The sequence below is a fragment of the Arthrobacter sp. UYP6 genome (assembly GCF_040547315.1).
Lineage (GTDB): Bacteria > Actinomycetota > Actinomycetes > Actinomycetales > Micrococcaceae > Arthrobacter_B.
The window spans coordinates 114,135-156,550 of record NZ_JBEPPM010000010.1 but is presented as its reverse complement, the minus strand read 5'-3'; the positions used below and the strand labels follow the sequence as shown (position 1 = coordinate 156,550).

Below are 42,416 nucleotides of genomic sequence, written 5' to 3'. Positions count from 1 at the left end.
ACCCCCCCCCCCCCCCCCCCCCCCCCCCCCCCCCCCCCCCCCCCCCCCCCCCCCCCCCGCGCCGCCCCCCCCCCCCCCCCCCCGCGCGGGCCCCCCCCGCTTCTGTTAGTTCGACGGAAGGGAGGGAGGGAGGGTTAGAGCAGGCGGCGCAGGAGCCGGCGCTTGAGCCCGTTATACGGCGGATAGGCCACCTTCAGGGTGTCCAGCGCCGTGCCCTTGGTGAACACCGGGCGCAGCTGGCTGAACGTATCGAAGGTGTACTTGCCGTGATAGGCGCCGGTGCCGCTGGCACCTGCGCCGCCGAAGGGCAGGCCCGGGACCGCCAGCTGCACGGTGCTGATGTTGTGGTTCACGCTGCCGGCGCGGACCCGGCGTTCGAAAGTCTTCCGCGCGGCTGCGGACTGTGTGTAGAGGTAGGACGCCAGCGGCACCGGGCGCGCGTTGATGAACGTGATGGCCTCGTCCAGGTCCTTTACGGTCAGCACCGGCAGGATCGGGCCAAAAATCTCTTCCTGCATCACAGGGGAATCCGGCGACACATCGGTCAGGATGGTCGGTTCCAGGTAGAGCGAGTTTCGGTCGCCCCGGCCGCCGGCCAGCACCGTTCCGCTGTCCAGCAGGCCGTTCAGCCGGTCCCAGTGCTGTGCGTTGATGATCCGGCCCAGGTCAGCACTCTTGGCCGGATCCTTGCCGAACAGCTCTGCCACGGCCCGCACCAGGTGCTTGCGCAGCTTCGGTGCCGCCTCCTCCGTGACCAGGACGTAGTCCGGCGCCACGCAGGTCTGGCCCGCGTTGAGCAGCTTGCCGTACACCAGACGGCGGGCGATGGCGCTGAAGTTGCCGTCCAGGACAACCGCAGGCGACTTTCCACCCAGCTCCAGGGTGACGGGGGTCAGGAACTTTGCCGCCGCTTGCAGCACGACCCGGCCCACGCGCTCCCCGCCGGTAAAGAAAATGGAATCGAACTGCTCGGCCAGCAGCTCCGTGCTGGCCTCCTGCCCGCCTTCCACCACCACGACGGCGTCCGGGTCCAGGTATTGCGGCAGCAGTTCGGCCACCGCCCGTGAAGTGGCGGGGGCCAGCTCGGACGGTTTCAGCACTGCGGCGTTGCCCGCAGCCAGCGCCCCGATCAGCGGAGCCAGCAGCAGCTGCACCGGATAGTTCCACGGTGCGATGACCAGCACGACGCCCAGCGGTTGCGGCTCGGTTTTTGCCGAGGCGGGCATCAAACCCAGCGGCACCGGAACCCGGGTGCTGCGCGTCCACTGCGCCAGGTGCTTGAGCGCATACTCGGCCTCCGCCCGGGTGATGGAGAGCTCGGTGAGGTAACCCTCCAGCGCATTCTTGCCCAGGTCCCGGGCAAGGGCGGCGTTCAAGTCGTCCTCACGCTCGGCCAGCAGGCGGATCAGGCCCTGCAGCTGCTCCCGCCGCCACCCCAGGGGCCGCGTCCTGCCTGAATCGTAGGTCCGGCGCACTGCTGCCACCACTGATGCTACGGACACTCCGGCCTCGGAGAAGTCCGCGGAGGACGCCTCCACACCTATGGCGCTCATCGAATATCCTCGCGGCCGGTGAAGTGGTCCATGGACTGGTACACCTTGAAGATCCGTCCGGCCACCACATCCCATACGGGCTGCGGCAGCAACCCGCGCAGGGCGCTGCCCAGCGGCACCGTCCAGGGCAGCTGGAGCCTGGCTTTGCCCTCCAGCAGGGCGTCCCAGGCACGGTCCACCACGTACTGCGGTTCCATCAGCGGCGTCATCAGCGGTCCGCGGGCACCGGCAAACATGCCGGTCTTGATGTAGCTCGGAATCAGAGTGGTCACCTGGATGTGCCCGTTGCCGGACTGGTTCAGTTCCAGGCGCAGGGAATCGCTCCAGCCGATCATGGCCCATTTGGAGGCGGTGTAAACGCTCATCTTGGGCACGGAGAGGGTGCCCGACGCCGAGGCGACGTTCAGGATTCGCGCCGGGGTGCGGCGGGCGATCATGCCCGGGAGGAAAGCCCGGGTGATCTGCATCGGCGCCAGCGAGTTCACCTGCATGACGGCGTCTATGTCCGCGGGGGTGTGCTCCCAGAAGTACTTGGCTCGCACGATGCCGGCATTGTTGATCAGGACATCGGGGGCACCGGCTTCCGTCTCGACACGGGCGGCGGCCGCGGTGACCTCTTCCTGCGAACTGACATCCAGGGCATGGGGATGGACGGTACTGCCTCCCAGTGCGCGCAGATCAGCCGCCGTAGCTTCCAGGGCTTGTGCGTTGCGGTCCCACAGGACCACGTGGGCGGCGCCCTCGCGCACGGCACGTTCGGCGTAGAGCCGGCCCATGCCCATGGCCGCACCGGTGATGAGGACCGTCCTGCCTGCTACTGATATGCCCATGCTGTTCCGTCCGTTCGCGGGGAACCACTGTGTCCGCCCCAATTGTTCTCCGGTAAAATAACTGCGGGTGCAACGTAACATCCCGGCAACCAAAGCCCGGTACTATTCTGCACGAACCATCCGCAGGTCTTCGAAAGGCACACCCATGAGCAAATTCGGTACGGCCTGGACGATTCACGGTGACGGCAAAACCATTAAGCCCGGAGAATACGTTGCTCCAGATGAACGTTTGAGCTGGCCGCGGACCATCGGAATCGGCTCCCAACACGTGGTCGCCATGTTCGGCGCAACGTTCCTGGTCCCGCTGCTCACCGGTTTCCCGCCCGCCACCACACTGCTGTTCTCCGGCATCGGAACCATCCTGTTCCTGATCATCACCGCCGGCCGCGTGCCCAGCTACCTCGGATCCAGCTTCGCGTTCATTGCCCCCATCACGGCAGCCACCGCCCAGCACGGCCCCGGCGGCGCGCTGGGCGGGATCATCATGGCCGGCGCCGCCCTGTTCCTGATCGGACTGGCTGTCCAGCGGGCCGGCACCAAGTGGATCCAGATCCTGATGCCCCCCGTCGTCACCGGCACCATCGTGGCACTTATCGGGCTGAACCTGGCCGGCTCCGCGAAGGACAACTTTGAGAAGGGCCCGCTGACGGCCACCGTCACCGTGGTGGTCATCCTGCTGGTCACCGTCCTGTTTAAGGGGTTCCTGGGCCGCCTGTCCATTCTGATCGGTGTGGTGGCCGGCTACATTGCAGCCACCATCCAGGGCGAAGTGGATTTCCAGGCCATCAGGGACGCCGCCTGGTTTGGGCTGCCCGAATTCCAGTCGCCCACCTTCCATTTCTCCGTCATTGGACTCTTTGTTCCGGTGGTCCTGGTGCTGGTGGCCGAGAACATCGGACACGTGAAATCCGTGGCCGCCATGACCGGACGGGACCTTGACCCCTACGCCGGCCGGGCCCTGATGGCCGACGGCCTGGCGACCGTGCTGGCCGGTTCCGGCGGCGGCTCCGCAACCACCACCTACGCCGAGAACATCGGCGTCATGGCGGCATCCCGGGTCTATTCCACCGCCGCGTACTGGGTGGCGGGCATCGTGGCCATCCTGCTGAGCCTGTTCCCGAAGTTCGGTGCCATGATTGCCACGGTTCCCGGCGGAGTCCTCGGCGGCGCCGGCGTCATCCTCTACGGCATGATCGGCATCCTCGGTGTGCGGATCTGGGTGGATAACCGGGTGAACTTCTCCAACCCGATTAATCTCTCCACTGCCGGCCTCGGACTGATCGTCGCCATTGCCAACTTCACCTGGGTTGTGGCCGGGCTGGAGTTCGGCGGCATTGCCCTGGGCACCGGCGTAACCCTGATCGCCTTCCACGGCATGCAGTCCATTGCCCGCGCACGGGGCACCGATCCCGACGATCCGGGCGTTGATCAGGGCTCCACACCCAGCAAGCTGGGATAGGGCTCCGCCGCGGGGCCGCCCGGTTAGGCCCCTTCCAGCGCCTGAACGGTGGCCCGGACCAGCCAACGCTGCGCCTGGGCCATCGCGTCCGCCGGATCCTGCACGAGGTCCAGGAGGCTCACGGCAGCCACCACTCCATATTCCGCCAGGACGTGCGGCGGAAGGGTGATGCGGCCGGCGAGGGCCACCACCGGAATCCCGGCGTCGCGGGCGCGTTCAGCTACCGCCAGCGGGGCCTTTCCGTAGCGGGACTGTTCATCGAGGGAGCCTTCACCCGTCAGCACCAGGTCCGCTTTTTCCAGGGCAGCCTCCAGGCCGGTGAGCCGCGAAATGACCTCAAATCCGCTTTCCAGCGACGCGTTGGTGAACGCCAGGAACGCGGACGGAAAACCTCCCGCCGCGCCCGCGCCGGCAATATCGACGTCGATCCCGGTTTCCTGACGGAGCAGTGCCGCCCAGCGCACCAGGGCCTCGTCCAGCAGCAGTCGCGCCGGTGAGTCTGCCCCTTTCTGTTCACCGAACACGTGGGCCGCGCCCTCTGGCCCGGTCAGCGGGTTGGTGACGTCAGCAGCGATGCGTACCCGCACTCCGGCCAGCCTGGGATCCAGCCCTGCAATGTCGATGGCCGCGGCGGTCGACAGGCCCGCTCCGCCGGGCGGCACCGGGTTCCCGCCGGCATCAAGGATCCGCAGTCCGAGGGCTGTCAGGGCACCGGAACCACCATCCGTCATGGCCGATCCGCCGATCCCGAGGACAATTTCCGAAGCGCCCGCGTCCAGTGCTTCCCGGATCAGCTCACCGCTGCCGTAGCTCGACGCCGCAAGAGAGGACTGCACGGAGGGATCCACCAGCATCAGCCCGGAGGCGCGGGCTGTTTCGATCACGGCAGTGGTTCCGGTCAGCGCCCACAAGGCGGTGACGTTGCCGCCCAGCGGTCCGCGCACCGTGGCCGTACGCTCCTGTGCACCGGCAGCCAGCGCGGCTTCCAGGGTGCCCTCACCGCCGTCGGCCACGGGAACGAGGGTCACGTCAGCCTCCGGATAGACGGCGAGCACACCCTCGGCCATTGCGGCGGCGGCTTCCCCCGCCGAAAGTGATCCTTTGAACTTGTCCGGGGCTATGAGAACTCGCATGCCCCCATACTGCCAGTCCGGGCGCGAAACAGGCGTTAAATCCGCGTCCGGTCAGGACTTTTACGGTTCGTCACGCTGCTGCGGCCAGGCTCCCCGCTCCGCCAGGATTCCGGCCAGCAGGTCTGCGCGATCCGACACCAGCCCGTCCACGCCCCACTCCAGCAGCCGTTCCATATCTGCAGGCTCGTTCACCGTCCAGACGTGCACCTGCAGTCCGGCCCGGCGGCAGCGGCTCAGGAACGACGGCGTCACCACCCGCAGCGACCCCTGCCGCTCGGGCACCTGCAGGCATTGGTAGCGTCCCAGCCTGGCCAGCACTCCGGCCAGCCCCAGCGGGGCGAGCAATACCGTCAGAGCGGTAAACACAGCCCCCGCAGAACTGGCCACGGGCCGGGACAACCGGCGCAGCGCCCCCAACCGCCGCCGCTCCGAGAACGAGGTCACGAGCACCCGGTCGTGCGCCCGGTGCTTCTCCAGCAGGCGGACAAGCTCAGCGGATCCGGGGGCATCCTTGATGTCCACGTTCAGACAGACCCCGGGCAATTCAGTCAGCAGCTGCTCGAAGGTGGGAATCGGCTCGGTTCCGCCCACGCGGGCTGCCTGGATTTCCCGGTAGCTGAGGTTCCCCACCGGTCCTCCGCTGCCGGCCACTCGGTCCAGGGTGGCGTCGTGGAAAGCCAGGAGCACGCCGTCGCGCGTGGTGCGGACATCCGTTTCCAGGTAGCCGCAGCCCAGCGCCGCGGCGGCACGGAAAGCCGGCATGGTGTTCTCCAGGCCCTCGCGGGAAAAGCCGCGGTGGGCAAGGCCAAGGGGGCCCGGGTTGTCGAAGTAGGGGAAGCTCACCTGCGTACTTTATCCGTGAACGCGCGGCAGCTGGGCAAAAGCATCCCTTTTCCCACTCCCTGCGTCCTAGACTTGCACCACCCCGGGCCGCAGCACCACGGCACCGGGAACGCTCGTTTGGTGCGGAGGTATCTGGCTTGACAACAACGTCCCCCACTGACCAGGCAGCAGGAATCAGCAGGACCGGGATCGGCAGGACCCTGCGCTGGCCAGTGGAGTGGCTTCGTGGCAGCGCCCGCCGGGCTCCGGTGACGCTGGGTTTTGTAGCCTTTTTCTGGATTGCGGGTGCTGTCACAGGAAGCCTCGGTCCGGGACCGGAAGGCGCGCTGGAGGACTGGGTGGTGCTCTCCGCCGATTCGCTTCCCCAGTATTGGCCCGCCCTTCTCCTGTCAGGATTCTGGGCCTCGGGGCTACCCGGCTATATTTCGGGCACCTTGCTGGTCCTGGCGGTCGGTCTGCCCACGGAACGGCTGATGGGATCGCTGAAGTTCGCCGTTGCAGCCGGGTTGTCCCAGATCCTGGGTGCCCTGCTGGCCGTTGGCTTCGCCCATGCTGCCAATGCCGTGCCCGGGGACTGGTCGCGTGCGCTGGAATCGGAGTCCTTCGTGGGCCCGGTGGCGCTGGTGTGCGGTGCGGCCACCGCACTGAGCGCCCGGCTCTCCACGCTCTGGCGGCGCCGGCTCCGGGTGGGGCTGCTGACTCTGTTGGTGCTGCTGGCCCTGTACGGAGGATCTTTTCACAGTGTCACTGTCCTCGGGGCGGCGGTGGTGGGTGTCATCGGCGGTCCGCTGTTGTTCGGCCGTCTGCCCAAATGGCCCGGCCGGCTGGTGACCAGCCGGCGGGAGGCCCGGGTGTTGGTGGCCCTGGCCGTTGCCGCCTCGGCCGTGGGACCGGTCATTTCCGCCCTCAGCTCCCAAGCCGTGGGCCCGCTGGCCGTGCTGCGCTATCTCTTCACCTACGTTGAGGTCACCGATCCGCAGACCCTGGCCCAAATGTGCAGTGATCCGGCGCAGTCAGTGGACTGCCACGCTGCCAAGCTGCAGCTGCGCGCCGGCCCCGCCGGCTTCTTCCTGGCCACCCTGCCGCAGGTGCTGCTGATGGTTTTTTCCGACGGCCTGCGGCGAGGGCGCCGCTTCGCCTGGGCCACTGCCCTGCTGCTGCAGGCACTCATGACGGTCCTGGCAGGTATCCGGGCGCTCCGACTCCTCAGCGGTGACGACCGGGGCGGCCGATATGAGCTGGGCACTGCACAGAACGCCCTGGCACTGCTCCTGCCGATGCTCGTGCCGCTGGCTGTGCTGGTTCTGCTGGCCGCGACCCGCAGCCTTTTCACCGTCTCGGCACCGCCGGGCACCTACCGCAGGGTTGCCGTCTGGGTGGGCGGCGCGGCGGCGCTGCTCAGCACCGTGTATGTTGCGGGAGGTCTGCTGGACCAGGACGGGTTCACACCCCGGGCTTCCGCCGCCCTTCTCCTTGCAGACCTGCCCGGGCGTTTCCTGCCCGTCCACGAACTGTTCATCTCTACCCCGGGCCTGCAGCCCGTCACATGGTTTGCCTACGTGCTGCACGAATGGGTGGGGGTGGCGTTCTGGGTTTTCACCTGTCTGGCCCTGCTGCGTTCTTTCCTTCGCCCGGCGCACGGCCGCCAGGCGCGCGACGACGACCGGGCCAGGGCACTGCTCACGGCAAACGGCGGAGGGACCATGGCGTGGATGACACTGTGGCCGGGGAACACCTACTGGTTTGCTCCCGGCGGCAACTCCTACGTGGCGTTCCGCGAGAACGCAGGTGTGGCGCTGACCGTGGGCGAGCCGGTGGGTCCGCGGGCTGAGCTGCGCAGCACCGTGGAGGAATTTTCGGCCTTCTGCTCGGCCAACGGGCTGGCGGCCTGCTTCTATTCCGTCCCTGCAGAGGTTGAAGACATCACCGCGGGCCTGGGCTTTTCCCGCCTCCAGGTTGCCGAAGAGACCGTCCTGTCGCTGGGGTCCCTGGAGTTCAAGGGTAAAAAGTTCCAGGATATCCGCACGGCCATGAACCACGCCCGAAAGGCCGGAATCGAGGCCAAATGGATCAACTATTCCAAAGCCCCGCTGGCGCTGCTTGACCAGCTCCATGCCATTTCGGAGGAATGGGTGGCGGATAAAAAGATGCCGGAGATGGGTTTCACCCTGGGTGGACTGGATGAGATCGATGATCCCCAGGTGCGGTGCCTGCTGGCGGTGGACCGGGACGGCACCGTCCACGGCGTCACCTCCTGGCTGCCGATCTACCGGGACGGCCGTGTGGTGGGCTGGACGCTGGACTTCATGCGGCGGCGAAGCTCCGGCTTCCGCTCGGCCATGGACTTCCTGATTGCCTCCGCGGTAAGCCTCCTGCAGGACGAGGGGTTTGAGCTGGTAAGCCTCTCCGGAGCGCCGCTTGCCCGCTCCCGCTCCCGCTCCGGGGACGGCGACGGCGGCAGCGGCAGCGGCGGTGACAGCGACAGCGACAGCCCGAGCGGCCGTGACGGCACCGAAGGTCAGACAGCACTTCTGGACCACGTATTGGACCTGCTCGGAGCCACCCTCGAGCCGGTGTACGGCTTCCGGTCCCTGCTGGCGTTCAAAGCCAAGTTCCAGCCGCAGTACGTACCGCTCTACCTCACCTATCTTGATCCCGCCTCCCTGCCGGCCATCGGCAACGCCGTAGCCCGCGCCTATCTTCCGGAGGTTTCCCTCAGCCAGAGCCTGACCCTGGTCCGACGTATCGTGAGCGGTGCCCGATGAACTCCATCTCGCTGGTGACCGGAGCAGTGCCGGTAGCGCTGCTGGCTTTAGGCGGGCTGTCCCTGATCTGGCTCGCAGGAGGTGGACAACGCCATCTGCTGGTGGTGGTTCCGGCTGCCATGCTGGTTTCCGCTGCGCTGACCTTCACATTATTCCTCCTTGCCGAAGCTGTGTTCCAGTGGTGGAACGCTTCCTTACCCCGGACCCTCTACATATATGCCGGACTGGGAATACTCGCCGTAATCCTTGCCGTGGTGCGGTTCAGGGCCGTCGACACAGTGCCCACCAGAGTGTTGGCCCTGACTGCGGCGGCGCTGGCGCTTCTGGCGGTGGCGGTCACCGTGAACACCGCATACTCGCAGTACCCCACCCTGGCTTCGCTGATCAACCCACCCCGCCCCGTGGGCCAGAAGGTTCCGGAGCGGGATCCCGCCACAGCGGCAGGACAGCCGACCACCACCGAGGCGAACTGGACTCCGCCGGCGAACATGCCCTCCGGCGGCAGCCTGTATTCGGCGGATATTCCGGGCACCGTCTCCGGTTATGCGTCCAATCCCGCACTCGTCTACCTTCCGCCCGCCTATCTGGCGCATCCGGCGGCAGTCAACCTTCCGGTCCTGGTCCTGATTCACGGCCAGCCCGGAGTGCCGTCGGATTGGCTGGTGGGCGGGCAACTGCTGAACATGATGGACACGTTCGCCGCTGCCCACAACGGCTTGGCCCCCGTGGTGATTCTTCCTGATGCCTCCAATGCCAACAACGCCAACTGGCCGCTGTGCCTGGACTCGGACATCAGCGCCTCCGGAACGTACTTGGCGGTGGATCTTCCGGCCTGGGTGCAGCAGCACCTTGCCTCCGGGCTCGGTGGAGGCAGCCAGTGGGCGGTGGCCGGCTACTCCTACGGCGGAACCTGCTCCATGCAGCTGGCTACGAATTTTCCGGATGCCTACCCCACCTTCATTGACATTGCCGGCGAAACCGAACCCACTATCGCCCAGGGCAAGGAGGCGCTCATCAGCACCTATTTCGGCGGAGACGAGTCACGGTTTAAGGCTCAGAATGCCCTGGACCGGCTGGCTGCGCAATCGTTTCCGGATTCAGCCGGCATCGTGGCGGTGGGCGTAGATGACTCGGTGTATGCGCCGCAGGGCCGCCAGGTCTACCAGGCGGCCAAGGCGGCAGGTATGGACGTGACCCTCCAGGAGCTTCCCGGCGGCCACTCCTGGCAGGTGTGGAAGGCCGGGCTGGAGAATAACCTGGACTGGCTCTGCCGCAGACTGGGCATACTGGAGTAATGACCGATGACGCACCCCGTAAGCCTCCCGCAGAGCCTCCGGAGCAGCTCGGGCCGCCCGCTTGGCTCGCCGAGGCCTTCCGCCGTCTGGCGCGGTGGACGTCACCGCACACAGCCCTGCTGATCACCCTTGCGGTGGGACTGATCCCCGCCATCCTGCTCACCCTGGGCTCGGCCGAAGTCTACGAAGCGGTGGTGAAGTCCGACGGCGTCGCCCAGCTGGATCAGCCCGCGCTGGACACGGCACTGGCACTGCGCTCCCCGGGCCTGAACGCGGCAGTAACGGGATTCACCAACCTGGCCGGTGAAATTGGCATGCCTATCCTGGCGGGTGCTGCAACCCTGGTGATGGCACTGCGCTGGCGGTCCTGGACCCCGGCACTGCTCATGGTCTCCGCGGCCGGCGGCTCGCTGTTGATGACGGTGGCCGGCAAGGACCTGATCGGACGGATCCGGCCGCCGCTGGCCGACGCCGTTCCGCCGTACGAATACTCGGCCTCATTCCCCAGCGGCCATTCACTGAACTCGGTGGTGTTGGCCGGCATGGTGGCCTACCTGGTAATCCTGCACCTGCAGACCCGGCGGGCGAAGATCCTCACACTAGCCTCCGCTGCGGGTTTCGCCCTTGCCGTGGGCCTGAGCCGGGTCTATCTGGGCCACCATTGGTTTACTGATGTGCTGGTGGCGTGGACGCTGGGCCTGGCCTGGCTGGCGGTGGTCATCACCGCCCATCAGCTCCTGCACTCGCGCCGGGTTGCAGCCAGAACCGCCCGCCCCTGACACCCGCCACCCCCGCAGGAAGCGGCACCCTGACGCGGCCACCGGCTCAGCTCACTGCAGGGCTCAGCTCATTGCCGGGCTCAGAGCCGGCGCAGGAGGAATTCCAGAACCTGCGCCACGCCGTCGTCCGCAAAGGCCGGAGCCGTCTTGTCCGCTGCTGCCAGCGCCTCGGGATGGCCGGAGGCCATCGCATAGCCGCGCCCGGCCCACTGCAGCATCTGCACGTCATTGGGCATGTCGCCGAAGGCCACCACCTCCGCGGGGGAAATGTCCCGGGATGCGGCGTAGTCGGCCAGCGTGACCGCCTTGTTCAAACCCTGCAGGGACATCTCCAGCAGCGGAACGGTGGGCGCGGAATGCGTGGTGGAGACCAGATGCGAGACAGCCGGACGGACCCGCTGCAGGAACTCATCCGGTGAGGTGCCGTCCACGCGGGCCAGGAACTTCACCACGGTGTCCGCCTCGGTGAGGCTGGATTCCAGCGGAGCGGGGGCCGCAGCACCCGGCAGCTCCCGGGAGCCTGATTCGAGGAAGCCCGGCGCGAGGTGAAAGCCGTCCACGGTCTCAGCGGCAAACCGGACGGCCGGATACAGCTTCCGGATAATGGCAGCGGCAGCAAAAAGATCCGGCAGGGACAACGCCTGCGCCTTGAGCACGCGGCCGGCGCCAAGATCGTAGGTGACCGCACCGTTGGAGCAGATCACGGTACCGGTGTGGCCGAGGGCGTCCGTAAGCGGCGTCAGCCAGCGCGGCGGCCGACCGGTGACAAAGACAACATCGACGCCGGCGTCCGCGCAGTCCCGGAACGCGCGGACGGTCCGATCACTAATCCTGTTGTCCGGACCCACAATGGTCCCGTCCAGGTCACTTGCCACCAGACGCACCGGGCACCTCTTCGTTCGTTTGGCCTGTCCTGCGCAGCTGCACAGGCTTCCAGCCTATCCGGCCCGGCGGTCCGGATGCAGCTTGACGTCAGGAGGCGGAAACTTCCGCCAGGCCCACGATCCGTGCCCGGGCCAGGGTGTGGGTGAACAGGTTGAAGCCCAGGAGCGCCGGGGCAGCGTCGGCCGGAACATCGAGGGTGTCCACGTCCACGGCGTGGACCACCACAAAGTAGCGGTGCGGACCGTGGCCGGCGGGCGGCGCCGCCCCCACAAAACCACTGAATCCGGCGTCGTTCCGCAACTGAACCGTGCCCTGCGGCAAATCGTCCATATTGGCGGCATTGCCCGGCAGCGACGTCACCCACACCGGAATGTTGAATGCTGCCCAGTGCCAAAAACCGCTGGCTGTGGGGGCATCGGGGTCATACATCGTGACGGCGAAGCTTTTGGTGCCCTCAGGGGCGCCGGACCAGCTCAGCTGAGGTGAGGCGTCCTTGCCGCCGGGAATCCCCATCTTGCCGCTGTACTGGGCGGGCCCAAAGGGCTCCATGTTGGCGAAATCCTCGCTGGTGACGGTGAAGGCAGGCACGGAAGGAAGCGCGTCATACGGATCATGGGACTGCATGGTGATCTCCTCTTGGGGTGGGAAGGGACGTCCGGGATTAGGAAAGTTCGGCGCGCGACGGCGGATTGGCCCCGGCGCGTGAAACGGTAATGGCCGCCGCCCGGGCGGCGAAGTCCAGCACCGCGCCCAGGTCCGCGGCGCTTATTCGGGCCAGTTCGGGGCGGCGGGCGCCGCCGTCGAGCTCCAGGTCCATCAGCGAGACCAGCAGTGCGGACATGAAGGAGTCCCCCGCACCCACGGTGTCCACCACGGTGACGGGCGGAACGGAGGCATGGGCTTCTCCGGCCGCAGCCACGGCCCAGGCGCCCTTGGATCCGCTGGTGACCGCCACGAGGGCCGGACCCAGGGACAGCCAGCGCCGGGCCGCATCCTGCGGGCGCTCCTGCGGATACAGCCATGCGAGGTCCTCGTCGGAGGCCTTGACCACGTCCGCCAGGGCCACGAATTTCTCCGCCTGCTCCCGGGCGTAGGACACGTCAGTGATGATGGAGGGCCGGCAGTTGGGGTCATAAGTGATGGTGGCCGAGGGACGGGCACGTTCCACTGCGCGCAGCACGGCGTCCGCACCGGGGCGCAGCATGGCGGCAATGGAGCCGGTGTGCAGCATGGTGGTGCCGTCCAACAGCCGAGGCAGCGCCGCCGCCAGCGAGGGCAGCCGCCATTGAAGGTCAAAGGTGTAGCGGGCGCCGCCGGCCGGATCCAGGACCGCTGTGGCCACGCTGGTGGGCAGGTCATCGGGCGGCAGAGGGGTCAGCACGGAGTTCTCGCGCAGGTGTCCTTCGATCAGCTTCCCGTAGTCGTCGGTGCCGTAGCGGCCCACAAACTGCACCGGGCGGCCCAGCCGGGCCACACCTACGGCCACGTTGAGCGGGCTTCCGCCGGGATGAGACCGTTTGGGAGCGGTGTCGCTGAGAACCTCGTCCACGAGGGCTTCGCCAATTACTGTGAGCACAGCCTCAACCTAACAGAGCCCTCCCCCTGTTTCCTTAAGATCACTGCACTTGCGACGCTTCCGCCACTGCTTGGACGACGGCGGCCCACGCCGGCGTGCCGGGCGTGATCAGGGCGAAGTGGTCGCCGGGGACCATCCGCAGTTCGGCAGGTGACCCGGAGTCCTTGGCGGCCTGCACAAATCCGGCGGACTGGCTCAGCGGAACATGGGAATCGGCGTCGCCGTGCAGGGCAATGACGGGCACCCGCAGCGGAAGCCGCCGCATCGGATCGGCGCTGCGGTACCGGGCAGGTTCCCCTTCCGGGGAGGACCCGAGGAAGTTCCGCACCGCGCCGTCGCTCAGGTTCAGCTCCAGCGCTTCGGCCAGGTTCAGGACGCCGGCCTGGCTGACGACGGCGGTGACGGGAACGGCGGCGGTCCTGCGGCCCGCGGCCCAGACGGCCAGGTGCCCGCCGGCGGAATGGCCCAGCACGGTGACCCGGGTCAGGTCCAGGTTGTGGTCGCGGGCTGCAGGTTCCAGCGCGTCGATCCCGGCGCTGATGTCCTCGAACGTCTCGGGCCAGCCGCCCCCGTTGCCGGCGCGGCGGTACTCCAGGTTCCAGCAGGCGTAACCGCGGCCGGTAAGGTCCAGAGCCGCGGGCCGGCCCAGCTCGGCGGTGTAAGCCGAACGCCAGTAGCCGCCGTGGATGATGACCACTACGGGTGCGCCTCCGGAAGGCCCTGCGCCGACGTCGTCGTGCCGTTCATCGTCCAGCGTGAGCTCGGCATATTGTTCCGGGCCGGTGCCGTACTGGATGCGCAGCGGGTTACCAGGCATCGAAAAGCCCTCCTTGATCTGGCCTAATGTGGTACTGAGCCTAGCGTCCGGCGCACCGGACGGCGGGCGAAACATCAGCTGGTGAGGAATGGAGTTTTTCTATGGGCGCGTGGGAGAGCCTTGATGACCGGCTGCGTCCGGTGGTTGCGGCAAGCACGGATGAATATGCACGGGTCCGCCCTGCTCTGGAAAAGCTCACCCGGGAGATGGAGGAAAGCCTGCGGAGCATCTTCACGGACAGCCCGGTCCGGCCGCTGTTTGTGGCGTCGCGGACCAAAACCGTGGAATCCTTCCGGGATAAGGCTTCGCGGACCCTGCCGTCGGAGGATCCCGAGGAGCTGCCCACCCTGCTGTTTCCCGATCCGCTGCGCAACCTCATCGACCTGGTGGGGCTGCGGGTGATCGTGACCCTGCCGCACGAGGTGGATGAGGCGGCCAACCTGATTAAGCGCCAGCGGGCGGAGTTTGACTGCCGCGGGGACCGGGAGAAGGACATCGGCTCCATCGAGTCCGGCACCTACGGCTATTCCAGCCGCCATTTGGTCCTGCGGACCATCCAGAATGACACTGTCCGGGAATATCACAAGCTCCTGGACCCGGAGCAGCGGCCCAACGGCAGCTACCAGTTTGAGGTGCAGATCCGGACGGTGCTGGCCCATGCCTGGTCCGAGATCGAGCACGACATCCGCTTCAAGGCCGGTGATCCGCGGGCCTGGAGTCCATACTTTGACCGCCAGTTCACCGCCACCGCGGCCATGCTGGAAACCGTGGAAACCGCCTTTGCCGAACTCCACGAACGTTATGAGACGGTCACCGGGTTCTGGGACGAGGAAGGCGAGGGCAGCGCACCGCTGACCCCGAACCGGATCCGCGATGTCTGGATGACCCTGCTGCCGCACGTCAACCGCAAAGCCGGCGATGACTGGGGCTGGGCCGCTGAGCTGCTGGCCGCGCACGGAATGAAGACCACCATGGACTTGGCCGGGCTGCTGCAGGCGGACATCATCACCAAGGTCCGCAAAGCCTTGGATCACCGCTACTCCCCCGGGCCGGACCGCCTGCTTGATGACCTGCTGCTGTGGCGCTTCGGCAAGGAGCACATTGATCTAACCGCTGAGCCGGAGGACGCCCCGGTCAAGCCCCGGCGCGAGTCCCTGGGCCGCCGCTACCGGCAGATGCAGCTCTTCCGGGCACGGGAGGAGAACGCTTAAGGGTTCACGCGGCTGAAGCGGGGCCTGCGGGTCAGATAGCAGCACCGTTCCGCGAACGTTTTGGGATTCTGCGACCGTTTTGGGAATTTGCTGCCGGGGCGGACCGGCAGTAATTTCCCAAACCGGCAGGGAAAACCCAAAACGCAGGGTTTCCTGATCCAACCTGCCGGTTCCACTGGCCCCCTGCTTGTTTCTGTCCCCTCACGGCTCGCACGCTGCCGCACTGCTCCTTGCCGCAGGGCTCCGGTCCGCTTACGGTGGCGGAATGGTTCTCCAACTCAGCGCCGAGGAGGCACGCCGGATGCGGTGGCGGTCCCAGCTGCTGGGCGGTTCGGATCTGACTCCGGCCGAAGTTCTCACCCGCGCCGTCGCCCTGCAGGGACAGGATCTGCCCGCGGTGCTGCGGGCCATAGCCATCCGCTCCCGGCCAGGAACCACGGTGGCGGACGTCCGCACGGCGTTCGACGACGGCGCCCTGGTGCGCGGGTGGCCGATGCGCGGCACGCTGTTCGCGACGACGCCGGAAAACCTGGCCGCGCTGCTGACCTTTACGGCGGAGCGCATCCACCGGTCAACGATCCGCCGACGGGAAGAGCTGGGACTGGATGACCGCACCGTTGCCCGGGCCCGGGACATACTTCTGGCCGCCCTGGAGGAGCGTCCGCTGCGCCGGTCGCAGGCCCTTGCCCTGTGGGAGACCGCCGGTATCCCCACGGCGGGCGGGCCAGGGTATCACCTGCTCATGCACCTCTCAGTCGCCGGTGACGCGCATTGGGGCGCCTTCGCCCCGAATGGGACCGAACAGCTCCTCACCCTGTCCCCGCTGCTGCCGCCCGCAGATCCCGATGCCGCCCTGGCCGGAATAGTGCGGGGCTTCGTCCTGGCTCGGGGGCCGGTGACCGAGGGGGATCTGGCCTGGTGGACCAAGCTTCCCCGCGCAGGGCTGCGCCGCGCTGCCGCCGCGGTGGAGGACCTGGTGGAGGTGGAGATGGAGGGCAGGACAGCCTGGATCATCGGTGAAGCGCAGGATTCCGGCAGCGTGGGCGATCCGCAGGAGGGAGCGGAATCGACGGAGGAAAAATCCGGCGGGACGGCAACGGGAGTGGTGCTTCTTCCGGGGTTTGACGAATGGATCCTCGGTTACGCGGACCGTTCACTGGTGGCCAGCGGGGCGATGCTCGACGCGCTGGTGCCGGGCCGCAATGGAGTTTTCCGTCCCGTGGTCCTGGTGGACGGGGTGGTGGTGGGCACCTGGCGGCTGCCGCGCACCCCGCGCGGCCGGACGGAGCCGGTCATTGAGCTGGTGGAAAACGTTCCGGCGGCCACGCAGCGGGCGATCGAACAGGCAGTGCAAGCCTGGCCCCACAGATAAGCCGTCTGGCCGGTGCCCCTGCCGTAGCGCGGATAATCCCCACGCGTAGACTGCCTTGAAACCCGCGGCCGCCGCTAAACGGCCGCCTCCGCAACGAAAGGACCGGTCCATGGCCAACCAGCCCATCACCGCCCAGAACACCGTCCAGCAGTGGCTCGACCACCCGGCAGGCGGCCCGGCTATTCGCGCCATGCTTGCGCAGGCCGGCAGCGACGAGTCCACCCTCGGCCCGGCGCTGACCCTGAAGCTGCAGCAGCTCGTGGACCTGAGCCAGGGCCAGTTCCCGCAGGCTGCAGTCGACGAACTCGTGAAGGCCGCCAACGGCGGCGTGATGCCGGAGGTTGATGCCGTGGTGCTGCCCACCGTTCCCGGCCGCTTCGAAGGCCGCACCATCATCGTTACCGGTGCCGGCGGCGGCATTGGCTGGGCCACCGCTGCCCGGATTGTCCGCGAAGGCGGCCGGGTGATCGCCGTCGACATTGCCGAGGGACGCATCCAGGAGCTTGCCGCCGAGCTTGGCGACGCGGTGGTTCCGGTGGCAGCAGACCTCACCGATCTGAGCGCCATTGACCGCATTGTTGCGGCGGCCGGCGGCACCGTTGACGGCCTGGCCAATGTGGCCGGCATCAATGATGATTTCTCTCCGCTGCACGAGGTCTCCGACACCATGTGGCAGAAGATCTTCGCCGTGAACGTGGACGGCCTGGTGCGTCTGACCCGCGCCGTGCTGCCGGGCATGCTGGCTGCCCAGCGCGGCTCCATTGTGAACGTGACCTCCGAGGCCGGCCTGCGCGGCTCAGCTTCCGGTGTTGCCTACACTGCGTCCAAGCATGCCGTGGTGGGCATCACCCGCAGCACCGCATTCATGTACGCCAAGGAAGGCCTCCGCGTGAACGCGGTGGCTCCGGGCGGCGTTGCCACCGGCATACCGATGGGCGGCAAGACCTCCGAGTACGGCGAGGCACGCCTGTCCCCGGCCCGCCTGAACATCCCGAGCATCGCCTCCGCGGAGGAACTCGCAGCGTCCATCACGTTCCTGCTCAGCGACGACGCAGCGAACATCAACGGCGCCATCCTGCCCTCCGACGGCGGCTGGTCCGCGGTCTAGGGTTCAGCTTTCATCCCCGCACGACGACGGCGGCCGGCACCTTCTCCAGGGAAGGTGCCGACCGCCGTCGTTATGCGGGTGAAACGCGTTAGGCTCCGGAAACTCCGGCGGCCAGCATGTTCAGTGAATCTTCGAGCTCATCCTTGGACACCATCGGGAAGGACACCTTCTTCAGTGTCTCCTTGTCGGTGACGTGGGACCAGTCGTAGGTCAGCGTGACCTCGGTGGAGTCCGCGCCTTGCGGCTCAAGCTCCCAGACCCACTGCCAGCCCATGGGATCGGTACCGGCCACAGCCGTCTGCCAGGCCAGCAGCTTGTTGTGGTCATATCCGGTGACGTGGTTGTCCGTCTGGTAATCGCCCATTTTGGCGTTGTTCATATTCATGGTGAACACCTGGCCCGAGGCCGTGATTCGGTCGGTTTTCTCGTCCGAAACCACCATGCCGGAGCCATCCAGCTGGTGGTGGCGCTCCGGGTTGGACAGGAGGTTGAAAATGTCTGCGGCTGAAGCGTCGATGATTCGCGAGACAACAATGCTCGTGTGATCAGTGGTCAATGAACTCTCCTTCAATAGATGGATCGTACGTACCCGCAGGCTCAGTCCGCGGTGTGTTCGGAGGCTTCCTGCAGTTCCCAGCCCGTAATATACGGCGGATCCTGCCCTTCGTCCCGAGTGTATTGCCGACAGCGGGTCCGTTCGTCCTGGAGCCACTGCCGGAAACCGGCCTGCGTTGATCCCAGCGACGCTACCCGGTCCAGCACGTCGATGGCCAACTGGAAGCGGTCAATCTGATTCAGCATGGCCATGTCGAACGGGGTGGTGGTGGTGCCCTCCTCCTTGTAGCCGCGCACATGCAGATTGCCGTGGTTGGTCCGCCGGTAGGTGAGCCGGTGAATCAGCCACGGATAGCCGTGGTAGGCGAAAATTACGGGCCGATCCTTAGTGAACAGGGTGTCAAAATCCCTGTCAGAGAGCCCGTGCGGGTGCTCTCCGGAGTCCTGCAGCCGCATCAGGTCCACCACGTTCACTACCCGAATTTTCAGGTCCGGCAGCTGCTGTTTCAGCAGTCCCGCCGCAGCCACGGTTTCCAGGGTGGGCACGTCCCCGGCGCAGGCCAGCACAACGTCGGGATCCGACTTTTCGCCCGGCCCGGCGGTTTCGCTGCCGGCGAAGTCCCAGATGCCTACACCGCGCTCCACATGCAGAAGTGCGTCCTGCGGATTCAGCCAGGCCGGCGTGGGCTGCTTGCCGGAAACCACCACGTTCACCCGGTCCCGGGTGCCCAGGATGTGCTCGGTGACTGCCAGCATGGTGTTCACATCCGGCGGCAGGTACACCCGGATGACTTCGGCCTTCTTGTTCACCACGTGGTCGATGAACCCGGGATCCTGATGCGAGAATCCGTTGTGGTCCTGCTGCCAGACGTGGCTGGACAGCAGGTAGTTCAGTGAGGCGATGGGCTGCCGCCAGGACAGGTTCCGGCTCACCTTCAGCCATTTGGCGTGCTGGTTGAACATGGAATCCACAATGTGGACAAACGCTTCATAGCAGTTGAAGACGCCGTGCCGTCCGGTCAGCAGGTACCCCTCAAGCCAGCCCTCACACAGGTGCTCGGAGAGAACTTCGGCCACCCGCCCGCTGCGGGCCAGATGCTCGTCAATCTCCTCGATGCGCTGCTGCCAGGCCTTGTCGGTGACCTCGTAAACGGCCTGCAGCCGGTTGGAGGCGGTCTCATCCGGGCCGAAGATGCGGAAGTTGGACGGGTTCGCCGAGATCACATCCCGCAGGTAGCCGCCGGCGGCGATCATCGGCGAGATCCGCTGCGTTCCCGGGTTCTCCACCTCCACGGCGTGGTCCGCGTAGGCGGGAAGTTTCAAGTCCTGCAGCAGGCGGCCGCCGTTGGCATACGGTGTGTCGCTCATCCGGGCGTTCCCCACCGGGGCCAGGGCGGCAATCTCGGGGCGCAGCCGGCCGGCGTCGTCGAACAGTTCCGCCGGCCGGTAGGAGAGCAGCCACTCCTGTAGCTGCGCCAGGTGCTCGGGGTTTTCATGGATCCCGGAAAGCGGCACCTGATGCGCGCGCCAGGTGCCCTCCATCTGCTGGCCGTCCACCACTGCGGGGCCGGTCCAGCCCTTGGGCGAGCGGAGCACGATCATGGGCCAGCGCGGGGCGTGCGTATTGCGGTCAGCGGCGTCCGGGGCGTCGGCCGGTACGGCCACCCGCTCACCGCTGCGGTACGGCGCCTGGATTTCGTCGATTTCCGCCAGGCAGGCTTCCAGTGCCGCCGCGAAATCGGCGTGCGCCTGCGCGGTCGACGCCGGATCCTCCACCGTCACCAGGTACGGGGAGTAGCCGTAGCCTTCCATCAGCTTCACCAGCTGCTCCTCGGGCATACGCGAGAGGATGGTCGGATTGGCAATCTTGTAGCCGTTCAGGTGCAGGATCGGCAGCACGGCGCCGTCCACGGCCGGGTCCAGGAAGCTGTTGGAGTGCCAGCTGGCGGCCAGCGGGCCGGTTTCGGCCTCGCCGTCGCCGATCACCGTGGCGGCGATCAGGTCCGGGTTGTCGAAGACCGCGCCGTAGGCGTGCGCCAGCGAATAGCCCAGCTCGCCGCCCTCATGGATGGAGCCGGGAGTCTCCGGCGCCGCGTGGCTGGGAATGCCGCCGGGATAGGAGAACTGTTTGAAGAGCGTGCGCAGCCCGTCCTCGTCCCGGCCCACATGACTGTAGACCTCGGAGTATGTGCCCTCCAGCCAGGCGTTGGCAACGTTGGCGGGCCCGCCGTGTCCGGGACCGGTGATGAACAGGACTTCGCGGTCCTGTGCGCGGATCAGCCGGTTCAGGTGCGCGTAGATGAAGTTCAAGCCCGGCGTGGTGCCCCAGTGGCCCAGCAGGCGGGCCTTGACGTCCTTTTTATTCAGGGGCCGGCGCAGCAGCGGATTGTCCCGCAAATAGATCTGCCCGGCGGAGAGGTAGTTGGCGGCACGCCACCAGGTGTCCACGTTCCTCAGGGTGCCGCTGAGCGGTTGTTCCGGTGCAATGGGTGCAGTTCTCATGCGGTTCCTCCGTGCTAGGGGACGGGTGAAGTGCGGGTGCGGGTCGGTGGGGGTGGAGTCAGGCTCAGGGGGTTTCGACGACGACGTCCGAGGGTTTTTTATCCGGGCGCAGGCCGCGCCAGGCCGGATGGCGCAGCTTGCCGGTGGCGGTGCGTTCAGCGTAGGTCACTTCGCCCACCAGGACGGGACGGACCCACTGCGCGTCGGACGCGTCGGCGCTGGGAACACCGTCCAGCGGAGGCGTCTTGCGGGCCAGTTTCTTGAGCCGCCCGCCCACCAGGGCCAGATCTTTTTCACTCAGTCCGGAGCCGACCCGCCCAACATAGGACAGCTCATGTCCGTCCGGCACGGCCACCAGCAGGGAACCGATTTTGGACGCCCGGTTTCCCCTGCCGGGACGCCAGCCAACAATGACCACTTCCTGAGTAAAGGAGTTCTTGAGCTTAATCCAGCTCCTGGACCGCCGCCCGGGCGAGTAGGTGCTGGTGCGGCGTTTGGCCATGACGCCTTCCAGGCCGAGTTCCCTGCTGGCTTCCACGGCCTCGTCCATGGACATCTCCAGTACCGGCGGCACCTGGACGTGTCCGTCCTGCCCCGCCGGTTTCACGGCGGATTCCAGGATTTCCCGCCGCTGTGTGTAGGGCAGGTCCATTAGTGAGTTTCCGTCCAGCCAGAGCAGGTCAAAGAGCATCAGGTGCACGGGGGTGCGGGCGGCGGCTGCCTCAATGTCGCGCCTCTTGGCCAGGTGCATGCGCGGCTGGAGCAGCCCGAAGTCGGGGCGGCCGGCCTTGTTGACCGCCACAATTTCCCCGTCCAGGACGGCGCGTTCCCCGAACAGGCGCCGGCTCAGTTCCTGCAGTTCGGGATAAGCGGCGGTCATGTCGTTGCCGTTGCGGCTGATCAGCCGGGTTCCCTCCGGCGTCACCTCCACCACGGCGCGGACGCCGTCCCACTTCATTTCGAAGGCCCATTCCTCATTCTCGTTTCCATCAGCGTCGTGGAACACGTCCGCCCGGGTGCCGAGCGTGGCCAGCATCGGTTCCACCGATGGCATGCCGTGTTCCCCGGCATCCTCCGCGACGGCCTTGGCGACGCCGGTGGTGTCCGGGAGGGTCATTTCGGCGGGGCCAGGAGCGGCGGCGGCGGCCGCTACGGTTTCGGCGGGAGATTCCGCTTCTTTATGAGCAGTTTTGGATTTGGCGGGGGTCTTGGGGTTAGCCGGGGCCTCGGGGTTGGCCGGGGCCTTGGGGTTGGCCGGGGCCTTGGATGTGGTGCCGGCCGTTTCCCCCGGGACCTCACCCGGTTCGGGCTGGTGCTTCATCAGGTGGATCAGCCAGTTGTTGGCTCCTCCCTTGCCGCCCTTGCCGCCGGTGTGGATCAGGGCGAAGCGGCGGTCCGCACTGCCCTCGGAGGCCAGACCGCCGTCGGGCGCACCGTGCAGCACGGCAATGACCTCCTTGCCGTCGCGCCATTTTTCCGGCTCATAGGTTCCGTGGTCCCAGATGCGCACCTCACCGGCACCGTACTCCCCCTTGGGTATGGTGCCGGCGAAGCTACCGTAGTCCAGCGGATGATCCTCGGTCTGCACCGCCAGATGGTTCTGGTTTGGTGAGTCCGGTGGCCCCTTGGGCAGCGCCCAGGAGACCAGGACGCCGTCGTGCTCCAGCCGGAAGTCCCAGTGCAGCCGGCGGGCATGGTGTTCCTGGATGACAAAGCTGTTGCCCTCCGAGGGCTCCGCGGGTTCCGCCGGGACCGGCTCCGGAGTTTTCGCGGCATCGCGCATGCTGCGGTACTTGCTCAGCCGGTCCGCCGTGCCGCCGCCGGCTTCAGCGCCGTCGGCCGTTGCCTCCTCCAGCGCCCCGGCCTCCAGTTCCCCGGCACCGGCGTCCATGCCGGCCAGCGGATCGCCGTTCTCAGCCAGCCGCTGCATCACCTGCTCATAGTCCAGCTGGGCGAGGTCCGGATCCTCCAGCTCCTCCCAGGTCCGCGGGGCGGCTACGGTGGGCGTGAACCGGCCGCGCAGCGAGTAGGGGCAGATGGTGGTTTTGTTGCCGTTGTTCTGGCTCCAGTCCAGCAGCACCTTGCCGGCACGCAGGGACTTCTTCATATCGGAGACAATCATGTCCCCGTGGTCGGCCTCCAGCGCGCGGGCCAGTTCGTGGGCGACGGCGCTGACCTCCTCCGAGGTCTGCTTCCCGTCCAGCGCGGCGTACAGGTGGATGCCCTTGGAGCCACTGGTGACCGGGCGGGCGTCCAGGCCCATGTCCGCAAGGATGTCCCGGGCCAGGCGGGCCACCTCGGCGCACTGCGCCAGATCCGCTCCCTCCCCCGGATCCAGGTCCAGCACGAGCCGGTCCGGGTTGTTGATCTTGCCGCGCGGACCGAACCGCCACTGCGGCACATGGATTTCCAGGGCTGCGCTCTGCGCCAGCCAGGTCAGCGTGGCCAGGTCATTGACCAGAGGATAAATGTTGGTGCCGCTTTTATGCTCGATCGGAAACCGTTTCACCCAGGTGGGAGCGGAGGTCTCAATATTTTTCTGGAAGAAGACCTGTCCCGGATCTCCGGGCACCCCCACGCCGTGAACCCAGCGTTTGCGGGTGGCCGGGCGGTCGCGGGAGTGCGGCAGCAGTGCCCCGGCAACGGCGGCGTAATAGGACAGAACATCGGCCTTGGTGGTACCTGTTTCCGGATACAGCACCTTGTCCAGGTTGGTCAGCCTCAGGCGGTGGCCGTCCACGTTCACGGTTTCCTGCTGCTTTAGACCCGCTCCGCTGCTTGCCATGGTCCCTAGTCTTACCGGGATCGGCAGCCAATTTCCACTATTTGTCAGTCTGCTGACCAGATTACGCCAAGGGCGTTCCGGCATCCCTGCGCAGCGGCGGAAGAACTGTGTAAGTTGGGAAAATGACTGAGCCACAGCGTGTTTTGGTAACGGGTGCAACAGGCTACATCGGCGGGCGGCTGGTTCCGCTGCTGCTGGAGGACGGGCACAAGGTGCGGGTGCTGGTCCGGTCCCCGGAGAAGCTCTCCGACGTGCCGTGGCATGACAGCGTGGAGATCATCCAGGGCGACCTGACGGACAAGGATTCAGTGGCCGGGGCCCTGCAGGACATCGACATCCTCTATTTCCTGGTGCATTCCATGGCGTCCGGCAAGGGGTTCGCGGACCAGGAACAGCAGATTGCGCACATTGTGGCGGATGCCGCGGCAGCGGCCGGAGTCAAAAAGATTGTCTATCTGGGCGGCCTCCACCCGGAGGGGGAGCTGTCCCCGCACATGCGCTCCCGCACCGAAGTGGGGCGGATCCTGCTTGAGGGCAGGGTTCCCGCCGTCGTCTATCAGGCCGGCGTGGTGATCGGCTCCGGATCGGCGTCGTTTGAGATGATCCGGCACCTGACTGAAACCCTGCCGGTGATGCCCGCGCCGAGCTGGGTGCGCCGGAAGATCGAGCCCATCGCCGTCCGGGACGTCCTGCACTATCTGGTCCGCGCCGTCGACCTCCCCGCGGAGGTGAACCGCACCTTCGACATCGGCTCCCGCGAGGTGCTGACGTACGCGGAGATCATGAACGGCTATGCGGAAGAGGCCGGGCTGCCGCGGCGGCGGATTTACGCCCTGCCGCTGCCCGCGCCCCGGCTGGCCGGCATGTGGGTGGCTCTGGTGACTCCGATTCCTCGGTCCATGTCCCTGCCGTTGGTCGAATCGCTGCAGCACGACGCCGTCTCCAAGGAACACGACATTGACCAGTACGTGCCGGCACCCGACGGCGGCCGCACCGGCTACCAGGAAGCGGTGAAACGGGCGCTGGGCAAGGAGAAGCGCGGTGAAGTGGAAACCACCTGGGCCGGGGCATCACCGGCAGCGGACGAGGCGTCTTCGCCGTTGCCCAGCGACCCGGACTGGGCCGGGCAAACCGTGTACGTGGACTCCCGTCAGCGCCGTTCCTCGGTGGCTCCCGAACATGTGTGGAAGGTGATTGAAGGAATCGGCGGTAAGAACGGCTGGTATTCCCTGCCCATGGCCTGGGCCATCCGCGGGGTGCTGGACAAGACCGTGGGCGGCGCCGGTCTGACCCGCGGCCGGCGCAATCCCACCACCCTGTTCACCGGAGATGTGGTGGACTGGTGGCGGGTGGAGCTGCTGGAGCGCGGCAGCCTGCTGCGGCTGCGCGCCGAAATGCGGGTGCCGGGCAAAGCCTGGCTGGAGCTGCGGGTGGATCCCGACGGCGACGGGAGCCTCTACCGCCAGCGCGCCATCTACTTCCCCAAAGGCCTCGGCGGGAGGCTGTACTGGTGGCTGATTGCCCCGTTCCACGGCCTGATTTTCCCGTCCATGGCCAAGAACATCATCAAGAACGCCTCCAAGCTGGCCCAGGAGAGCTGATTCAGCCCTCCACGCGCAGGCCCAGGTTGGCGGCCAGCAGGGGTGCCAGCATCATCAGCTGCCCGTCATCGATCGTGGCGCCGTTCAGGCCGGGCAGGTGCGTGATGGACCGCAGCTCTGTGCTGCGCAGATCCACGTCCTGGAACACCGCGCCGGAAAGGTTCAGGGCACCGATGCGGCAGTCCCGGAAGGCCAACCGGGTGGCGTGGACGCCGTCCAGGTCCAGCTCCTCGATCATGCAGCCACTGAACAGCACGTCAGTGAGCCGTGAGCTGCGCAGGTTCACGTAGTCCAGCTTGCCGCCGTCCACGTGCACGTTGGTCCAGCCGTTGTCATAGAGCTCTGCGGACCCCAGCCGGCTGCCCTCCAGCACCACGTCACGGAAGGTGGCCCGCGGCGCCCGGAAGACCGGCGCGTATAGGCCGGTGGAGCGGCATTCCAGAAACCGGGCGCCGCGCAGGCCGGTGTCCGTCATGGACACCGAGCTGAACTCGCACTCCAGGAAGGTGCTGCCCTGCAGGTCGGTGCCGTCAAAGGACTCTCCGTCAAAATGCAGGCCTTCAAACGTCCCGGCGGACTCCGGGGCAGGTGCGTCTTCCAATCCGTGCAGACGGAGCGGGTCCAGCGCCGGGGCTCGGGTCTTTCCGGACCGGGACGCAGAACGCCGCGTGGCTGCTGCCACGCCTACTTGCGCCGGCCGAAAACGAAGTAGGACAGCGGGCCGATGAAATTCACGGCACAGGCCGCAGACCAGAGCGTGCGTGATCCGCGGATTTGCGATGCGGGGCGGCGCCACATATCTGCCAGTGCCAGGCCGGCGAGGGCAAACTGCACGGTCGCGGAGACTCCCACCATCTTCTTCTGCGATGCGGTGAGGTCCTTGAGGGACTTTTTCCTGGCCACTGTGCTCTCGTTTCTGTGAGGATGTCTGCCGTATGCGGTGGCGATGCCGGGAATCCCCAAGCTGCTCACCTGCGCCAATTATCCTGCAGTTTCCGGATCCCGGCGGCAAAGAAGGCGTGCTCCCAGCGTGTCGATTCTTGAAAGGCATGGTGGATGATTCCCCGGATGTCATCCCCGCTGCGTTCCAGGACTGCTTCCAGTATGCGCACGGCCGCCGTGGTCGCCTCCGCGAAGTTCGGTTCGCTGTAGGTTGCCAGCCAGTCGGCATAGGGGTGGTCTGCCTGGTTGCGGTCCAGAAGCCGGGATCCGACGTCCGCATAGATCCAGAAACACGGCAGGACAGCACCCACCAGGCGCTCATATTCGCTGTCCGCAGCCCGGAAGGAGACCTTTCCGCTCCCCAGCAGATGGCGCAGATAGCCGCTGGTGATGGACGTCGGAAACACCTGCTCCGCTGTTTCCTCATCCTCCGGAAGCCACGCCGTGTGCAGCTCCATCTCCGTGGCAAGGGCTCCGTGGGCCGATTTCGCCCAGAAGGCCTGCTCGTCAAACGTCGGGGCAAGCTCGCTGGCCCGCGCCAGCGCACGGGCGTACCCGCGCAGGTACAGGGCGTCCTGGGCAAGGTAGAAAGCGAAGGATTCCCGGTCCAGGGACCCGCTCCCCAGGGCACGGACAAATTCCAACCCATCGATCTCTGCCCGGACGGCTTCCGTCTGTTGCCACAGAGCCGCTGTCCGGGGGCCCGCTGCTTCCACCGGCGTTGCCAGGGTTGCCGCCTCAGCGGTTGGAGCGGCAGCGGCTGGAGCCGCAGCGGCTGGAGCCGCAGCGGTTGGAGCGGCAGCGAGGCCGCGTTCCCACACGCCATGGAAGTGATGCACCGGCCCGTGGCCGGTACCGACATCGAGCTCGTCCGCATGCTCCAGCGCCTCCTGCAGCCAGGTTTTGGCGGTGGCCAGTGCCTCATCCCAACTGCCCAGCCGGGCGTAAAGGGTGGTTATGGCGGCGGAAAGTGAACAACCTGTGCCGTGCGTATTCTCGGTAGCAACTCGGGGCGTCCACACCTCGGCCAGCAACGGAACTGCTGCGGCAGCATCCACCAGGGCATCGGGGCTGTCTTCTCCCTCGAAATGTCCGCCCTTGACCAGAACCAACACACCGTAGGCGGCCGACAGCCGCTGCCCCTGCTCCAGCGCCCCGTCCCAGCTTTCCGCTACCGGTTCCTGCACCAGCGCAGCCAGTTCGGCCAGGTTTGGAGTCACCAGGTCCACCCGGTGCAGCAGCCGGCGCAGCGCCGCCTCGGCTCCGGCGTCGAGCAGCCGATCACCGCTGGTGGCCACCATCACGGGATCCAGGACCACCGCCGGGGTATCCACCGCCGCCAGCCATTCCTCCACAGCCTGCGTAACCTCGGCGTTGCCGAGCATCCCGATCTTCACGGCGTCAATCGCCACGTCGGCGCTTACCGCGTCCAGCTGCTCGCGCAGGAAGGACACTGGCGGAGTGTGAACCGAGCGCACGCCGTGCGTGTTCTGCGCCACCAGGGCGGTGACCACCGCCATGCCGTAGCCGCCGGTGGCCGAGATAGCTTTCAGATCCGCCTGGATACCGGCGCCGCCGGTGGGGTCGGTGCCGGCAATGCTGAGGATCCGGGGAACCGGCCGGATGGAATGCGCGGCGCTCATGCGTGCCAGGCCTTCACCAGGTCCGTTGCGGCGCGCAGCGGATTGGCCGTTCCGCAGATGGCCGAGACCACGGCCGCCCCGGTGGCGCCTGCGGTCCGCAGCGCCCCAATATCTTCACGCAGGATCCCTCCGATCGCCACCACCGGCAATGGAGACCGTGCGGCAAAATCGGCAAACCCGCTGATGCCCAGAGGCTCGGGATGATCCGGTTTGGTGCGGGTGGGTCGGATAACCCCGGCGCCCAGGTAGTCCACGGTGCCCTGCGGCAGGGTCGCGAGCACATCCAGATGGCCTGGCGTGTTGGCAGTGAGGCCGACGACGGCGTCCGGGCCCACCAGGGTGCGCACGAGTTCTACGGGCAGATCATTCTGGCCCACATGGACCCCGTGCACGGCGGCACGGGCTGCCCGGGCAGCCAGGTAGATATCCACCCTGTCATCCACCAGCACGGTGGCCCGGCTGGCGGCGGCTTCTGCCACGGCAAGGACCAGCGCATAGAAATCTGCCGCCGAAGCGTCCTTCTCCCGGACCTGGATGGTCTTCACTCCTCCGGCCACGGCAGCCCGGACGGTATCGATCACCCCGCGCGGTCCGCACAGCGCCGTGTCCGTCACCAGATAGATGCCGCTGGTCCTCATCCGTTCCCGGGAGTTGGAAACGTCAGCCACTCCGGCCCTCATGCTAGGGCCAGCCGCTCGTCCAGATCCCGGCCGCTGAGCGCGGCCAGTGCGTCGAGGAATCCGACGGCGAAGCTGCCCGGGCCGGAGGCCGCTTCCGCCGCGGGTTCCGCGGCCACCGTGTAGGCAGCCGTGGCCGCGGCGACGGCAGCCAGGGTTCCGCCGTCGTCGGCCACTGCCAGAAAAGCCGCGGTGACCGCGCCCAGCGCGCACCCGCCGCCGGTGACCCGGGTGAGCAGGGAATTCCCGTTGCTGATGCGCACCGTGTCGGTGCCGTCGGTGATCACGTCCGTGGGACCGGAGACGGCCACCACTGATCCGTATTTTTCGGCCAGGAGGAGAGCAGCCGGAAGGGCCTCTTCGGCGTTGTCTGTGGCATCGACGCCGCGGCCCCCGGCGCCCAGCCCGGCGAGGGCGATGATTTCCGAGGCGTTTCCGCGGATGGAAGTGGGACGCAGCGCAAGGAGTTCAGCGGCGAGTGCAGTGCGGACGGGCAGGCTGCCCACGGCCACGGGGTCCAGCACCCAGGGCGTACCGGCGGCGTTCGCGGCTTCGGCGGCTTCGGCCATGGCGATGCGCTGTTCCGCATGCGGAGTGCCCAGATTGATCAGGACTGCGGACGCGGCCCGGGCAAACGGTCCGGCCTCGCCGGGGATGTCGGTCATGGCGGGAGCCGCGCCCAGGGCCAAAAGAACGTTAGCGGTGAAGTTGGTGACCACGGCATTGGTCAGGCACTGCACCAGGGGAGGTTCGGCGCGGAGGTGCGCCAGGAGGGTGGAAACAGTTAACGGTGTCAGGCGAATAGTCATCCGCGACATCCCTTCGCTAGTTCGAACTAGATCAGGTTCAACGGGTGTTATCTCAGCCTCTCGGCACCCCGTGTCACTGCCATCGACTGTAGGCCATTCCGCAGCGAAAGACACCGGCCGCGGCCAAGTGTGTTTCGGTTTTGCCGGTCAGAGCGCGGAGTGCGTACCCAGCCGGTGATAGGTCCGGTTGTGATAGACCAGCGGCTCATCCGGCTCGCCGGAGGCGAGGACCTCCAGCACCTCGGCGGTCAGCAGGATGGAGGCGCCGACGGCGGTGCGGCTCAGGACCCGGGCACGCAGGGCATGCGGCGCCTCGGTCAGCAGCGGCTCCCCGGCAGGCAGGCTTTCCCAGGCCAGGTCCTCGGTGAAGCGGTCAGCGCCGGCCCGGGCAAAGAGGGATGCAAGATGCGCATTGCGGGCGCCGAGCAGATGGACCACCACATTTTCAGCGGCGGCAATGACACCGGCGGAACCCAAAGCGGAAGCCAGCGAGAAGACCAAAATGGGTGGATCGGCGGAGACGGAGGACACGGATGACGCGGTCAATCCGACCGGGCCGGCGGGACCGTGCGCGGTAATGACGGCTACTCCGGCCGGATGGGCGCGGAAAGCGTCCTTGAAATGGTCTGTCAGCATGATTCAAAGCTAGGACCTCAACATTGGTTGAGGTCAAATCGGTGGGCGGGTGCCGGCGCAAACCCGGTTGTGCGGCGTCAAATGAGGCCTTCAGAATTCAAAGGCGCGGGCACCTGTTCCGCGGCCAGCCGATTCGTCGTCAGGGTTCACGAAGCGGCATTCGGCCAGCGATAGGCAGCCGCAGCCGATGCACCCGCCGAGGCGGTCGCGCAGGACCTCCAGGGAATGGATCCGTTCGTCCAGATCCTGACGCCAGGCCGCAGAAAGACGCTGCCAGTCGTGCTGGTCCGGCACTGCATCCTTCGGCAGTTCCTCCAGGGCCCGGGCGATGGTGGCCAGTGGAATTCCCGCCCGCTGGGCCGCCCGGATTACCGCCACCCGGCGCAGCACCGAACGGTCGAAGCGGCGCTGGTTGCCGGCCGTTCTGCGGCTGCTGATCAGTCCCTGCCGTTCGTAGAAATGCAGGGCGGAAACACTCACTCCACTGCGCTCAGCCACTTGGCCCACCGTCAGTTCGGACCGGCCCGGGGTATTCCCGCCGGTTGATACATCTCTGCCCACAGTCCTGCCCTCCGTCGCCGATTCCATTATCCGCCCTGCACTGCTCGCCAGCCCGCGGAGTCAGGGTCGGGTCGGGGTCGGGTCTCGGTCGGGCCGGGCCGGGTCTCGCCGCCTCCCCATCGGCCACAGTATCGCCGAGTGTCCCTCCGCCCCTCCAAGTGCGGCGTATCCAGTGTCGATTTCGCGTCGCAACGCCCCTCAAAGTGCGGCGTGTCCAGTGTCGACTTCGCGCCGCAACGCCCCTCCAAGTGCGGCGTGTCCAGTGTCGACTTCGCGCGGCAACACCCCGCCGAGTGTCGAGAACTTGCGCGAATACGGCGCGTATTCCCGCATCACCGCGACACTCAACGAGGCTATAGACCCTCCTTCCGACACTCGATGGCAACAATTTCGCCGCCCGCGTCTGGCGGTCCAGGCCCGGAGGTGTGAGAGTGGCTTCCTGATCACGCCCCAACCCCGTCGAGTGTGGACTTCCCGCCGGAATACGGCGCGGATTCCCGCATGACCGCGACATTCGACGAGGCGAGAAAACCTCATACCAACACTCGAATCCACCCGGAAAGGCCCTCATGTCCCCTGCAGCTCCCAATGCCGCCGGAACCTTGGTTTTCCTGCAGGGCACCGGCGATCCCGATCCTGTCCCCGCCGAAACCATTCGTTGGATGCTTGCCCAAGATCCGGACCTTGCAGGCTATTCGGTCCTCGACGTTGCCTGGACTTCGGGGGCAGCCCCCGATATCAGCGTGGTTCCGGCCCTCCCGCCACGCTACGAGCCGATGGGCGCTTACAACCCGCCGGCAACCGACGTTGCGGAACGCGGATTGGCTTTGGCAGGACTGGACCTTCTGACCGCTCCACCGCTCCACCGGCCCCCGGGGACCGGAAACCAAGCCATGACAACGGCGGCTGGTCCGGCAGCAATCGAAGCTGCGGAAGAAAACCTACTGGGCAGCAGCCTGCAGCGGCTGACCCTGAATCTGGTCACCGACGTCGCGGTCCGCCGCCGGGCGCCGCTGACGGAGGCAGCATCGGACCTTTCCCGCAGCATCGTCTTTTACCTGCGCCGCGGCGCCGAAGCGCGCACCGCCGTCGCGCATGCCCTGCGGATGGTGAACCAGGACGCTCCGGTAATCCTCTTCGGCCACAGCCTCGGCGGGGTGGCCGCCGTGGATCTGGTGAGCGGTCCCGAGTGGGAAGCCGAAAACCTTCGAGTGGACCTGTTGGTGACGGTCGGTTCCCAGAGCCCATGGCTGTGTCTGCTGGGCGGACTGGCGCATCTGACTTCGGACGGGCAGGGCACCGTGCCCATTCCCTGGCTGAATTTTTGGGACGAACGCGATCTGCTCGCCTTTTGCGCCGAACGTGTCTTCGCCGGACGCGGCGTTCGAATTGTCGACCGGGAGCTCACCTCCGGGGAGCCCTTCCCGAATTCCCACAACGCCTACTTTGCCGATCCGGAGCTTTACCTCGGAATTCGGAAGGAATTGGCAGTGGTCCTTAACGGTTAGCGGCCCTCTGGCCGAGGGATACCGCCTTAGTGTTCACTGGACTACATGAGAGCCATCTGGAAGGGTGCCATAGCATTTGGACTGGTCAACGTGCCGGTCAAGGTTTACGCCGCCACCGAGGATCATGACGTCAGCCTGCATCAGGTCCATGAAAAGGACGGCGGGCGCATCCGCTACCAGCGCCGCTGCGAAATCTGCGGGGAGGTGGTGGAGTACAAGGACATAGCCAAGGCGTACGACGACGGCGAGCAGACAGTGGTCCTGACCGACGAAGATCTGGCGTCCCTCCCGGTGGAGAAAAGCCGCGAAATCGACGTCGTCGAATTCGTACCCAGCGAGCAGGTGGATCCCATCCTGTTTGACCGGACGTATTATCTGGAGCCGGATTCCTCATCAACTAAGTCCTATGTCCTGCTGCGCCGCACCCTGGAGGACACCGAGCGCACAGCTATTGTGCAGTTTTCGCTCCGGCAGAAAAGCCGGCTGGGCGCCCTGCGGGTCCGGGACGACGTACTGACCCTGCAGACCCTGCTGTGGGAGGACGAAGTCCGGGAAGCCTCCTTCCCGTCCCTGGATGAAAAGGTGCGGATTAGCGCCAAGGAACTGGAAATGTCTTCTGCCCTGGTGGAGTCATTCAGCTCGGACTTCAATCCGGCGGAGTTCACCGATGATTATCAGGAGCAGCTGAAGACGCTGATCGAGGCGAAGCTGGAAAAGGGTGAAGCCCTGGATACCGAGGAAACATTCGGCACGGAGACGGAAGAGGAGGGCGGAAAGGTCCTGGATCTGATGGAAGCCCTGCGCCGCAGTGTGGAAAAGAACCGCGACAAGAAATCGGGCGGGTCAAAATCCTCCGGTTCCGGAACCCGGTCCTCGCCGCGCACCAAGAGCGGCGAGGATGACTCCGGGGAAAAGAAACCGGCGGCACGCAAAACCGCAGCCAAAACCAGGAAGGGTGCCTAAGCCATGGCGTTAACCAATTTCTTTCGGGACCGCAACGGACGCATCTGCATTGCCGAAGCTCCCAACCTGCCGATCCTGGCCTGGGCTGGTTTCGGGGCCGCATCCATGATGGCTCTGACACCGAAATACCAGCAGATCATGAGCGCTCTCAGCAAGGGCTCCCTGATCGTGTGGGCGCTGCTGGAAGCGGTGCGGGGCAAGAGTCCGTTCCGCCGCACCGTGGGCATGGCCGCCCTCGCACGGGAGGTCCTTCCCCGTACGTGAGAGGGGGGTCAGGCTCTTTACTGCCGATAGCCTTCCACTTCGCCCACTGGACGAACCGCCGCGTCGTCGGGGTTTTCGCCGGCGTCCAGCCGCGCCCGGCGCTGCCGCAGCAGGTCCCAGCACTGGTCCAGCTGTTCCTCCACCCGGCGCAGCTGATTCAGGCGGTCTTCGGGGTGGTCCGCGGCCGGGGCGTCCCGCAGGGACTGCTCCTTTTCCACGAGCTCTGAAATGCGGTGCTGAATATCTGTAGCGTCCATTCCCCCACGCTAGCCATCCCTCCCACAGGTTGCCAGAACCCAGCCGCATCTCCTCTTCCCCGGCTGCCGCAGCGGTTCAGATCCGGCCCCGGCTCAGCCGGGGAGCAGCTCAGCCAGGCAGCAGCTGGCGCAGGAACCGGGAGAATCCTTCAGGCGCTCTTCCGTCCTTCCGTCCGGACGTGATGACACGCAGACGGTCAGTGGCGATCCACAGCGTACCCGCTGCCTTGATTCGGGCCGCCAGATCCACGTCCTCATGGGCGGCCAGCGGCGCAAACCCGCCGGCACGCCGGTAGGCTGCCGCCGAAAAGCCCAAATTGGCGCCGTGTACGTGGGGATGTCCTTCGCCCAACACATGGAGCCGCCGCCAGCGGGCCAGCTCCTCCTCGGTGAGGTCAGCCGGATCGGGAACCACCGTCCCCAGGACCAGCCCGTAACCGGCGGCAGCGAGACGGTGCTGGCCCAGAAGCCAGTCCTGGGGAACCACTGTGTCCGCATCGGTAGTGGCAATCCAGAGTCCAGGCAGCTCCGGCTGAGCTGCGATGCCGGCGGCCCGTGCGGCGCCGACCGTTCCGAAAGCACCGGATATTTTCCGCAGCTCAAGTTCGGGCGCCCAGTCAGCCTGCAGCCCCGCCACCAGCTCGGCGGATCCATCAGTGCAGGAATCCAGCACCACGGTAATCACGGCGGAGACGCCATGTTCCGCCAGGGCGCGGACGGCATCGGCCACGGATGAGAGGGCTGCCGGCAGCAGCTGTTCTTCGTTGCGGGCCGGGATGATCACGGCCACATGGTCAGGAGCGGTCATGCATCAGGATGCGACTGCCTTGGCCAGCACATCTATCCGAAAGTCCGCCTCACTGTGCTCAGCTATTACCCGCAGACCGTTTTGTGCCCGGAACACGTCGTGGACCTGGTCACCGGTCAGCTCCCAGCCCACGTTTGGATGCCGCCAGTGACACAGCAGGACCACGCCGTCGTCCGTCAGGGAGACTTCGGTGCGGGCGGCCAGCTCCAGCAGCTCGCTGCGCTGGAGGAAATAACCGATCTCCGAAACCACCACCAGGTCAAAGCGTCCGGCGGGCCAGTCCTGCGGCACGGCACCCTGCTCCAACCGCACATGACCAGACCCGGCGAGCCTCTGCCGGGCCATGTCCAGTGCACGTTCGCTGATGTCTGTGGCAGTTACGGCGTCTGCACGGCCCGCGAGCTCCAGGGTGAAGACACCTATGGAGCAGCCGGGTTCAAAGACCGAGGCAAAATGCGGACGCGGAAGCATGGCCAGGCTCAGCGCCCGTTTTCGCTGCTCGTAAAAGCTGCTCTCAAACTGCCAGGGATCGGCCGAGGTCCGGTACAGGTCCTCGAACACCTCGCGGGGCGGACGCGGACGGGTCAGCACAAAGGACTCAAAACTGCGTTCAAAATGGGCCAGGACCTCCGGGCTGAGCAGCGCTTCGTCTCCGGGGGCCGGAGAAAGCGGCCTCACCTGTGTGACGTGCTCGGCCATGGCACGTATTTTGGCGTCTGCGGCCTCTTCGAGCGGGAGCACCACCAGATCCTCCGGGACGTCCGCGGGCCGGCCCCAATGCCACAGCCAGATCGGATATTCAAGCAGCGGAAGCCCCAGGGTGCGGGCGAGTGCGGCAGCCGCCCGGCCGGCGGTGTCGTGATCCGTGTGTCCGTCCGTCCGCCAGGGGGCGGCGAGGACGGTGTGTTCATCCGCCGGACCCACAACGCCGGCCAGGGCGGCATCGAGCTCCGCGCGGTGCCGGGCGAGCCCGCCGTCGGGCAGGTCCAGGAAATGCACCGCGACCTCAGGCGCCAGCTCGGTCACGGCGGCACGCAGCTCGTCCCGGCGAACCCCGGCCAGTTCCTTTGGCGTGAAGGTGGGTGAGTCGGGATGGGACGCCTCGCCCGCGGTTGCCACTACAACATCGACGGCGATACCGCGGGCGGCGAGAATAGCGATGAGCCCGCCGGCGCCCAGGGTTTCGTCATCGGGGTGGGCGGCCAGAAGCACAAGCCGGCCGGTTCCGTCCGGCCACAGCAGTTCCGGATCAAGGCGGCGGCGGCCCTCCAGCGCCGAGATCCATTCCGCTTCGGGGACGGACTTATCCAGATGGCTGAAGGTCACCACGGGAGACCTTCGCCCTGCAGCAGGGACCGGCCCAAGGCTGCATGGTCGCGCTCAGCATGATGCTGGCGAAGGTAAATCCTCAGGTCTGCCGTCCGCCGGGCGTGCTCCTCTTCCAGCGCCAGCGGACCGGGACCCAGACCGTGGTCCACGAGGGTCAGCACCTCTTCGGCAGCGTCCGCCACAACGTTCCTCACCCGGCTCGCCAGAACGGAACCGTCATTGCCCTCAGCCAGGCCGGCGTCGATTCGGCCGGCGGCCATGTCCAGCACAGCGCGCGCAGCCTGCAGTCTGGCGTCCACCCTGCCCAACAGCAGGAGGGCAACCTGATCCGGTTCGCGCTCCGAAGCGGCCCGGAACAGGCGGCGTGCCACCCCCGCTGCTCCGCCGTACCAGCAGGCAGCCACCCCCATTCCGCCCCAGGCAAAGCCCGCGCGTTCCAGGTACCAGTGATCCTCTCCCACCGGACGCGCAGCGGCGCCCAGGAAATCCACCGGACCGCTGTCCACATCGACCAGGCCGCGGCTGACCCACGTGCCCGCCACCGGTGTCACGGAAGGTTGACGCAGGTCCACAGCGAAAGCCCGACGGCGGCCGGAGCCGGTGTGTGCGGTGACCACTGCATAGTCGAGCCGTCCGGCCAGCGAACACCAGGGCTTGCGTCCAGACAGCTCCCAGCCGGTCCCGGTCTGTGTTGCCGCCAAGGCGGTCCCCGGACCTTCGGCGGCAAACACCCCCCAGGTTCCGGGCTCGGCATGAATCCCCGCCTGCGCCATGATGGCCAGGGCATCCAGATGCGGCTCCAGGGCGCGGGCGGCTGTCAGATCGGCAGCGGCAACGGTGGCCAATAGTGACCACAGCCGCTTCGTGCGGCCCTGCCCGGGCAACGGGGCGGCCGCCGCCAGGTCCGCCGCCAGTGCCAGTGCCGCCGTCGCATTCCCCTGGACGTCGGCGGCTTTCCGGGCGAGATCCGGCATATCCGGCACCCCCTGGGCACCGAAGTCCGGATCCGCCGTGTTCAAAACTGTGCTGTCCACCGTGTCCTTACTCCCAGGATCGGCGCTGCAACCGCTCATGGTGCGTTGTTGAGAGACTTTGCACTCAGTTTGCCAGTTCAGCCGGTGGTAATCCTCTTCTTCGCCCGCGGCGAAACAACTTCCGCGGAAACGAGTTACCACCCGAAGGCGTTTTCCCGTTATGCCGGGTACATCCGACCCGGTGCGGACCGTATGCCAGAAAAGACCAACAGGGGTGCACACTGGGTGCACCCCTGTCACGCGGTTCGCGCTTTACCGGCAGCTCCAAAATCTCCGGGGATCAGAGTCCGGCCCGCGGACCGCCTGATTCCGGATCGTCCATGGCGGGATCGGCTTCCGGTGCCGCTGCCAGTGTGGAGGTTGACGTGGCCGGTGCTGCGGCCGAGGTTGGCGGAGCATCAACGTTGCCGCGCCACGCTCCCGTCTCTGCACCTTGGCTCTCGATGAACGCTTTGAAGCGCTTGAGGTCGGACTTCACCTGCCGGTCATCGGCGCCAACAACGGAACCCAGCTTTTCGATGAACGTTTCAGGATCCCAATCCAGCTGAACACTGACCCGGGTTTCCGCGTCGCCGAGCCGGTGGAAGGTCACCACACCGGCATGCGAGGTTCCATCGGTGCTCTTCCAGGCCACGCGCTCGTCGGGGTGCTGTTCCGTAATCTCAGTATCGAAGACCCGCTCCACTCCGCCAATGTTCGTCACCCAATGGCTGCCGGTTTCAGAGGTCTGCGAAATTGATTCAACTCCGCCCATAAACTGCGGAAATGACTCAAACTGCGTCCACTGGTTATAAGCGGTGGACACAGGAACTGCAACATCAATGGATTCTTCTACGGTGGTCATGGAGGTCCCTCCGGTAGTCGGATCATGCCGTACGGAAGCATTCTCTGCATCCTGGCCCCCCACGCTACCCAACAGTTCTGCCGACTTCAAGCAGAAGGTAAGCTTGCTTAGGTTGACGGCTGCGGCGGACCCTGAAAGGGCAGCCCGGAATCCGCAGGCGTCCTTCGTCAACATATTTCGTCAACATTGGAGGAAACGTGAAGGCATCTAAAGAACTGACCACCAATCTGCAGGCCGTCCTGGTGGACCTCATTGAACTGCATCTGCAGGGCAAGCAAGCTCATTGGAACGTTGTGGGCAAGAACTTCCGCGACCTCCACCTTCAGCTCGATGAAATCATTGAGGATGCCCGCCTCTTTGCGGATGAACTGGCCGAGCGGATGCGTGCCCTGCAGGCCGTTCCCGACGGCCGTAGCGTTGCAGTGGCTGAAGGAACCTCGCTGGCACCGTTCCCGGCAGGGCTGGTGGACACCAAGGACACCGTTACGCTCACGGTAGCCATGCTGCACGCCGCAGTAGGAACCATGCGCAAGGTTCACGACCAGGTGGATGAGGAAGATCCCACCACCGCGGACATCCTGCACGGCTTTATCGGCAAGCTCGAGCAGTACGCGTGGATGGTGGATGCCGAGAACATCAAGCCCACGGCGAAGGTAGTTACCGCCAAGGACGCCAACGCGCAGCCCACGCTCTAGTACCTGCAGTCCGGCGGCCTGCATTTCCCCCGGGGAAGTGCAGGCCGCCGCTGTGTCCGGGCGGCGTCGGAGCCCGTGTCTGCCTCCGGCGCCGGAGCGCAGCCGCGACCAGCTAGGCCACTGCTGTCCGAACTTCTTCCAGCAGGGCTGCCATTTCCTGCATCGCCTGGTCGCCGTTTCCCTCGGCCACTGCCCGGGCCACCCGCTCATGGCCCTGCAGAGCCACTTCCCGCGGGTGATCCGGCATGAGGCCCTGATGGGTGCGCCCGGTGAGGACTTCCGCCACCACCTCATCGAGGGAGGCGAACATTTCATTGCCGCTGGAGCGCAGCAGCAGGGTATGGAAGGCAATGTCCGCGGCGAGGAAGTCTTCCAGCCGGCCCGCTTCCCCCAAAAGCCGCAGGCGTGCCGCCAGTTCCACCAGTGTTGAGCGCTCCTCTTCCCCGGCATGCCGTGCGGCACCGGCTGCGGCCATGGGCTCCACCGCAACCCGCAGCTCGGTCAGGGTCCGGAACTGGCTGTCCCTGCCGGGGCCGCTCAGGCGCCAGCGGATGATCCGCGAATCGAAGACATTCCAGGTGTCCGGGTCTTGTACCACTATTCCAATGCGCCGCTTGGAATACACCAGGTTCATCGACTCCAGAATGCGCATGCAGTCCCGGACTACGGTGCGGGAAACACCGAATTTTTCCTGCAGTCCGTCCAGCGTCAAGCGGTCTCCGGGCTGCAGCTCCCCGGCGACGATATCCGCCCCGATGGCATCGATAATGGCCCCGTTCATGACGACTGCTGCCGGCCGAGCACCTTTGCTGTCCACGCTGTTCCCCTGACTTTGTCCAACGTGCAGTCCGGACCCGGTTGTCAAAAACCCGTGTCCCCGCAGTGGCGATGACCGAAATCTACAATGAACAAGCCTAACGTGGCATTGGTGTTATCAATCACTTATATGGTGATACCTTTGTCCTGAAGATTTACTTCGGAGGGGGCAAGCCCGCTTCCGGCGACAACGGCGTCCAAGGAGAAACATGAGCCCCGCCCCCCAGCACCTTGTCATCATGGGTGTTTCCGGTTCCGGCAAGACCACCATTTCCACCCTGCTTTCCGAACACCTGGGCTGGATCGCCGCCGAAGCGGATGAGTTCCATCCCGAAACCAACATCGCCAAGATGTCCTCCGGCACACCGCTGACCGACGAAGACCGTTGGCCGTGGCTGGACTCCATCCGGAACTGGATGGACACCCAGGCCGAAAACGGACGCTCCACCATCGTGACCTGCTCCGCCCTGAAACGGGCGTACCGTGACGTGCTGGCCACGGCGTCCGGAGAGGTTCACTTTGTCCACCTCAACGGTGACGCCGAGGTGCTCAGTGAACGGATGAAGACCCGCAGCGGCCACTTCATGCCCGCCTCTCTGCTGCCCTCCCAAATCAGCACACTGGAGCCCCTGGCCGACGACGAACCCGGGGTGGTCATCGATATCCTCCACTCCCCCGCGGAGATCGCCGCAGACATCCTGGACCGGCTGAACCTTCCTGCGAACTAATTCCTGCTCCGGCGCCATGCGCCGCAGTCATTCACAACAGTCACTCATTTAGTAACGGAGCTAAACCCATGACAATTGAAGGCTGGACCCAAACCCTCGGTGCGGGCCCCCTCCTCCTGATCGCAGCCGGAGCCATTGCGCTGCTGCTGTTCCTGATCCTGAAGCTGCGCGTCCACGCGTTTGTCTCGCTGATCCTGGTCAGCCTGCTGACCGCGTTTGCCACCGGCATTCCCACCGCCAGCGTAGTCACCGTCCTGACCACCAGCTTCGGCTCCACCCTGGCCACTGTTGCCCTGCTCGTGGGCCTGGGCGCCATGCTGGGCCGCCTGGTGGAAACCAGTGGCGGCGCCAAGGTGCTGGCCGAAACCCTGATCCGGGTCTTCGGCGAAAAACGCGCCCCCTTAGCTCTGGGCGTTGCCTCCCTGATCTTCGGTTTCCCGATCTTCTTTGACGCCGGCCTTGTGGTCATGCTCCCGGTGGTCTTCTCCGTGGCCCGGCGCCTGGGCGGCGGTGTGCTCCGCTACGGCCTTCCCGCCGCCGGTGCCTTCTCGGTGATGCACGTTTTTGTGCCGCCGCATCCGGGCCCCGTCACTGCCTCCGGCTTCTTCGACGCCAATATCGGCGTGGTCCTGATCCTGGGCCTGATCATTGCCCTGCCCACCTGGTATCTCACGTCCTATCTGTTCGGTCTCTGGGCCGGAAAGAAGTTTGTACTGCCCATTCCGGCCATTCTGGGCGAGATCGATGAAGACGGCGTCAAGAATCCCCCGAAGTTCGGCACCGTTGTTGCCGTCCTGCTCCTGCCCCTGGTCCTGATCTTCCTGAACACCGGGCTGAACACGCTGTCTTCGGCCGGCATCGTCTCCGAAGAGGCCGCGGCGCAGCCCTGGTACGCCCTGCTGCGCACGCTGGGCGAAACCCCGGTGGCACTGCTGATTTCCCTCCTCGTAGCCTCCGTGGTCCTGGGAACCCGGCGCGGAGAATCCAAGAGCGCCATTGAAAAGGTGTTGGAATCCGCCCTCGGTCCGGTGTGCTCGGTCATCCTGATTACCGGTGCCGGCGGCATGTTCGGCGGCGTCCTGCGCACCTCGGGCATCGGCGATGCCCTGGGCGATACCCTCAGCGACCTCGGCGTTCCGCTGATCCTGGCCGGTTTCCTCATCGCTGCGATCCTGCGCATCGCCCAGGGCTCCGCCACGGTGGCGCTGACCACTGCGGCGGCTCTGATTGCTCCCGGCGTCCTGGAATCCGGCTACAACACGGTGCAGATTGCCGCCATGGTGGTGGCTGTCGCCGCCGGCTCCGTGGTGGTCAGCCACGTCAACGACTCCGGTTTCTGGCTCGTGGGCCGGTTCATGGGCATGGACGTAAAAACCACGCTCAAGACGTGGACCGTGCTGGAAACGCTGATCGGCACCATGGGCTTCGCCCTGGCCGCGCTGGCCTTCGGGCTGGCTTCGCTGGCCTAACCAGCGCACGACGACGGCGGGGCACCTTCGCGGGTGCCCCGCCGTCGTCGTATCCGCAGTGTCAGTGGCACATGAAAACATAAGAAGTTACGAAATTTTTCGGTGCTCCACACCGCCCTAGGGAAGGACCCCACGCACCATGATGGGTGGTCATCACGCAGCATCAGGCGCCGCAGCCTGGGTTGCTGTCGCTTCAACCGCACCGCACGCCCTCGGCTGGTATCCGGTCACGCCGCTGGGAGTGGTCACCGGAGCCCTGCTCACGGCCGGGGCGGCTCTACTTCCGGATCTGGACCACCACAGCGGAACCATTGCCCACTCCCTGCCTCCGCTGACAAAAATTCTGGCAAGGATCACGGAACAGATCAGCGGCGGACACCGGCGCGGAACGCACTCGCTGCTGGGTCTGGCCGTTTTTGTGGCCCTGTCCACCGCCCTGGGCAAGGTCACGGCTGTGGTCCCCGTCTTCGGGTCCGTGGCCGTGGGAGCCGGCCTCTTGTCGGTGCTGCTCATGGGTTTTGCCTTGAAGGCACTGAAGATCGCCGGCGGGCGGGGCCGCAGCTGGCTTCTGGCCCTGGGCCTGTCCGCCTTCATCGCCGTTTACGCGCCCGAAAACAATGACTGGCTGCCGGTCGCCGTGGGCCTCGGCGTAGCCGTACACATCCTGGGTGATCTACTGACCCATCAGGGCGTCATGATCCTGTGGCCCCTGCGGATCAAGCGCCCCCGCTCCTTTGCCGGCATTCCCGTGCTGAACAAGCTCTGGCGCAGCAGCGGGTGTATGTCTCTGCCGCTGATCGGCGCGGCAGGATCCTGGCGGGAATGGGCTCTGATGGTTCCGGTGACGGTGTACGCCTTATATGGTGTGATCCACGCCGCTTTCTTTACCGTGACCCAGTGGGCGTCCGCTTAGAGCGCAGAGTCCGTGCCATACCTCGAGTTGTTCATGGCTGTGAACGATACTGGTAGTTGTGGAACTAGCCCTATTTGCTGTCATCGGCGTGGCGGTCATCGTCACGGTCGCCGCGTTTTCCAAGAGGCTCGGCATTGCCGCGCCCCTGATCCTGGTGGTGGTCGGACTCGGACTGTCCTATGTACCCGGTTTGCCAACGTTCACCGTTCCCCATGAACTGATCCTGATGGGTGTGCTGCCCCCGCTGCTGTATGCCGCCGCGGTGAACGTTCCGGTGGTGGACTTCCGGCGCAACCTCGGCGCCATTTCCAGCCTCTCGGTCTTCCTTGTGCTGTTCTCCGCCTTTGCCACCGGCCTGCTGCTCTACATTCTGCTGCCGGACCTGGACCTGGCCGCCGCCATCGCGCTGGGCGCCGTGGTCAGTCCGCCCGACGCCGTAGCCGCCACGTCC

The 42,416-nt window shown here is 66.2% G+C and carries 40 protein-coding genes and 1 riboswitch (1 of these 41 only partly in view); of the genes, 16 read left to right on the top strand and 24 right to left on the bottom strand.

Going from position 1 to position 42,416, the window contains the following annotated elements; translation table 11 throughout:
• Positions 1-134 precede the first annotated feature (134 nt).
• Both ABIB35_RS10545 and ABIB35_RS10540 read right to left on the bottom strand, forming a co-directional pair.
• Positions 135-1,553: an aldehyde dehydrogenase family protein gene (locus ABIB35_RS10545; protein ID WP_354181162.1), complete on the bottom strand. Its 1,419-nt coding sequence runs from the start codon at positions 1,551-1,553 to the stop codon at positions 135-137.
• Positions 1,550-2,383, bottom strand: coding sequence for an SDR family NAD(P)-dependent oxidoreductase (locus ABIB35_RS10540; RefSeq protein ID WP_354181161.1), 834 nt, complete (start codon positions 2,381-2,383; stop codon positions 1,550-1,552). Before ABIB35_RS10540 ends, ABIB35_RS10545 begins: the two co-directional genes overlap by 4 nt.
• 145 nt (positions 2,384-2,528) lie before the next feature.
• Here ABIB35_RS10540 and ABIB35_RS10535 point away from each other — a divergent pair, with 145 nt between their 5' ends.
• Positions 2,529-3,842: a uracil-xanthine permease family protein gene (locus ABIB35_RS10535; protein ID WP_354181160.1), complete on the top strand. Its 1,314-nt coding sequence runs from the start codon at positions 2,529-2,531 to the stop codon at positions 3,840-3,842.
• A 23-nt stretch (positions 3,843-3,865) separates the two neighbouring features.
• Here the strand turns inward: ABIB35_RS10535 and ABIB35_RS10530 are convergent, their stop codons facing one another.
• Both ABIB35_RS10530 and ABIB35_RS10525 read right to left on the bottom strand, forming a co-directional pair.
• Positions 3,866-4,975, bottom strand: coding sequence for a glycerate kinase (locus ABIB35_RS10530; protein ID WP_354181158.1), 1,110 nt, complete (start codon positions 4,973-4,975; stop codon positions 3,866-3,868).
• Between the two features lie 60 nt (positions 4,976-5,035).
• Positions 5,036-5,818, bottom strand: coding sequence for a glycerophosphodiester phosphodiesterase family protein (locus ABIB35_RS10525; protein WP_354181157.1), 783 nt, complete (start codon positions 5,816-5,818; stop codon positions 5,036-5,038).
• A 137-nt stretch (positions 5,819-5,955) separates the two neighbouring features.
• Here ABIB35_RS10525 and ABIB35_RS10520 point away from each other — a divergent pair, with 137 nt between their 5' ends.
• From ABIB35_RS10520 to ABIB35_RS10510, 3 genes are read left to right on the top strand one after another with little or no spacing between them, the layout of a single operon-like run.
• Positions 5,956-8,583 carry a bifunctional lysylphosphatidylglycerol flippase/synthetase MprF gene (locus tag ABIB35_RS10520; protein WP_354181156.1) on the top strand — a complete coding sequence of 876 codons (2,628 nt, stop codon included), beginning with the start codon at positions 5,956-5,958 and terminating at the stop codon, positions 8,581-8,583.
• The gene (locus ABIB35_RS10515; protein WP_354181155.1) at positions 8,580-9,878 is read left to right on the top strand and encodes an alpha/beta hydrolase; all 1,299 of its coding nucleotides are present in this window, start codon (positions 8,580-8,582) and stop codon (positions 9,876-9,878) included. Before ABIB35_RS10520 ends, ABIB35_RS10515 begins: the two co-directional genes overlap by 4 nt.
• Entirely contained in the window at positions 9,878-10,657 is a 780-nt protein-coding gene (locus ABIB35_RS10510; protein WP_354181154.1) for a phosphatase PAP2 family protein, read from the top strand. Before ABIB35_RS10515 ends, ABIB35_RS10510 begins: the two co-directional genes overlap by 1 nt.
• An 80-nt stretch (positions 10,658-10,737) precedes the next feature.
• On the opposite strand, the gene ABIB35_RS10505 is transcribed toward ABIB35_RS10510, so the two are convergent.
• The 4 genes from ABIB35_RS10505 to ABIB35_RS10490 all read right to left on the bottom strand — a co-directional run bounded on the left by ABIB35_RS10505 (position 10,738) and on the right by ABIB35_RS10490 (position 13,935).
• Positions 10,738-11,541 carry an HAD family hydrolase gene (locus ABIB35_RS10505; protein WP_354181153.1) on the bottom strand — a complete coding sequence of 268 codons (804 nt, stop codon included), beginning with the start codon at positions 11,539-11,541 and terminating at the stop codon, positions 10,738-10,740.
• Between the two features lie 88 nt (positions 11,542-11,629).
• The gene (locus ABIB35_RS10500; protein WP_354181152.1) at positions 11,630-12,166 is read right to left on the bottom strand and encodes a YbhB/YbcL family Raf kinase inhibitor-like protein; all 537 of its coding nucleotides are present in this window, start codon (positions 12,164-12,166) and stop codon (positions 11,630-11,632) included.
• 37 nt (positions 12,167-12,203) lie between these two features.
• Positions 12,204-13,118, bottom strand: coding sequence for a carbohydrate kinase family protein (locus ABIB35_RS10495; RefSeq protein ID WP_354181151.1), 915 nt, complete (start codon positions 13,116-13,118; stop codon positions 12,204-12,206).
• 40 nt (positions 13,119-13,158) lie between these two features.
• A complete protein-coding gene (locus ABIB35_RS10490) occupies positions 13,159-13,935 on the bottom strand; it encodes an alpha/beta hydrolase family protein (protein ID WP_354181150.1) in 777 nt (258 codons plus the stop codon).
• Positions 13,936-14,036: 101 nt separating this feature from the next.
• Here ABIB35_RS10490 and ABIB35_RS10485 point away from each other — a divergent pair, with 101 nt between their 5' ends.
• The 3 genes from ABIB35_RS10485 (at position 14,037) to ABIB35_RS10475 (ending at position 17,626) form a co-directional block, all read left to right on the top strand.
• Complete coding sequence (locus ABIB35_RS10485) at positions 14,037-15,146, top strand: GTP pyrophosphokinase (RefSeq protein WP_354181149.1); 1,110 nt, start codon at positions 14,037-14,039, stop codon at positions 15,144-15,146.
• 265 nt (positions 15,147-15,411) lie between these two features.
• Positions 15,412-16,518 carry a DNA glycosylase AlkZ-like family protein gene (locus ABIB35_RS10480; protein ID WP_354181148.1) on the top strand — a complete coding sequence of 369 codons (1,107 nt, stop codon included), beginning with the start codon at positions 15,412-15,414 and terminating at the stop codon, positions 16,516-16,518.
• A 109-nt stretch (positions 16,519-16,627) separates the two neighbouring features.
• A complete protein-coding gene (locus ABIB35_RS10475) occupies positions 16,628-17,626 on the top strand; it encodes an SDR family NAD(P)-dependent oxidoreductase (protein ID WP_354181147.1) in 999 nt (332 codons plus the stop codon).
• 88 nt (positions 17,627-17,714) lie between these two features.
• Here the strand turns inward: ABIB35_RS10475 and ABIB35_RS10470 are convergent, their stop codons facing one another.
• The 3 genes from ABIB35_RS10470 to ABIB35_RS10460 form a co-directional block, all read right to left on the bottom strand.
• Entirely contained in the window at positions 17,715-18,182 is a 468-nt protein-coding gene (locus ABIB35_RS10470; RefSeq protein WP_354181145.1) for an SRPBCC family protein, read from the bottom strand.
• A gap of 41 nt (positions 18,183-18,223) precedes the next feature.
• Positions 18,224-20,683, bottom strand: a complete 2,460-nt coding sequence (locus ABIB35_RS10465) for a phosphoketolase family protein (RefSeq protein WP_354181144.1) — start codon at positions 20,681-20,683, stop codon at positions 18,224-18,226.
• A gap of 64 nt (positions 20,684-20,747) precedes the next feature.
• A complete protein-coding gene (locus ABIB35_RS10460) occupies positions 20,748-23,468 on the bottom strand; it encodes an ATP-dependent DNA ligase (RefSeq protein WP_354181142.1) in 2,721 nt (906 codons plus the stop codon).
• A gap of 122 nt (positions 23,469-23,590) precedes the next feature.
• On the opposite strand from ABIB35_RS10460, the gene ABIB35_RS10455 reads away from it, so the two are divergent.
• Positions 23,591-25,069 carry an SDR family oxidoreductase gene (locus ABIB35_RS10455; protein WP_354181140.1) on the top strand — a complete coding sequence of 493 codons (1,479 nt, stop codon included), beginning with the start codon at positions 23,591-23,593 and terminating at the stop codon, positions 25,067-25,069.
• 1 nt (position 25,070) lies between these two features.
• Here the strand turns inward: ABIB35_RS10455 and ABIB35_RS10450 are convergent, their stop codons facing one another.
• From ABIB35_RS10450 to soxR, 7 genes are all read right to left on the bottom strand, one after another.
• Positions 25,071-25,751 carry a pentapeptide repeat-containing protein gene (locus tag ABIB35_RS10450; RefSeq protein WP_354181138.1) on the bottom strand — a complete coding sequence of 227 codons (681 nt, stop codon included), beginning with the start codon at positions 25,749-25,751 and terminating at the stop codon, positions 25,071-25,073.
• A gap of 2 nt (positions 25,752-25,753) precedes the next feature.
• Positions 25,754-25,972, bottom strand: a complete 219-nt coding sequence (locus ABIB35_RS10445) for a PLDc N-terminal domain-containing protein (protein ID WP_354181137.1) — start codon at positions 25,970-25,972, stop codon at positions 25,754-25,756.
• Between the two features lie 65 nt (positions 25,973-26,037).
• Complete coding sequence (locus ABIB35_RS10440) at positions 26,038-27,654, bottom strand: bifunctional hydroxymethylpyrimidine kinase/phosphomethylpyrimidine kinase (protein ID WP_354181136.1); 1,617 nt, start codon at positions 27,652-27,654, stop codon at positions 26,038-26,040.
• Positions 27,651-28,322 carry a thiamine phosphate synthase gene (thiE, locus tag ABIB35_RS10435; RefSeq protein ID WP_354181134.1) on the bottom strand — a complete coding sequence of 224 codons (672 nt, stop codon included), beginning with the start codon at positions 28,320-28,322 and terminating at the stop codon, positions 27,651-27,653. Before thiE ends, ABIB35_RS10440 begins: the two co-directional genes overlap by 4 nt.
• An 8-nt stretch (positions 28,323-28,330) precedes the next feature.
• Positions 28,331-29,149, bottom strand: coding sequence for a hydroxyethylthiazole kinase (thiM, locus tag ABIB35_RS10430; RefSeq protein WP_354181133.1), 819 nt, complete (start codon positions 29,147-29,149; stop codon positions 28,331-28,333).
• A riboswitch (TPP riboswitch) is annotated at positions 29,132-29,221 on the bottom strand. (Overlaps the previous gene by 18 nt.)
• Positions 29,222-29,287: 66 nt before the next feature.
• Positions 29,288-29,776, bottom strand: coding sequence for a flavin reductase family protein (locus tag ABIB35_RS10425; protein WP_354181132.1), 489 nt, complete (start codon positions 29,774-29,776; stop codon positions 29,288-29,290).
• Between the two features lie 90 nt (positions 29,777-29,866).
• Positions 29,867-30,364: a redox-sensitive transcriptional activator SoxR gene (soxR, locus tag ABIB35_RS10420; protein ID WP_354181131.1), complete on the bottom strand. Its 498-nt coding sequence runs from the start codon at positions 30,362-30,364 to the stop codon at positions 29,867-29,869.
• A gap of 542 nt (positions 30,365-30,906) precedes the next feature.
• Between soxR and ABIB35_RS10415 the strand changes: the two genes are divergently transcribed.
• From ABIB35_RS10415 to ABIB35_RS10405, 3 genes are read left to right on the top strand one after another with little or no spacing between them, the layout of a single operon-like run.
• Positions 30,907-31,845, top strand: coding sequence for a hypothetical protein (locus tag ABIB35_RS10415; RefSeq protein WP_354181130.1), 939 nt, complete (start codon positions 30,907-30,909; stop codon positions 31,843-31,845).
• Between the two features lie 45 nt (positions 31,846-31,890).
• Positions 31,891-32,808: a non-homologous end joining protein Ku gene (gene ku / locus ABIB35_RS10410; protein WP_354181129.1), complete on the top strand. Its 918-nt coding sequence runs from the start codon at positions 31,891-31,893 to the stop codon at positions 32,806-32,808.
• Positions 32,809-32,811: 3 nt separating this feature from the next.
• Positions 32,812-33,072, top strand: coding sequence for a hypothetical protein (locus ABIB35_RS10405; RefSeq protein ID WP_354181128.1), 261 nt, complete (start codon positions 32,812-32,814; stop codon positions 33,070-33,072).
• Between the two features lie 17 nt (positions 33,073-33,089).
• Here ABIB35_RS10405 and ABIB35_RS10400 read toward each other — a convergent pair whose 3' ends face one another.
• The 5 genes from ABIB35_RS10400 to ABIB35_RS10380 all read right to left on the bottom strand — a co-directional run bounded on the left by ABIB35_RS10400 (position 33,090) and on the right by ABIB35_RS10380 (position 37,344).
• On the bottom strand, positions 33,090-33,329 hold the full coding sequence (locus tag ABIB35_RS10400; protein ID WP_354181126.1) for a DUF2630 family protein: 240 nt from the start codon (positions 33,327-33,329) through the stop codon (positions 33,090-33,092).
• Between the two features lie 109 nt (positions 33,330-33,438).
• On the bottom strand, positions 33,439-34,137 hold the full coding sequence (locus ABIB35_RS10395) for a glycosyltransferase family 2 protein (protein ID WP_354181125.1): 699 nt from the start codon (positions 34,135-34,137) through the stop codon (positions 33,439-33,441).
• A gap of 3 nt (positions 34,138-34,140) precedes the next feature.
• Positions 34,141-35,463 carry a PIG-L family deacetylase gene (locus ABIB35_RS10390; protein ID WP_354181124.1) on the bottom strand — a complete coding sequence of 441 codons (1,323 nt, stop codon included), beginning with the start codon at positions 35,461-35,463 and terminating at the stop codon, positions 34,141-34,143.
• Complete coding sequence (locus tag ABIB35_RS10385; protein WP_354181123.1) at positions 35,460-36,500, bottom strand: acyl-CoA dehydrogenase family protein; 1,041 nt, start codon at positions 36,498-36,500, stop codon at positions 35,460-35,462. The genes ABIB35_RS10390 and ABIB35_RS10385 overlap by 4 nt, the downstream gene beginning before the upstream one ends.
• Before the next feature lie 280 nt (positions 36,501-36,780).
• A complete protein-coding gene (locus ABIB35_RS10380; protein ID WP_354181122.1) occupies positions 36,781-37,344 on the bottom strand; it encodes an SRPBCC family protein in 564 nt (187 codons plus the stop codon).
• Positions 37,345-37,541: 197 nt separating this feature from the next.
• On the opposite strand from ABIB35_RS10380, the gene ABIB35_RS10375 reads away from it, so the two are divergent.
• Entirely contained in the window at positions 37,542-38,039 is a 498-nt protein-coding gene (locus ABIB35_RS10375; protein ID WP_354181121.1) for a Dps family protein, read from the top strand.
• 112 nt (positions 38,040-38,151) lie between these two features.
• On the opposite strand, the gene ABIB35_RS10370 is transcribed toward ABIB35_RS10375, so the two are convergent.
• A complete protein-coding gene (locus ABIB35_RS10370; protein WP_354181120.1) occupies positions 38,152-38,820 on the bottom strand; it encodes a FadR/GntR family transcriptional regulator in 669 nt (222 codons plus the stop codon).
• Positions 38,821-39,064: 244 nt separating this feature from the next.
• Here ABIB35_RS10370 and ABIB35_RS10365 point away from each other — a divergent pair, with 244 nt between their 5' ends.
• The 4 genes from ABIB35_RS10365 to ABIB35_RS10350 all read left to right on the top strand — a co-directional run.
• Positions 39,065-39,583, top strand: coding sequence for a gluconokinase (locus ABIB35_RS10365; protein WP_354181119.1), 519 nt, complete (start codon positions 39,065-39,067; stop codon positions 39,581-39,583).
• Between the two features lie 68 nt (positions 39,584-39,651).
• Positions 39,652-41,052 carry a GntP family permease gene (locus ABIB35_RS10360; protein ID WP_354181118.1) on the top strand — a complete coding sequence of 467 codons (1,401 nt, stop codon included), beginning with the start codon at positions 39,652-39,654 and terminating at the stop codon, positions 41,050-41,052.
• A gap of 139 nt (positions 41,053-41,191) precedes the next feature.
• Positions 41,192-41,965: a metal-dependent hydrolase gene (locus ABIB35_RS10355; RefSeq protein ID WP_354181117.1), complete on the top strand. Its 774-nt coding sequence runs from the start codon at positions 41,192-41,194 to the stop codon at positions 41,963-41,965.
• Positions 41,966-42,023: 58 nt separating this feature from the next.
• On the top strand, positions 42,024-42,416 hold the beginning of the coding sequence (locus ABIB35_RS10350) for a cation:proton antiporter (protein WP_354181116.1). 1,338 nt of this gene lie beyond the right edge of the window; the window shows 393 of its 1,731 coding nt (coding positions 1-393); it begins with the start codon at positions 42,024-42,026; the stop codon falls past the right edge of the window.

Coding starts and splice junctions, on each gene's coding strand:
- ABIB35_RS10545 (WP_354181162.1), bottom strand. CDS start 1,553: ATGAGCGCCATAGGTGTGGAGGCGTCCTCCGCGGACTTCTCCGAGGCC.
- ABIB35_RS10540 (WP_354181161.1), bottom strand. CDS start 2,383: ATGGGCATATCAGTAGCAGGCAGGACGGTCCTCATCACCGGTGCGGCC.
- ABIB35_RS10535 (WP_354181160.1), top strand. CDS start 2,529: ATGAGCAAATTCGGTACGGCCTGGACGATTCACGGTGACGGCAAAACC.
- ABIB35_RS10530 (WP_354181158.1), bottom strand. CDS start 4,975: ATGCGAGTTCTCATAGCCCCGGACAAGTTCAAAGGATCACTTTCGGCG.
- ABIB35_RS10515 (WP_354181155.1), top strand. CDS start 8,580: ATGAACTCCATCTCGCTGGTGACCGGAGCAGTGCCGGTAGCGCTGCTG.
- ABIB35_RS10510 (WP_354181154.1), top strand. CDS start 9,878: ATGACCGATGACGCACCCCGTAAGCCTCCCGCAGAGCCTCCGGAGCAG.
- ABIB35_RS10500 (WP_354181152.1), bottom strand. CDS start 12,166: ATGCAGTCCCATGATCCGTATGACGCGCTTCCTTCCGTGCCTGCCTTC.
- ABIB35_RS10490 (WP_354181150.1), bottom strand. CDS start 13,935: ATGCCTGGTAACCCGCTGCGCATCCAGTACGGCACCGGCCCGGAACAA.
- ABIB35_RS10485 (WP_354181149.1), top strand. CDS start 14,037: ATGGGCGCGTGGGAGAGCCTTGATGACCGGCTGCGTCCGGTGGTTGCG.
- ABIB35_RS10480 (WP_354181148.1), top strand. CDS start 15,412: ATGGTTCTCCAACTCAGCGCCGAGGAGGCACGCCGGATGCGGTGGCGG.
- ABIB35_RS10475 (WP_354181147.1), top strand. CDS start 16,628: ATGGCCAACCAGCCCATCACCGCCCAGAACACCGTCCAGCAGTGGCTC.
- ABIB35_RS10465 (WP_354181144.1), bottom strand. CDS start 20,683: ATGAGAACTGCACCCATTGCACCGGAACAACCGCTCAGCGGCACCCTG.
- ABIB35_RS10460 (WP_354181142.1), bottom strand. CDS start 23,468: ATGGCAAGCAGCGGAGCGGGTCTAAAGCAGCAGGAAACCGTGAACGTG.
- ABIB35_RS10455 (WP_354181140.1), top strand. CDS start 23,591: ATGACTGAGCCACAGCGTGTTTTGGTAACGGGTGCAACAGGCTACATC.
- ABIB35_RS10440 (WP_354181136.1), bottom strand. CDS start 27,654: ATGAGCGCCGCGCATTCCATCCGGCCGGTTCCCCGGATCCTCAGCATT.
- thiM (WP_354181133.1), bottom strand. CDS start 29,149: ATGTCGCGGATGACTATTCGCCTGACACCGTTAACTGTTTCCACCCTC.
- ABIB35_RS10425 (WP_354181132.1), bottom strand. CDS start 29,776: ATGCTGACAGACCATTTCAAGGACGCTTTCCGCGCCCATCCGGCCGGA.
- soxR (WP_354181131.1), bottom strand. CDS start 30,364: ATGGAATCGGCGACGGAGGGCAGGACTGTGGGCAGAGATGTATCAACC.
- ABIB35_RS10415 (WP_354181130.1), top strand. CDS start 30,907: ATGTCCCCTGCAGCTCCCAATGCCGCCGGAACCTTGGTTTTCCTGCAG.
- ku (WP_354181129.1), top strand. CDS start 31,891: ATGAGAGCCATCTGGAAGGGTGCCATAGCATTTGGACTGGTCAACGTG.
- ABIB35_RS10405 (WP_354181128.1), top strand. CDS start 32,812: ATGGCGTTAACCAATTTCTTTCGGGACCGCAACGGACGCATCTGCATT.
- ABIB35_RS10400 (WP_354181126.1), bottom strand. CDS start 33,329: ATGGACGCTACAGATATTCAGCACCGCATTTCAGAGCTCGTGGAAAAG.
- ABIB35_RS10395 (WP_354181125.1), bottom strand. CDS start 34,137: ATGACCGCTCCTGACCATGTGGCCGTGATCATCCCGGCCCGCAACGAA.
- ABIB35_RS10380 (WP_354181122.1), bottom strand. CDS start 37,344: ATGACCACCGTAGAAGAATCCATTGATGTTGCAGTTCCTGTGTCCACC.
- ABIB35_RS10370 (WP_354181120.1), bottom strand. CDS start 38,820: ATGAACGGGGCCATTATCGATGCCATCGGGGCGGATATCGTCGCCGGG.
- ABIB35_RS10365 (WP_354181119.1), top strand. CDS start 39,065: ATGAGCCCCGCCCCCCAGCACCTTGTCATCATGGGTGTTTCCGGTTCC.
- ABIB35_RS10360 (WP_354181118.1), top strand. CDS start 39,652: ATGACAATTGAAGGCTGGACCCAAACCCTCGGTGCGGGCCCCCTCCTC.
- ABIB35_RS10355 (WP_354181117.1), top strand. CDS start 41,192: ATGATGGGTGGTCATCACGCAGCATCAGGCGCCGCAGCCTGGGTTGCT.